Here is a 57,671-nt window from a genome sequence, read left to right as displayed (position 1 = left end):
CAAAACCAAACCACTCCACAAGTATCATACTTTTTCTATGACCCGTTGGTTCTGTTGCCCATTTCCACCTTTTTATATATCCAATTAAAACCAAAGTTAAAACTATTGCGATAATTGCGTAAGTTAATTTCGGATTATTTCTTATTTCGTTAAAAATTTCTTCAATATTCATTTTATCTTATTCTGTCGATTTCTGCGGTTCTGCAAAATTACCGCTAACATTTCGGGGCTTTGCGATGGTGGGGCGAAACTGCAAACCCCTTGTTATTCCGCTTTTTCTCATAGCTAAATCTACCAATTATTTATTTTGGTGATATTCTAAAAAGTTATTAGCAACATCTCGTATCTCTTGTTTTATTTCCTTGTCTTTACTTATAGAATTTAGTATTCCAATTAATTCTTTTTGTTTTTTATTTCCATTTATTACACGGTTCAATAACCAAACTGTATGAACTGTTGGTTTGTCTTTTACTGATTTCTTTAGTAAATTCTCGTAATCTTCTTGCCTTTCTTTATAAAATTTCTCAATAAAATGCGTTAATGGTCCAGGGGTTCCAAATTCCACCAAATGATTTTTTTCCATTAGTTCAAGTATATTTTCGACTGCATCGAAGCCGATTTTGTCTGCTTCCATTTCGTCTACAATGTCATATTGTAAATTAATGAACTCAGCTTCTTCTAAATACCATTCATCCTTTTCAAGGAAGTCGTATAGTGGTTTTAAGTATTTTTCCATTATTTTATGAGAATTCATTTTAAGCAGTATGTTGTTTATCCTTCCGGATAATATTGTCACATCCACTTGTCAATTGGGTCAGCTAACGTTGAAGCATTGGCGTTATAGGGGAAATCAGGGCACGTCAGCCCCTATAAACACCAATGCAATGTTAGCTGCCGTATATTGTCGTCCAATAAGGTTCAAATTTAAGGTCATCAAATTTTGTGTCGTGTATGTCTAACGTTTCAGCTCTGTAAATACCAAATGAAGTTGTGTCTTGTATTGAATTGATAAAACTCCATTGCGCATTTTTTTCGGGGTCGTGAACACTTCCCCAACGTCTGTATTTATATACCGTTTTCTTAGCATTTAGAATTTTTGATAATTCTCTTATGTCGTCTGTCCCTTTGTAATTGAGTTCTTCTGCAATTGCAACAACCATTAGAAAGTCAAATTTTATCTTCTCTTTTTTGGGATGGTTTTGTTCATTCCAAATACTAAAGTAGATGTCAGGTGCAGAATCTATTTTTTCACATACGGTCCGCATTGGTGTCCAACAGTCCAAACAGTCCAACTGCCGCTCCTTTTCTTCGTCACCAAAAGTCCATTTTTCAAACGACTTTTCATTCCAACGAAGTTTTCCGAATTTCATTTCATCATAATATTCAGAGTTAGGTCGTGGTGTATGAGCGTGGACACCCAAACCCGTTTTGTCGTAATAGGATGAATGCTTTATGATTTTGTCAAAAAGCGGTTGAATGTTTTTTGTCCATTCATTTTTTGTCCACGGCTCTTTACCTTTTGTTGTGTCCGCAAAAAGCAAATAAAAGTGATATTTTCTACTGTCAAAACTCATAATGTGTCGGGGCGCTATATTGCAGCTAACGTTTTGGGGCTTTGCGATGGTGGGGTAATTTAAGCACAAATCTTCAATTTTGTACAAATGTTGAATCGAAGAACTACCGTTAAACTTTGCAGTTTCGCCCTACTATTGCAAAACCCTTGTTAGCTGCCCTTTATTTCCTTGTTTAGTTGTTTGAATTTCTGTTTATTAACTCTTTTTATGTTGTCAAGAACGTTTACCCCTAAACCAGTCCAGATATATACTTCTCCCTTTTACCAAAATTTCACTTTATTCAATTCTTCCAGTGCCCTACCGGAAATTTCACGATCTTTATTCCAGCCAGACCAGCCAGTATCCACACCATGAACAACCGCATCAAACCCCTTTACCGCAAAGAAAACAAGGTATCCCTATCCAATAAATACAACGTATCAACCGGCAGTGAATACCGGTATCAGCGACACAGCAAAGCATTCCTGAATGATGACCGCAACCACAAATCCATGACAAGCGGCAAATACGGATACGATTATACCCCCCTGTTTAAATTCCTGCTTTCCAAAGTAGGCAGCGACTGGGACAAAATATACGCTGAAGCAAAAGCCAGGCTTAATGATCCGGAACCTATATTCTGGATGGTAGCGCTGCAGGAATCCGAACGCAGAAGCATTGTACGACTCGGCGATTCCACCTACTATTCAGGACTCTTTGTCGACGACGATGGAATACTAGCCATTGTAAATCCAAACATCGGCTCTTCTGAACTTCCAGATCCGCATCGCGGGGAAACGATTTCCTTTAACGGACTCCTCATGGATAAATAAGGCAGTCTAGAATACTTTTTTGAAAGTACCGTCTAATTTGATCGCTTCTTTTAAAAGCTTTTTTATTGGGTTTTCATCAATCTCCTCCGGGCTTTGATAGATTTTATAAAAAATTTGCTTGTTTATTCCGTGAGACAGAAAGCAATCCTGATCATTTAATCTGTGTCCATACCAAAAACCTAAGAGAACTCCTTTTTTGATACCTCCTCTCGGAACAGTTGAAGGCCAAATAATACATATACCTTTGTTGCCGTAAAAAAATGGAACATTGTATGATATTTTCTCTTTGCAGTATTCAGGAAGCGATTCAATAATTATCTGTCTCAATACATCTACAATTATTCTTTCTTCTTCAGGAAGAATAGTAAACAGATCAACAAGGTTTGTAATTTTCATCGGCGATGGAGTAAAGTCAAAGATGTACTGCGGACAAATAACATGGGAGCAAAAAATTAAACGTTAACCGATTTCTAAACATTTATGATCATAATCAAAAGTGACTATATTCTTGTTTCCTTAATTTTATAAAACAAGATAAACAATTAATAAAGATTCAACCTAAAACCGGCATCATCAAATCATAGGATTTCCTGGTGTTGACTTAGCAGCAAAACAATCATTCCTAACCAAATAATCACCATGAAAAAAACACAAATTAATCTCCAAAAGTACTTAGTTGTTGCCCTGTTGTTTTTCACAACTGCCTGCAGCAAAAATGAAACTGAATTAAAAAACCAGGTACAAGACGGCAATTTAACTGGTAAAAAAATCACTAATGAGCAAGATTCTACATTTAATAACGGTGATGTAATTCTGGATGTAAACTATGAAAACGGAACCACTAGCTCTGGCATTACCGGTGTAACTGGCACACATGCCCCGGCGGCCGATGCGGTTTACATGGTCAACCCTGCAGGTAATGGGAGTAACTATGCCATTGCCCATAAAATTGTTTATGGCGATCCTGATTACTTGTCGGACGGGTCCATTAGAAGCGAAAGCGATGCGGTAGCCATACCAAGTGCCCGGTTTTTTCCGGGAGATGAACGTCGTTACGAGTTTAGCGTATTGCTGAAGGACTGGACGCCATGGGTTTCAGGACCTACTTACGAAACCAACGTTTTTCAGTTAAAAGTATCCGGTAATTCAACCACCGGATCCGGTGTTCCCCTTCAGTTTCGCACAGCAAGAAACGCGATGCGGTTACGATATGAAGGCTCCTCTTCGATAAAAGATATTATACCGAACCTGCAGCTTTATGTAAATCAATGGATGCATTTCAGGGTAGATGTTTTATGGGCCGATAGTGCTACAGGATATATGAGAACTTACATGAAACTACCAGGGCAAAGCAACTATGTACTCGTAGATGAAAAAACAAACTACCGCACTTTTGCCGGAAACGTGGCTGTGGGAAATCTGGGATACATTAAATGGGGCGTTTATGGAACCCAAGAAGGCCTTACACGGATTGCTTACCACGACAATATCCGGATCATCAAACTTCCCTTACAATAAACGGGCAACATTATCCAAATAAAGCCGCTGCAACAGCCGACTTAAAATCATTGCATATTGCAGAGGCAATCTTTAAACGACAGAGCCTGGCTGATTAGACAGGTTCTGTTTTTATGCTCCGAAAGGTAAAACTATAATTTCTCAATTTCTTCAATGGAAAGCTTTGTGATTTTTGAAATTTGATCAACTGGCCATCCTGTTTCTTTTAATTCAAGAGCCGTTGCCAGTTTTTCTTTTAGCTGACCTAACTCTATACCTTCCTCTCGGCCTAACTCTATACCTTCCTCCCGGCCTAACTCTATACCTTCTTCCCGGCCTAACTCCCTGGCCTTTGCTCCTTCTTCTTTTCTGGCGAAAGCAATGGTATTCTCATAATCCCGCTTGGCCTTTAAGTTAGATTCATAAATTTTCCGTTGCTCTTCTGTTAATTTACTCACCTCTGCGATTTTAAATAATTTTTCAAAGATTCCTTCATTGAGGTACACTGGTATCTTTTCCATTTGGCTCATATTTTTAAGAATATAAAACCATTTGTCCAGGTCTGATTTCAATTCATGGACCTCCTTATCAAAATTAGGTAATTCCAGGAATTTAAACCCCAATCTATCATAGAAAACTTTACCTGTATCTTTGTTCATTAAGGCGATGTCATGTAAATAACGGTCATCATCGTTGTTTTTAAATTTGAACTCCAATATCGCGATTAGATACACCTCCTTAAGTTGTTCTATATCCCAATTGGATGCTCCTTTCGGGAGCTGCCCGCTAATTAATCTCGATAAATAATAAATGCAACGGTCATGAAAATATTCTTGCTCTCTACGTTGCATTTCAATAACAAACTGATCACCGTCTTTTCCCGTACACATCAGATCAAAAAAGACTTTCCTGTACCCATCAGTGCTTCCAGCATATTCCGTCGGACTAAAAACCAAATCCACGATTTCCTTTTTTCCTGCAAAAATGGCATTCAGAAAAGCAATCATAATTTCTTTATTGGGCTCACTCCCTAAAAGATGTTTAAAACCAAAATCTGTAAGCGGGTCAATGAATGGGGAAATAGCACCGGGTGTTATAACAGGATGTTTCATAAGCTAACCTATGCATTACACGCAACAAAAACAAATAAATATGAAATAAATTATCTTAATAATAAAAATAAACTTTAAGCCAATCTGAATTTATCCCCCTTGACATACCGTTGTCACAGGCCGGAACTATTTTTGCAGCGTGTATGCACGTAACCAATTTGAAAATCCAGCATGAGAACGATAAAAATATTTGGTGCCCGTCAGAATAACCTGAAAAATATTTCATTAGAAATACCTAAGAACCTGATCACTGTTTTTACCGGTGTTTCAGGTTCCGGAAAGTCCTCACTTGTCTTTGAAACCATCGGCGCTGAAGCACAACGTCAGATCAACGAAACGCAGAACAGCTTTACACGAAACCGTTTAAATCATATTGGCGTTGCAGATGTCGATAAAATCGAACATTTAAATGTGCCTGTAATTATCAATCAAAAGCGGCTTGGAGGAAACGCAAGGTCAACCGTTGGAACGGCCACTGATATCCAGGCCTCCTTACGACTGCTATTTTCGAGGCTGGGCAAACCCTTTGTCGGCTATTCAAGTGTATTTTCCTTCAATAATCCTCAGGGGATGTGCCCGGTTTGTGAAGGCCTGGGCTACGTCTGCAGAATAGATATTAACCAGCTTCTGGATAAAAACAAGTCCTTGAACGAAGGCGCTATTTTATTTCCGACATTTCAGCCCGGAGGCTACAGGTGGCTCAGATACACCCGTTCGGGCTACTTTGATGGTGATAAAAAACTTAAAGATTTCACAAAGGAAGAATGGGAACTACTGCTCCATGCAGAGGAACATAAGCCTGAACATCCGGATAAATCCTGGGGAAAGACCATGCGCTATATCGGGCTGATCAGGAGAATAGAGAACGACTTTTTAAAAAAGGAATCCAAAGAACACCAAAGGAGGAAAAAGGACCTGCAAAAGATCATCATATCAGAAAGTTGCCCGGATTGTAAGGGCAAAAGGCTAAACAAAAAAGTGCTATCCTGTAAGATCGCAGGAAAAGATATCGCTCAATGTGCAGCGCTTCCGATGGAAGAGCTGCTGGAATTTGTACAGTCGCTCTCCTCAAAGTCGTTTGAAACCATATTAAATGAACTTAAAAAAAAGCTTGAAAACGTAGTTACCATTGGACTTCAATACCTTACACTAGACAGAGCAACGAATTCTTTGTCGGGCGGGGAATCACAGCGCATCAAAATGGTGAGGCATTTGGGAAACAGTCTGGAAGATCTGTTATACATATTTGATGAACCCAGCATTGGCCTTCATGCAAAAGATCTGGACCATATTTCCCAGATCATCCAACAAATAAAGGAAAAGGGAAATACGGTACTTATTGTGGAGCACGATCCTGACATCATCAAGATTGCCGATCATATTGTTGACATGGGCCCATTTTCAGGGATCCACGGCGGCGAGATCATTTATCAGGGTAACTTCAGGAATCTCAAGACTTCAGAAGGTAAGACCGGTAAATATTTTTCGAACGAACGCAGGTACAAAATGAATCCACGTAAAGGGATCGGATCCATAAAAATTGAAAATGCGAGTTTGTATAATTTAAAAAACATTTCTGTTGAAATCCCCAAGCGTGTGTTATCGGTGGTTACAGGTATTGCGGGATCAGGTAAGAGTACCCTGATCAGCAGGGTTTTGCCGGTTCAGATTCCTGAAGTGATCATTATTGATCAGTCTCCTATCGCTGGACATTCAAGATCTACACTGCTGACTTATTTGGGAATTTCGGATAAAATAAGAAAGCTATTTGCAGAGGCCAACCAGACGAGCAATCAATTTTTCAGCAGCAATAGTAAGGGTGCTTGTCCGAACTGCAAAGGACTGGGTATCGAAAAAATTGACCTGGCATTCATGGACGATATCGAGCTACCTTGCGAAGTATGCAATGGAACTGGATTTAACCCCAATGTTTTAAAATATAAATTTAAGCATAAAAATATTGCAGAGGTCATGAACTTAACGGTAGAAGAAGCGGAGGCCTTTTTTGAGGACCCTGATTTTCTGGCGTATTTCAGCTTACTCTCAGAACTGGGCTTAAGTTATTTGAAATTGGGGCAACGCCTTAATTCGTTTTCAGGAGGAGAAATGCAGCGGCTAAAACTCAGCAGGGAACTGAAGGGAGGAGAAAATATTCTGGTGCTGGATGAACCCAGTACAGGATTACATCCATCGGACACCGAAAGGTTGATGCGTATTTTAAATAAATTGGTTGATGAGGGCAATACGCTCCTGGTTATTGAACATAATCTTGACATTATTTCGCAAGCGGACTGGATTATTGACATTGGTCCTGGTGCAGGTAAATATGGCGGAGCGCTGGTTTTTGAAGGGACAGTAGCGCAATTATTAAAAGATAAACACTCCGAAACGGCCAAATATTTGAGAAAACACCTGGCATGATCAGCGGTCAACCGGATATTGATCCTTTAAATATCGATCTGCAAAATTCAGAAACTGGATCCAGTCGTAATTTGTGATATCGTGTTTTCCGGAGCGGTTATGATAGGCAATGCGTCCAGTGATGGGTGTATTTATGGCTGGCCAGGAAGCAGCCGGCAATCCATTTGTATTCAGCAGGCGGTACACCGGATCCGCTCCTTTCGCTCCCCAAAATTCGCCTTCCGGATTGCTGTTGAGATCTTCTGATGCACTGGCGATATAGACAGGACGTGGGGCAACCAATGAGATCACCATATGCTGATCGAATGGCAATACATCATCTCTGTCTATATACTTATTGAAATTACGACAATACCAGTTTGGAAACTTAGTGCAAAGTTTCCGAATGGATTCACCTGCGATGGAATGGAATAATTTTGCACCACCTGCCCCCGATTCATTACTAATCGTTAGGGTAAAACGCTCATCAGTTGCACCGGCCCATAAAGCAGCCTTTCCTAACCTGGACAAACCAAGCACTGCAATGCGTTTTGAGTCAATTCTTTTATCGGTTTCCAGATAATCCATTGCCCGGCTAAGCCCCCAGGCCCAGGCAGCAATGGTACCGAAATTATCCGCTCTATTTTGCAGATCAGGGTAAAGACTACGTACACCAGTTGTAATTTCTGTCCTGTTATCCGGATCAATATCACCATAATAGACCGTTGCAATAGCATATCCTTTATCCAGGATCATCTCTATTGGCCATCGGGCAGTATCACTGCCACGGCTGGCTGCTGTAGCTAAATGATTGACCACCCCCTGCCCCTCCAGGACCATCCGGCCGGTTGGCAATTTGATGGAAGTATCGGGATGAACAGATTGGTTTCCAAAGAAGTTTAAGGAGACAAAAGCCGGCACTTTATGCTTTACCTGATTTGGGATATATAACAGTATACCCATTTCAACATCCTTGTTGCCTTCAAAATATACGGCAATTTGCTTACGGGTCGCTTTACCACCCAAAGCTTTTTTATCGGAATCAAATACCTTAAAAGTAAGCTGAGTTGGCTTCCCGGGCGACTGCCCATACATTTCTTTCCTAAAAAAGTCGATCAGTTCGGGCCTGCGTTTCTCTTCCCACTGTTTAATCGTGGTCACGCTATCCCCGTTTTTCATCCTAAGCACTGCCGGAACTAATTTTCCATTAATTAGTTGTTGCTGAGCATAAGTACGGATGCCCGAAGCACAAATAAAAATTAAAAACAGCAGGACTGATCTCTTCATGCGCAGGGCATTAATTAAGGTTTTGCAATGGATTCATTACCGGATGTTCTTCTAAAAACGCTTTAAAAGAAATTTCCGGATAGGCAACAGCAGCGGCCTCAGCGATCCGACCAAATGTACCATAACTAAAGGGTTCTATTTGGTCATAACGCCATGCTTTCTCTTTTAAAGCATAAGGCATCAGCCAGGCAATAGCTGTTTTAATCCCCTTGCCGTCTTCAGTTTGCTCATGCCAAAGATCGATGTTTATCCGTTTGGCCATGATAGCCAGCTTACACCAGCCCAAAAGGTTCATATTGCTATATCCCCATGATTTGGTCCGGACCAGCTCTAAAGGCTGTAAGCCATCGGTGGTAAATTGCTGGTCGATCCTCAAAATGGTAGACGTTTTCAGCGTGCGGGCAGCCAATGCCTCATTACCGGTAAACAGGGCATAGTTGACCACCTGCAAATCATAGTAAGTCCCATGATTATTAATCTGGGCGCGTTCTGATTTGCCATTTTTACTGGTTTGCAGCCAGTTTAAATATTGCTTATACCATTTTTTTATGCCCCTTACTAAATCGGCATTTATATTTTTACTGGATTGAAGAATCGCCAGCATATCCGGAATATTGGTTAAGCCGATAGTTTCAATAATGCCAATCCCCCGTCCCTCATTAAGCCCCGGAATATACTGTGCATAATTTAAATTAGGGTTCATCCTGGTATCGGAGGCAATAAACCAGACTTGCAGCAAATTTTTAACTTTTGCTGCATATTTCTCGTTGCCTGTAAAGTAAAAGGCCAATGTTAATTGCTGTACATTGCTACACATTTTCCCCATCTGACTTCCATCATTCAATAAATAGATCTCAGGATTACGGAGGCCATCTTTACGGATATAGGGTCTGCCATCTTTTTTTGAGGGGTCTGGCCACCAATAAGGTGCCTGACTGATGTAATCTTGCTGATTACCGCTCGAAGCCAGTTTAGTTTTATGAAAGGTAACAGAGTAAGGTCCGGCGGCGAGCAAACTGTCAGCGTTGACAATCAATTCATTAACCTGGCTTACCATAGCGGCATCCTTGCGTTGATATTCTTGTTTACAATCAAGCAGCGTTTGCTCATCAAGTAGTATAAAAGCAGTTCTATTGGTTTTATGCTGAGCAAAACCACTGAAACTTAAGGATAAGAGTATAGATAGAATGGCAAGTTTATACCTCATAACAGATAGGTCAGTAACCTGTATTTTGTGATAAATTAGGATTTACGTCACGCTCTGGCTGAGGAACAGGCAATAAGAACTGATGGTCCTGAACCGTAATGTCATTTATGGCTTTTTCTACCTGTTTGAAACGCCCTAACCTGATCAGGTCCCAACGGCGGTGCCCTTCCACACAAAGCTCACGGGCACGGTCTTTAACCAGCGTATCAATAAAGGCTGAAGCAGAAGGTGTATTGGCCAGACTCAAATGCGAAGCGGTCAGTCCGGCCCGGTCGCGCACGGCATTCAGGCCATTAAATTTATTAGGATCGGCGGGATTAATATTGTTCATTGCTTCAGATTGCATTAACAATACATCTGCGAAACGCAGTACAATCCAATTCATTCTGGAGTTATTGCTCCCCAACACCCATTGCGGATCACGGTATTTGCTGATCCAGGGAGCAACGGTTGAAACTACTCCTTTTGGATCAGTTACCTTGTTGGCTACATTCCATGATTTTCTGATGTGATCTTCAGCCGTATACAGCGTGTTAAAAACATATGGATTGGCGACAAATGAGCCGGAACCTCCGCCTGCAAGGGGTGTAAACATGCGTACCGTTATATTTTGAGTGGTGGTGGTATTATTGGTGCCAAATTGCACGGCAAAAATATGCTCTGTTTGCTGAGGGAAATATTTCATATCCCAGTTAAATACATCCGCATATTTAGACATCAGCTTATACGTTCCGGAACTGATCAGCTTATTACAGGCTGCAAGTGCATTCTGATTGTCATTAGGATCTGCAAAAGTAGTACTTCCCCTTTGCAGGTAAACCCTGGCCAACATCGCAGTTGCTGCTCCTGAGGATACCATGCCCTTATTGGCGGATGAAATTTTATCTTCAGACAGACAATTGGCTTCTGCAAATAACAAATCGGCGATAGCCTGTGCATAGACCTTATCCGCAGCAGTTCTGGATGGAGAAAAGTCCGGATCATTTGCCCCTACTATGGGATGCGTGATCAGGGGAACATCACCAAAACTTTTTGCCAGGTCAAAATAAGCCATGCCGCGTAAAAAGCTGGCATTCCCCAGAATATTGTTTTTTGCGACCGCATCCATATTGATATTGGGTACGTTTGCCAGAATATCATTTGTTCTGCTGATCAGCTTATAACTATTTACCCACCAGTTATTGATTTCAATATTTGCAGGCGCATAAGCGATCTTGTACATGTCAATACGCTCCTGATTTTGGGTAAGCAGCGGTACGAGGCAATCGCCGGAAAGTTCGCCCATAATATAAGCCGTACGCTGGTAATAACCCTGGGGTTGTAGCTGACTTAAGGCGCCAATAATGGCCGCTTGCGCATCTGCGGCACTTAGATAATAATTCTTATCTGTTAAAACACCTGCCGGTTTTTCATCTAACAGTTTTTTGCAGGACGATAAGCCGAAGCCTGCTAAAATGCATAGTATATATATCTTTTTCATCGCTATCATTCTTAATTATTACAATTACAAACCTAATTTTATGCCCAGGGTGAATGTTTTAACATTTGGATACGGGTTATAGTCGGTCCCTAAGGAAGTATAGTTGCCGCTTGAAGTATCATAAGTGTTCACTTCCGGATCATAGCCTGAGTATTTGGTGATCGTGAACATATTTTGACCGGTTACATAGATACTCGCCGACTTAAATACCGAACTCAGTTTTGGTAAGGGAAGGTCATAGCTTAAGGTGATCGTTTTAAACCTCAGATAACTCCCGCTTTCCAATACATCACTGGTTGGGCCCAGACTACGGCGTAGTGTACTGCCCACGCTTGGTAAGCTGTTATCTGAACCAGGCATACCGAAGCTACGGGTTAATACGTAGGCCAATTTATTGTCGCCCGTGCTTCCGTTTTCGCCTTCAATCTTGTTCTCATTCATGATCTGGTTGCCATACACACCCTGTATCAATACGAACAAGTTAAACTGACCCACAGTTAAATTACTATTAAAACCATAGCTGAATTTTGGTAAGGCCTTCCCTATAATGGTTCTGTCTGAGGCATTAATAATATGGTCGTTGTTCAGATCTTTGTATCTCGGATCGCCAGGTTTAAGGCTGTTGCTGAGCCCACTTGCGGTAATTTGTTCGGGTGATTGCCAGATGCCGTCATACACATAGCCATAAAATGACCCGATAGGTTTACCCACCTGTAAGATGGATGAATTTTGACCACCCGGATATAAGCTGGAGCTAACGGTACCGGTAAGTACGCTTTTAGGACCTCCAAGGTCCAGTATCTTATTGATATTTCTGGCAAAATTGATTCCGGTTGTCCATTTTACAAACTGACCGTTAATATTCACAGTGTTTAAAGCAAGCTCCACACCACGGTTACTCATCGCACCAAGATTGTCCTGAAAGGTACTGAAACCAGTGGTCGAAGGTACCGGACGCTGGAATAAAAGCTTAGCTGTTTTTTTATCGTAAATATCGGCATTAAAAGTAAGCCGGTTGTTAAACATTCCTAAATCCAAACCAATGTTATAGGACTTGGTTTGCTCCCATTGCAAGTTTGGATTTGCAATGTTATTGGGTGAAAATCCGACATTCCGGGATCCATTAAGTACATAGCTATTTAATCCGTACTGTAAGTAAGGTGCGTTAACAGGAATATCGGCATTACCGACAATACCGTATCCTAAGCGAAGTTTTAAATTATTAATGGCGGTTAGTTCTTTCATGAAATCTTCCCCAGAGACCCTCCATGCCAGTGCAGCTGAAGGGAATGCGCCCCATTGGTTGTTTACACCCAAAGCCGAGGAGCCGTCACGACGCAGGGAAACGGTTAACAAATACTTATCGAGCAAGCTGTAATTCACCCTGCCGATGAAGGAGGCAAGGCGACGGCCGTTGGCTGTTGAGGAAGCGGATAAGCTCGTACCGGCCCCTAAACCATCTGTGCCTAAATTATTGGTGGTTAGTGACTGCGCTGTGGCTGTGCTTGCTTTGTATTGAAAATACTGATAGGTAAAGCCCGCTAAAGCAGTTATACTGTGTATTTTATTGATGGTTGTATTGTACGTTAACGTATTTTCATTTAACCAATTGATGTTTTGAGGGTTGATCACCTGCGAAATGCCATTGGTGGTTAAACCCAAATAGGTCGTATTCGGCCTGAATAAACGTCCCCGCTCAAAACGATCGTCTGTACCCACACTTGCCCGGAATTTTAAGTTTTCGAGGATTTTATATTCCCCATAGGCGTTAATGAAAACACGTAGACTATTACTAATATCAGTGTTTAACATCGCTGCTGCTACCGGGTTACCTAATATGTTGGTATATCCACTTGGACCATTTTGAAAGGTATAATCACCTGTAGCATCAAAAACAGGTACAGTAGGACTGATACGCAACGCATCAAGCAAGGTACCTCCACCAGCACCGCCACTGGTATTTACGTTGGCTTTATTTTGCTGATCATAAGACAGCTGTGAATTTAAACCAAATGATACTTTCCTGCTAATGTCGTGCGTGAAGTTGAATCGTAATGTACCTCGTTTATAACCAGAGTTGATGATGATGCCTTTTTGATCGAAGTAACTGAAACTGACCAGATACTTGCTCAATTCGCTACCTCCACTAATAGAAACGTTAGCATTGGTAACAGGAGCGGTTCTGAACAATTCTTTTTGCCAGTTCGTACCTGTGCCTAATGAATTGATCTGATCCTGGGTAAATGGCAATGGCTTTGGTGTTTTTGAACCTACGTTATTGTAAGCGGTTACAGAATCCAGATAGACCGCAAATTGGCTGGCATTCATCATTTCCAGGACCTTACCTACCCGCTGAACACCAGAATATACATCGGCCGAAACGGTGTTCTGCCCTGCCTTCCCTGTTTTAGTCGTAATGATAACTACCCCATTTGAACCTCTGTTGCCATAAATTGCAGCAGCAGATGCATCTTTCAAAACATCCATCGTAGCAATATCATTAGGGTTTAAAGCGGAGATATCTGCCCCTGCATAACCATCAACCACATATAATGGCTCACTGCTGTTGGTAATAGAGTTGGTACCCCTGATGCGTACGCTAAAAGTCGCACCGGGTTGTGCATTGGTTTGCGTGACCTGCACCCCACTTACCTGGCCCTGCAACAATTGAGCGGTACCGAAAACAGGTGTTTTAGTTACGTTGCCTAAATTGGCTGAGGTTACTGCACCGGTAACGTCTCTTTTTTTCAAGGCACCGTAACCCACCACAACCACCTCAGTCAGGTCTTTAGCATCATCGAACAGTTTTACATTGACAACGGTACGTCCTTTAACAGGTATTTCCTGACTTGAGTAACCTATGGTCGAAAATATCAGCACGGCACTATTGTCTGCCAGGGTGATGCTGTACCGGCCATCAATATCAGTAGTGGTACCTGCTTTAGCGCCTTTTACCGCGATGCTTGCACCAGGTAGGGCCTGGTTTTTATGGTCAGTAACCTGGCCGGTAATTTTAACTGCCTGGGCATAGGTCCCAGCCGCAACTAATTGTAATAGCGCTGAAAGAAGTACGAAAAACTTGAATCGCCCCCAATTTAACCTATACACTTTCGTATTATAGGAAATTGCTTTGGTAGAATTTCTAATCATGTCGGTATATTTGGTTGAATTTCACAGATACGAACAAGTTTTATAGGGATCCTGACATGTATTTGCTTAATGCAAGGTGCTGATAAGCTTTTACCGATTAATAATTCAAATCTGCAAACTACTCAACCATATTGTCGACTTTTTAATTACTCCGTTTTTATCGTTAGCTGATCTCCAGCACCATTTAATGACGATACACTTTTTCTACGTTCAGCTTTTCCCTGGACCTATCATGTAAAGTCTACCGAAATTATGGTTGGATAGGGATCATCTTAAAATTGATGAATCTTTGTCAAATCAAGGGTATGTCCTGGCTTAAATACTCCCCCAGTGATGTACATCGTTTGGTTGTTATTCCTCCCTGATTCTGGAACTCTTGATCGTAATTAGTAAGTCGAAAGTTAAGTTTTATAGCTAATTTACTTTTACTTCATCTACTTTAGTTTTCCAGCTGTATACCCTCTGAATACTTGGATTCTTTTTAAGCTTAAGCGTAGTCGCATCTGTTATCTTAGTTTCGTTGAGATTCACGGCTTCAATATGCTTCAAAGAAACCAGGTAGTCACTTAACTGATCCGTAACAGGGTTTTTATCAAGTCTAAGTTTCTCAAGATTTGTTAATGCAGGCAGGAAATCAAGTTGCTGATCCGTTAATTCATTGTCCGAAAAGTTCAACCAAACAATATTCTTAGCTAACCTTAACATTTCAGGTTTTACATCAGCCATCTTAATTCCAGACTTAGGGGGTAAAGTAATATCAAGCATTACAGGTTTATTCAACATCATTCTAACCCTTACTCCCTTTTTTCTCAAACTAGTTATATGCGTGGTATCCACTACAAGTGGCAAATCAGGATTAATCATCTGAGCCACTTCCCCAGCATCATCTTCAGGTTCCGTAGCTCCTCCAATTCCCAGATACAAGGCAACCATTGGTTTTAACGAAGCTGTGTTTTTAATTTCCGAAATGGTCTTCCCTCCCTCTGTTTTACCTTCTTTGATCCACCAGGTAATCAATTTTACTTCATTTTTGGTTAAAGGAGGTTTTCCATCGGCTGGCATAAAATCTTTATGACCTTCATCGAGGGTAATGCGTTTGAAAAGCTCGCTCATATCCGGCTTACCCGATACCACAGCCTGACCGCTCTTACCACCTTTTTTTAAGGCGGTTAACGATTCTAATGACAGTTCGCCTTTTTGTTTGCCATCACGATGGCATTGGACACATTTTTTTTGAAGAATTGGCTGCACTACATCTTCAAACAGCATCGCCTGTTCTACTGTGGCCGGCTTTTCACGTTCCTGCTGCATCAATGTGCGGAAAGTAAGGTAATCATTTCCATGTGTCAGACTTGCACCTTGATGACCGCTATAACTCATTAGTACCACCAATCCCAACAGCAGGGCAGAAAACAGTTTATCCCCTACACGCAGGTATTCTTTAAACATCGAAGTAGAAGAAAAATAAAGTAAGCCACAAATAATGGCTAAAGTAATTCCCGAAAACTTGTGGTGGCTAAGTGTATCCGCATCATAATCTCCACTGAGGGAAAGTACATATCCGAATACGCAGGCAAGTACAGCAGCCATAAAACCAATAAACAAAATAAGCGGAACTGCTTGCCTCAGATACCTATATTTCTGCAAATAGGATAAGACGTTAAACAAGGTAGCAAGCAAAATGAAGCCAATCGGCAAGTGGACGATTAGTGGGTGCAGCCGACCTGAAAAAGTAAAAATATCCAGTACGATCATGTTAAAATACCTTTTACTATTTTCCCTTCTACATCCGTTAACCTAAACCTCCGGCCTTGAAATTTATAAGTCAGTCGCTCATGATCAATTCCCATCAGGTGCAATAGTGTTGCCTGAAAATCATGAACATGAACAGGATCTTTCACAATATTATAGCTAAAATCATCTGTTTCACCGAAACTGATTCCCGGTTTTACACCTGCGCCAGCCATCCACATGGTGAAACAGCGCGGATGATGATCACGACCATAATCATTGGCTGTTAACTTGCCTTGCGAATATACTGTACGGCCAAATTCGCCACCCCAAATCACCAATGTATCTTCCAGCAAGCCTCTGCGCTTCAAATCTGTAATTAGTGCCGCAGTAGCCTGATCTGTGGCTTTGCACTGTGCGGCAATACCCGATGGCAAGCTACCATGCTGATCCCATCCCTGATGGTACAGCTGAACAAACTTTACATCCTTTTCTAAAAGCTTCCGTGCCAACAGGCAGTTTGCTGCATAGGTACCCGGGTCTTTACTATCAGGCCCATACAACTCAAATACCTCCTCTGGCTCATCAGCCACACTCATCACTTCCGGAACCGATGTTTGCATTCTATAAGCCATTTCATATTGCGCTATTCGCGCATCTACTTCAGGATCTCCATAAGTACTATTCTGTATCTGGTTTAATTTCGAGAGGTATTCCAACATTTCCTTTCTATCAGCACCGTCATAACCATCGGGATTATTAAGAAACAATACCGGATCCTTTCCTGAACCAAATTGCACACCTTGATGTTTAGATGGCAGAAATCCGTTACCCCATAAACGAGCATAAAGAGGTTGATCTTTCTGACCATTCTTAGACACCAAAACAATGAAGGTCGGCAGATTTTCATTATCAGAGCCTAAACCATAACTAAGCCAGGAGCCTATTGACGGGCGACCTGGCAACTGGTTCCCGGTTTGAAAAAAGGTAATTGCCGGATCATGGTTAATCGCTTCAGAATGCATGGATTTTACAATGCATAAATCATCAACCACCTTAGCGGTATAAGGCAACAACTCACTAATCCAGGTCTGGTTTTGTCCGTGCTGATTAAACTTATAATAGGAAGGCACCATCGGCAAGGCACTCTGGTTTGCACTCATCCCTGTTAACCTCTGGCCTTTGCGCACAGAATCTGGCAGGTTTTGCCCCATCAAATTTACCAATGCTGGCTTATAATCAAAAGTTTCAAGCTGCGAAGGTCCTCCACTCATAAACAGGTATACCACTCTTTTAGCCTTGGGGGCAAAGTGCGGCAATGCCCTCAATATTTCCTGCTCCATATCTCCTGTTGCATTGCTGACCGCAGGACGTGGAGCATTTCCCATCAGTTTGTTGCCAAACAAGGCCCCAAGTGCCAAAGCACCAATGCCCATGGATGTTTTGGTTAGAAAGTTGCGCCGATCCAGTCTTTGGTTCAACCGATTAAATTCAGGATCATTGAGCCTAAATTCTTCTTCGTGGTGGTGATGATCTACCATGAGGTTATCTTTTTGTTAATGTTGCATCTGAATTTAATATGGTACTGGCAACAACTGCATTTGCAGCAATCATGGCACGATCCATTATTTTATTAACCTGATATTGGCCGGCATTGAGCCAACCGCTTTGTTTTTCAGGGTTTTGCCTGAATTTCTTCAACTCCATTTGCTGTAAAGCAGACAATAGTTCCAGCTCTTTTGACTGTACTAAACGGCCTGTAAGCTTTCTATAAGTTTGCGCTATAGCCTGACGACTGTCAGCCGACCGGGTCATCTGTTCACCCAACACCTTTGCCGCTTCCAAAAAAGTAGGATCATTCAAGGTGACCAGTGCCTGCAAAGGAGTATTCGTTTTTTGTCTTCGGGTAATGCAGTAGCTTCTTGAAGTGGCATCAAAGGTTGATAATGTAGGATTAGGTACAGACCTTTTAACAACAACATACAAGCTACGGCGATACACATCGGCACCTTTATCCTGAGTATATGAAGTATTATTGATTTCCCAAAGGCCATCCGGTTGATAAGGTTTAACACTTTTTCCACCAATTTTCGGGTTCAATAGTCCACTTGCCATCAATGCGTTATCCCGTATCATTTCGGCCGACATCCGATAAGCCGGGCCATGAGAAATCAGTCGGTTTTCAGGGTCTTTTTCACGTGCTTCTTTGCTTGCCCTGGAATCTTGCCTATAAGTGGCCGACATCACGATCTTTTTGTTCAATTCCTTTACATTCCATCCCGATTCCAGGAAAGAAACAGCCAACCAATCCAACAGTTCCAAATGACTAGGCATCTCTCCCTGATTTCCAAAATCCTCTGAAGTTTTCACTAAACCTACACCAAAGAAATTCTGCCAAAGGCGATTTACTGCAACCCGGGCAGTTAGCGGGTGATCACGATTAGTGAGCCATTGCGCTAAACCATACCTGTTTTTGGGCAGGTTTTTAGGATAAGGCAATATACTTTCTGGAGTATTGGGAAATACCTGCGCTCCGGGCATATCATAATTCCCACGTTTAAGTAAGAAAGTCTTTTTAGGCTTCGTCATTTCCCGCATCACCATCAGCTCCGGAATATTGGCGGTAGAATCTGACAGATTAGTGCGCAATACCTTTAGTTCATTTTCGGCTTTCTTCAACAGCGGATCAACCACATTAAAATAATACTGTCTAAATGAATTGATCTCCGCATCTGTTAGTTTTGGTTTTGCAGCTAATTGATTCCAACTTATCTTTCTCGCCAAAACACTTACTTCCATTGGAGTTAGTGTACGGTTATACACCGAAATATCATCTATCTTACCGTCTTTAAAACCACGACCACGCCACCAGGCTCCTATTTGCAAACCAGGCTGTGCACCATCTGAAAATAGGATATCCTTGTCTAGCCTATCCATACCAGTTTCCATTTTCATTTCTGCACCATCAAGATATAATTTTAAACCAGCGGCTTTTGAAGAACCATCATAAGTCATGGTTAGCTGTATCCATTTATCACGTGGCACATTATCAATACTAAGTTTAGTTATCGCATTTGCAGGATAAGCATGCGCCATATTCAATTCCAGCTTATTGTCTTTCAAATAAAGATGATATCCCTTAAAATTATACAAGCGCTCAGCTATGCTTTTATGAAAAATTACACCTTCGGTAAGCGCTTTAGGAATATTAACCCAAAGCCCTATGCTAAATGGCTCAGATTTACGAAAAACGCCCACCTGATTCAGATCAAGCCAGGTATCACCATCCAATACCAAACCTTTACCCGCGCTCCCCGGAATAAAAACGGCGGCTTCTCCTGGCCCGCCTGCATCACGCTTCATCACACCAATCTGCTTACGATCTATTTCATCGTTTAAATTTCCTTTATCAAAGTTAAAGTAAGCCTGCAACCCATCTACCGGCATCTTCCCGGCAGACAATTTCTTATAATCCTTTCTATCAAGAAAGTTCTGAAAACCTGCTTCCTCCTTAACTTTTTTCTCTTTTATTTTTTGCTCCTGTACCGCGATGGTCTTATTAATATAACTGATCACCCGCTCTTTTTCTGAGTCAGGGAGCAACAACGTTGGACCCGGCATCGTATCATCAAATGAAATCTGCCCAGCCTCTTTCACATTATTAAAAAAGCTGAACAACTGATAGTAATTCTTTTGTGAGATGGGATCGTACTTATGGTCGTGGCATTTTGCACAACCCACCGATAAGCCCAACATGGCATCGCCAAAAGTATTGGTACGGTCAATTACATATTCCGTTTGAAACTCCTGTTCAATAATTCCACCCTCCATATTTTGCTGATGGTTGCGATTAAAAGCAGTTGCAATCAACATTTCGCGCGTTGGATTTGGCATAAGATCACCCGCAAGTTGCCATTGCATAAATTTGTCGTAAGCCATATTAGTATTGAAAGCTTTAATTACCCAATCGCGATATGGCGACATATCTCTCAACCTATCTACAGTATATCCATGAGAATCAGCAAAACGTGCAACATCAAGCCAATCAACAGCCATTTTTTCTCCATAATGTTGTGAACGGAGCAAACGGTCGACTTGTTTCTCATATGCATTGGATGACTTATCTTTCAAAAAAGCATCAATTTCCGATATGGTTGGTGGCAAACCTGTTAAGTCCAATGATACTCTCCGGAGCAACAGCTCCTTATTGGCCTCAGGCGATTGCTTTAACTGCTGTTTTTGCAACTTTTCGACAATGAAATTATCGATAGGATTATTCACTTTAGCGGCCTCATCAACTTTCGGTGTTTCAATTTTAACTGGTTTTACAAAAGCCCAATGTGGCTTATATACTGCTCCCTCCTTTATCCATCTGATGAGTGTTGCTTTTTCAATGGCCGTAAGGTTAAGATGTGATTCCGGTGTAGGCATTTTATACTTCGGATCAGCAGATATGATCCTATGAAAAGCTTCACTATTGTCGAGATTACCAGGATCAATAGCCACTTTGCCTTTACTTTCCGGTAATTCAGCATAAGCAAAATCAGCATGATCCAATCGTAGGCCAGCTTTTTGCTTTGCTTTATCCGGGCCATGACAAGCAAAACATTTATCAGAAAGTATTGGTTTTACATCTATGTTATAGTCGAGGGATTTTGGCAAAGTTTCATATGCTTCCTCCACGTCTTTTGGCAGCTTGGGTCCGGAAGATGAATATAAGTAGATACCAATGCTAACTAAAAGCACCGCACCCAACAACATAAAAATTAGTCGACGCATCATATAAATCTAATTAGAATTATGCTTGTTTGGCTTAACACCTGGCCAAATCTGTAACTCAGCTCCTTTAGCAAAGGCGGCCTAATGCACAAACAAATGATTGTACATACATTTACACATAAATAAAGCTAAACATTTTAAACCAAACGAAATACATCTTATCTTGCTTAATAGTGATGTTTTTTTTTTTGCGCTACAATTCTTGTTTGAAAATACGCTTCCAAAAGGATAAAAAAGGCATACCCATAGCGGGTACTTCCGGGCAGCCCAGACTCCGCCAGCACTGCTATCCGGTTACAAAGGATACCTCCAAAGTGATGGCTCCAGCTGTTATAAAACTATATTTAGATTGTAGTTATCAATCGTCTAATGTCCTATTCCCCTCCTCTTCCCAATCCACGGTTGTAATGGCCCGGGTCTGGGCTTTATTTAAAAGCTTGATACTGCCGTCCATATATTGGATTTTTATCGCATCTAATGAAAGATATTTAGCAGTAGAAGAATAAAAGGTGTTTTCAAAGCTGTAATCGCCATAATCACCACTTTTAATTGGACCTATCGCCCTAACTGTTTTAGTTCCAATCTTATCACTTACCGGATTGCGGGCAGTGACTGTGATGTAGACATATTTTATGGTCTTTTCGGAATCAGATAAATTGGATATCGTGATATCGAAGCCAATAGAATAATCCTCTCCTGTTACTTTATACTCCAGTATAGCTGTTTTATGAAGATCATAGGCCCGATAGTTAATGACATCAACTTTTACAGCGCTATCCCCATCAAAAGAAATCTTCGCATTATTCTTCCTAAAAATCAAATTTTTTATACCATCCTCTTCCTCAATCTCCCGGGATACCTTTCCGAATGTTTCAGTGAGGAAAGCCTTAGTGAGCTGACCACTGTCTAAATGTCTTTTAAGCTCCGCATAAAAACTGTAGGAATATATATAGTCATTGTAATCATACTTCTTCAACATTATTGGAATTTTTGACACAAACTCCTTCTTATTTAGCAATAAAAAAACCGGTTTATTAGTTAACCTCTGATACATAACTTCACCATAAGAGGTAGATACCACATCCACATCCGAGATGCCAAGAGAATCCTTCATATTGTTTATAGAAGTAACTTTATAGGGTATTTTTTTCCCGTTTGGGTAATAGGCAAATCTTTGAGCCTGAGTGCTAAAAGCGCACAAAAACAATAAAAAGCAGATTGAAAGTGTATATTTTATAGACACATTGAGATCGTTAAATGAAATACTGCTTCAATGTTAGGAATAAAATATTCAATTAACAATTTATATTGACAATGGTGCTTTCATTGCAGAGGCCAGGAAACATCCCTTTGTCTTCTGATATTCAGAAAACAAATAGTCGGATTTGTACAAGAAAAAGTCCATTTAGGCCAAATTTTATTCGGTTTGCTTTAGTACATTTGATTTCAACCAAATTATCCGGATGACCGGTGATGCTGGCAAACGGATGCAAACTGACACTAAACACATCATTAATGAAAAAAATATTTATCAGCGTCCTGGCCGGCGCAGTATTTTATTTAAATGCACAGGCACAAAACAATACGATAACCCTACAAAATACAATCCCGGTAACCGCAAATGACACAGAATCCTCGATTATAGCGAAAGCAGCCCATGTAGTACCAACCGCCAATCAACTTGCTGCCTTAAAAAACGAGTTCATTGCCTTTATCCACTTTGGGCCTAACACTTTTACCCGCATGGAATGGGGAAATGGCAAAGAAGATCCAAAGATTTTCGATTTAAAAGAACTGCATACAGATCAGTGGTGCCAATCGATGAAATCTGCAGGAATGAAAATGGTCATCCTGACTGCAAAACACCATGACGGATTCGTACTTTGGCAAAGCCGGTATACGACACATGGAATCATGTCGACAGGTTTTCAGAATGGCCAGGGAGATATCGTGAAAGCACTCTCCGCTTCCTGCAAAAAATATGGCTTAAAACTAGGAATTTACTTGTCGCCGGCCGACCTTTTCCAGATCGAAAGTGCCAGCGGCTTGTATGGTAATTTAAGTAAAGTGAACAAACGTACCATTCCGGGAAAGATTGCCGGCAGACCTTTTGCCAACAAAACCAAATTTGAGTTTGAGGTAGATGATTACAATGAATATTTTCTTAACCAGCTATTCGAGCTCCTAACAGAATATGGTCCGATCGATGAAGTTTGGTTTGATGGTGCCCACCCGAAAACAAAAGGAGGTCAGAAATACAATTATGCAGCCTGGAAAAAACTAATCCACACTTTAGCACCTAAGGCAGTTATTTTTGGCAAAGAAGATATCCGTTGGTGTGGCAATGAGGCTGGCGGAACGCGAAATACGGAATGGAATATTATTCCCTATACTGAAAATCCCAAAACTGCAATTAATTTTCCGGATTTAACTGAGGAATCCCTGGGTGCCAGAAATGAGTTGTATAAAGGGAAATATTTACACTATCAGCAGGCAGAAACGAATACTTCCATACGTGAGGGCTGGTTTTACCGGGATGATGAAAGACAAAAAGTGCGCAGTACCGATGATGTTTTTGACATTTATGAAAGAGCAGTTGGCGGCAATTCGACCTTCTTATTGAACATTCCGCCAAACCGGGAAGGCAAATTCTCTCCGGAGGATGTAAAAGTCCTGAGCGAGGTAGGTAAACGCATCAACGAAACTTATGGCAAAAATTTATTCGCCACTGCAAAAGGCCCAAAACAAGTACTGGATAAAAGCTTAAATACTTATCTGTTGCTAACAAAACCAGAAAACAGCATAGAAATTACAACTGGCAGCCCCGTTACCATCAACAGAATTGTTTTGCAGGAGGCGATCGCGTCCCATAGTGAACGGGTGGAAGAACATATCCTTGAGGCCTGGATTGACAATAAATGGCAGAAAATTGCTGCTGCAACGAATATTGGTTATAAGCGCATATTGCGTTTTCCGGAAGTTACTGCTTCACGATTCAGAGTAAAAGTACTGTCATCGAGGGCTACTCCGGCAATTGCCACAATTGAAGCACATTATTACCGCTCAAAACCAACTCAGCTTCAATTCGACAGGGACCTGAATGGTTTAGTAACCATATCGCCCAAAAAACATGAATTTGGATGGAAACCACATGGACAGGATGCCACTGGAAACCTGGGTACCGGTACTGAAATTTATTACACTACAGATGGTACTGAGCCCTCCTCCTCTTCAAAAAAATACACGGTGCCTGTCCTCGTCGTTAATGCCGAGGTCAAAGCCATCGCCATCGCTAATCATGAAAAAGGCAGTGTTGCCAAAGAAGCATTTGGCCTGCTCCAGAAAAACTGGAAATTATTAGCAGTACAGACTGGATCAGATCAAGCGGCAAAGGCTTTTGATGCAAACAAAGAAACGTATTGGCAGGCGGAATTCAATGATCAAACCGCTCCGATGACCATAGATTTGGGTGCTGTACACCGGTTAACAGCTTTCATTTATACACCTCCCAAAGCTTTTTTGGATGGTATGATTGAAAAGGGAATGATCGAGATCAGCAAGGACGGTAAAAACTGGGAGCCTATAGAAAATTTTGAATTTGGAAACCTGATTAACGATCCAACCGCCAGAACACACTATTTTAAAAATGAAATATCCACCCGGTATATAAAAATAAAACCCATCGCAATTGCTGGAAATAAAAAGTCGGTTGCCATTGCAGAACTGAATTTCCTGGAAAAATAAATGAAAGGATGATCGCTAAATTTGGCTACAACATAGCGACTTTTGGCTACATCCTTCCTGTTCATTGTTCGGACTTTTGACTCAACAAAAAAAGCAAAACATGAACATCGTACTTACAGGCTCACTTGGAAACATTGGGAAGCCACTTACAGAAACACTGGTCAGCAACGGCCATGCAGTCACCGTGATCAGCAGCAATGCCGAACGTCAGGCAGAAATTGAACGCCTTGGCGCGAAAGCAGCCATTGGCACATTGCAGGATGTAGATTTCCTGGCGGAAACCTTCAAAGGCGCGGACATGGTTTACCTTATGGAGACCATGGAAGCCGCCGGAAATATGTTTGATCAATCTGTGGACTTTATCAGCGAGATTACTAAAATCGGCGAAAACTACAAAGCGGCTGTCGAACGCGCCGGTATAAAGCAGCTGATCCACCTCAGCAGCATCGGCGCACATACGAATAAAGGAACCGGGATCATCCGTTTCCACCACAATGTCGAGACTATTCTTCGACAACTGCCGGCCGGGATAGCGATCAAGTTTATCCGGCCGGTTAGCTTCTACATCAACCTGTTTTCTACTATTCATCAGATCAAATCGCGGGGAGCCCTCGTTTCCAATTATGGTGGTGATGTGAAAGAGCCATGGGTCTCGCCGAAAGACATTGCTGCTGTCATTGCCGAAGAAGTGGACAGACCATTTGAGGGAAAAACCATACGTTACGTCGCAAGTGATGAGGTTTCGCCCAATGAGATTGCTCAGGTGCTGGGGGAAGCCATCGGCAAACCCGACTTGAAATGGCAGGTTGTTCCAAGCCAGCAGTTGCTGAATGATTGGCTGAGCATAGGTTTTAATGAACAGGTAGCCAGGGGCTTTATCGAGCTGCAGGAAAGCCAGGGTAATGGCCAGCTTTATGAGGATTACCATCAGCACAAACCTTCCTTAGGCAAAGTGAAACTGAAAGACTTCGCCAAAGATTTTGCCGAAGCTTATGAAAGGGAATAAAGTTCCTGCTTAATGTTCTATTAAATTATTTATTAATTTCGGATTAAAGGTAAAGACATCGCAGGATCGGTAGCAGGCAAACGCATGAGAAAAATAAAAAAATTAAAGACAATTACCGCGTTTCATCAGACCAGAGGTCTTACTCCGCCCGAGCATCCCCTGATCAGTATTGTGAATTATACGGATATACAAATGCAACCGGAATACTTTGACTGCAAATGGACCTTTGATTTTTATTTAATAGCACTTAAAAAGAATATTGGCGGTAAAGTAATGTACGGTCAGCAGTCGTATGATTTTGACGAAGGCGTCATGTTCTTTATCGCTCCGGGACAGGTATTCGGCATAGAACAAATTACCGGTACCCCTGCTAATAAATCGGGTTGGATGTTGCTCATCCACCCGGATTTTTTATGGGGTACGCCTTTGGCCGGGGGGATAAAGAAATATGAGTATTTCAGTTATGCCATCCACGAAGCGCTGTTTGTATCCAAAAAGGAAGAGGATACCCTGATGGACATCATCAGCAACATCGAGCGGGAATATCACGCCAACATTGACAAGTTTAGTCAGGGGATTATTATTTCTCAGATAGAGACCTTGCTTAATTACTCAGATCGATTTTACAATCGCCAGTTTATTACCCGAAAGCGGGCCGGTCATCAAATGCTGGAGCAGTTGGAATCATTATTTTCCGCTTATTTCGGCGAGGACATTGCGGGCAAAAAAGGCCTGCCTAGGGTGCAGTATTTCGCGGAAAGGCTAAATCTCTCGCCGAAATACTTAAGCTCGATGCTGAAGACGCTAACAGGCCAAACCGCACAGCAGTTTATCCATGAGCAGCTGATAGAATTGGCCAAAGAGAAACTGTCCGTCACTTCCCTTAGCGTAGGCGAAATCGCTTATATGTTAGGGTTTGAGCATTCTCAGTCCTTTAACAAACTATTCAAAAGTAAAACCTCCTTCAGTCCGCTGGAATTTCGAAAATCGTTTGACCAACAGAATTGAGACGTAATCACCCCCTTTGATTGTCATTTTCCCCACTCTCGGATTTAGAAAGGCCGCAGTATATTTGAAATACAAATCTATAATTATGAGAAAGTTAGTAATGAAAATGTCGCTTTCACTAGACGGCTTCGTGTGCGATGCAAATGGCAAGAACGATTGGATCTTCAAAACCGGAGACGAGGAGTCATTGGCCTGGAGTGTTGAGAAAAGCAGTGACGCGAGCTTACTGATTATGGGCAGAAAGTCGTTTGAGCTGATGGCACCTTACTGGCCGACAGCGACCGGTCCTTTTGCCGCACCGATGAACCAGATCCCCAAGGCGGTCTTTACCAGAAAAGGATTTAAAGGCATCGATGCCGGAACGGCACAGCAGACCGCCGCCGAAGCTTCCTGGACAGAGGCACAGGTTTTCGACGGCGATCTTGCGGAAGAGATCATAGCACTTAAAGCAGGGGCCGGAAAACCGATCGTTGCATTTGGTGGTGCGGAGTTTATGCAAAGCCTCATCGCAACGGGTCTCATCGATGAATACCACCTGGCCGTCCATCCGGTTGTATTGGGTTTGGGCCTGCCAATTTTTACAGGTTGTAAAATACCGTTTTACCTGAAGCTGACAGAGGTAAAGGCTTTCCCGGGAGGAGTCGTTGCACTGACCTACTCTTCGTAGACATCCACCGACTAATAAATGATCTTACCTGCTATAGCCCTTACCTGAGCGCTATTAAAACCAGACGTCCTGTGGTTTGTTTATATAAGTGGTTTAAAAAAAATGTTTAACTGTTATAAAAACAAAATCTAGCCGTTATGAAAAAATTAGTGTATTTATTATCTATTTCTGTAGCTGGTTTTGCATTCCAGGGATGCAACAGCGGAACAAAAGATGCCAGGAATACAGCCGACAGTCTGAACACAGTTAAGGACACGACTTCCAACGTTATGGCTACAGGAGGAATCGCCGTAGAAGCGTCAGATGCAGAGTTTGCTACAAAAGCAGCTGTGGGAGGAATGGCTGAAGTTGAATTCGGAAATCTCGCACTTGAAAAAACCAACAATCCCCAGGTTAAAGATTTCGCAAACATGATGGTCAATGACCATGGTAAAGCCAATGAAGAACTGAAGGCAATAGCCAAAATGAAAAATATCACCTTACCTGGCGCCTTAGATGAGGAGCATCAGAAAAAGATGACTGAACTGAATGGGAAAACCGAAAAAGACTTTGACAAAGCCTATGTGGATGCAATGGTAAACGGCCACGAGAAAACGCTTAAACTGATGCAGGATGAGGCGATTGATAGCAAGGATGCGGACTTAAAAGCCTTTGCTTCCAAAACTACTCCAGTGGTAAAGGCACACCTGGTAATGATTAAAAAGATTCAGGACAGTATGAATTAGTAGCTGACAGGCAGATCTCAACTTGAATAAGTCCCGGCCGTTGCCGGGACTTATTCAGTTTAGGTAAAATAGCTGTTAAACCCAAAAGCCTGTGTCAAATCACGCAAGCCTTAAAAATAATCCTTTAGCCCGTGTGGCAATCAGTTGAACACGTCAGGCAACCATTGGCAGTAGAATAAGTCCTTTTTGCTTCAGTTACTGCAGGACCACAAGAGGAATATTCTCCCAAATAGCTTCTATTTTCCGGAAGTGGCAGATATCTGCAGCTCTCGTGATGTACCTCATGATCGCCATTGCTCTGTGCACGCTTGTTTACATAGTACTTTTTCATATATATCTATTTTTGTTTAATCAAAAATAGTACTGCAGTTTTTTATCTCTATACGGGAAACCGTAGATAAGACAAAGATCTTTGACCGTTAACAAAACATCAAGCAACCCTAGGATCAAAATGTTTGAAATGGAAAAAAAACATTCCATAAAAGCACAAAGCCAAATAGATAAACATTCACTATATTTAAATTAACATCCATCAAATTATAGAAATATGGCTTATGACGAACAACTGGCTAATCAGGTACGGGAATTACTCTCTGACCGTGAAGATGTAACTGAAAAGGAAATGTTCAGTGGAATATGCTTTATGGTCGATCATAAAATGTGTATCTGTGTCTCAGGCACTGAATTATTATGCCGCATAGGTTCAGCAAAAGTTGGGGTAGAACTGGAGAACGGTAATTGCAGGAACATGATGAACAACGGCAGAATAATGAAAGACTACGTTTACGTTGAAGACACCGCTATTGACAACTTAAAAAAACTGAAATATTGGGTTGACCTCTGCCTCGAATTTAACCCAATGGCCAAGTTATCTAAGAAGAAAGGCTAACAGGATATTGTCTCATCTCCCCCCTTTTATTGTCTGTTTCGCATAGTAATCAATTGAAAATGGGTGATAACTTTACCAGAAATGATGAAAACAAATGACACTATAGGAGCACCATTCAGATTGGTTGACACCCCTAACCGCCTGAGCCTGGAAACCTTGTTCAGGCAACTTCAACCCGGCACAATTGCAATCTGGGGGAAAATGACACCACAACAAATGATAGAACACCTCATTGACCAGGTTCAATATACCAATGGCACAAAAGAACCCTTTTGTGAAGTTTCCGAAGAACAGGCAAAATTGGCCAAACAAGCCAATATTTACGGGCCACTGGAAATACCAAGAAATGTAACCCGGGGAGTGCTTCCGGCGAAATTAATCTATCCGGATCTGGTTACCGCCATCCGACAGTTAATGAAGGAGCTGGATGATTTTGACAAATACTTTTCCGATCCGGAAACCACCGCCGTCCATGGTGCATTCGGCCCCATGAATTACGATGAATGGCTAATCTGGCATAGTAAGCATTTTACCCACCACCTCAATCAATTTGGATTAAAGAAGTACTAACCGCCATTTTTTACATCTAAATGCCTGATTCTTTTTTATCTTCATATTTCGGGCAGAAGCCTGGCCTATTGCCGATATTCAAAAGAATTTAACCTATGCATACCATTCTACCTTTTCTGTTGGCCATTATAGCTGCAATCGTGCTGTTGAATATGTGGGCTGCCAAACTTAAAATCGCTTACCCTATTCTATTGGTTGTTGCCGGATTACTGGTCAGCTTTATCCCCGGGCTCCCAGCTGTAAAAATTGATCCTGACCTTATATTTTTCATATTTCTGCCCCCCTTGTTGTTTTCAGCCGCCTGGTCCATTTCTTTTAAAGAGATGAAAAAATGGTGGCGCATCATCGGTAGTTTTGCTTTCCTGGTGGTGTTTTTCACTGCGCTTTCTGTGGCTCTGGTGACCAATCATTTGATTCCGGGATTTACCATTGCTTTGGGATTTTTATTGGGCGGGATTGTATCGCCACCCGATGCGGTAAGTACGGGAGCGATCACTAAGTTTGTAAAAATCCCCAGATCAACTTCAGCAATCCTGGAAGGCGAAAGCTTATTGAATGATGCTTCTTCATTGATCATCTTTCGATTTGCACTCGTAGCGGTTGGCACAGGCCAGTTCATATGGCAGGAAGCCGCACTTAGCTTTCTCTGGATGGTGATTGGCGGTGTCGGCATTGGTTTACTGCTGGGCTGGATATTTGTGCAGAGTCATAAAAGATTACCGACGGATGCCCCCTCAGATATTGCGCTCACCCTTATTGAGCCTTATTTTATTTACTGGATTGCAGAACAGGTTCATAGCTCGGGTGTAATGGCGGTGGTAAGTACCGGTTTATATATGTCTGCAAGAAGGTTAACTTTCCTGAACAGCGCCAGCCGCATTAAGGGACACAGTGTATGGGAAAGTTTTATATTCATTTTGAATGGTATTGTCTTCCTCATTATCGGTCTGGCATTGCCGGAAATCGTTGATGGGTTACGAGCGAAAGGCATTCCTTTAGGCACCGCCATTGGTTATGGCCTATTGGTAACCGGAGTGTTGGTTGGAGCCCGGGTCATCAGTTCCTACGCTGCGATGACCGCCACACTGATCTTCCGGCCCAGTGTAGCGCCACGTGCGAGTTCCAGAAGAATGCGAATCACAATGCCCCTACTGCTTGGCTGGACAGGAATGCGTGGTGTCGTGTCTTTAGCCGCGGCATTGGCTATCCCGGTTACTTTAGCTGATGGCACTGCATTTCCATACCGGAACCTGATCCTATTCATCACCTTTGTGGTCATTTTACTTACACTGGTGGTGCAAGGACTTACCCTTCCCTATTTCATAAAACGTACCGGTTCATTTGGCGGGATATTTAATGAAGAAGCAGAGGAATTGGCCAGGCGGGAAATGAAGCAGGGTTTGAGGAAACATGCATATCAGTTTCTTAAAAACAAGTACGAGAATGAACTAAAGGGCCATGCAGGCATGGAAAAAATCATGAAACATTGGGAGGAAAAAGCACAAGCTGCTGACGACAGCTGGATGAACGATGAAACGAAAGCGATTTTTGTCGGCTTGCTCGAAAGCCAGCGGGAATACCTGTCGGAACTCAATAAAGACGTTTCCGTTGATGAAGAAATCATTCGTCAGCAATTGTATCAGATAGACCTGGAAGAAGAGCGGCTAAAAATTATTTAATTGCTTTTAGAATTCCCTTTGCCCAAAATCCAGCTAAACGTTTAGAGCCCTCAGCATTGGGATGCAAATAAAAGGTACCGTGCTTGCCCTCCTCAGCCTTAAACAACTTTTCAGGGTTCTTTTGAAAAAAGCCATAAGCAGCTTTTTCTCCTAAATAAACTTTATTTGGATGGCTAAGTTTCTGCTCCGCATATAAGGCTTCGATTTGCGAAAAATAACTGTTTAGCCGATCGAGCCCTTCCTGCATATATCCTGCGTTGTTGTGTGTATTGGGACTGTACCAAAGTGGGTATTGCAGGACAAATTTAGCATCAGGGTATTTGTTAATCAGGGTATTGATCAGGACATTCAAATTATCTTTGTACTCAATGGCCTGGACAGGTGCACCATTTGGGCCAAACATCGCACTATCGTTTGTGCCCAACATGATAGAGAACAATAATACCGCGGTTTTATCTTGTGCAAAGCTATCGGCTGCCTGCAGTACTTTAGAGAAATCAATGTTGTTCTTTGGCAAAAAATCTACAGTGGTATGTCCACTAAACCCTTTATTATTAACGTTTACTAAGGTAATATCTTTACGATCCCTCAACAGCTTCGCCACATAGATTGGTGGAGCTTCTGTTTTTGAATCTGCTAAAGCACTGCCCTCAGTAATGCTATCGCCAATAAAAACAATATTTATTTTTTGCGCTTTTTTGCCTGAAAAAGAAGTCAGCACAAAAAGCAAGAGCAAACAGGTGTAGTTAAAGATAGGTTTCATCATTTTTAAAGGTCGATAATTTTAACCAGATTTTTAAATCGTTCCTGATGGTTGATTCATGGGCTAGAAAAGTGACACCATTACCTTGTAATTAAGCGTTTTATAATTAACTTGCAGTAAAATAAAACAAACATGGATCGTATCATCAACATTACACTGATTTCCTGTGTGATCATTTTAATTACAATCTTGACTTTTGAGTTTTTAAACTCAAAAGAAGGATTAGCTGGTCGGTTCCCCTACCCTTTAATCACATCAATCTGTGCCCTTTATTTTATTAAAATGAAGCGGGCGAGACTTATTCAACAAAACTTAGAGCAGAAGGACTAAACTCCCAACATCGCAGCAATCCTGCGTTCGGCCTCTTTCAATGAAATTCCCGCAAAATAATCCTGAACAAATGGATGGTTAGGATCTTCATGAGGAACCACATCAGGACGTTGACTGCCTTTTCTCGTTTCCACATTCATTGGAATTGAACCACTGTACTCATAGTCAGGAAGCCAGTTTGACAACCAGCCAAAGTAAACCACCTCATGATTTTCATTGTTAAAATTCTCACTGTAATCCAGGAAACTCTTTTCACTCAATGACACCCATACCCCATAATCCAATCCTTCACAGCTTCCTATTACCTTTTGAGTCAAGGTGACCCGTATAAAAAAGTCAATCTGATCCGGATATTCAATGACGCAAAAATCTTCATTGAGTTCTGTTTGTCCGTATTGTTTTTCCTCCTCACTGAGCGAACCATAACTGGAAGGGTATGGAAAAGCCAGCGCAGGCCATTCGTAATGTTCTTTGCCGCATGATGGGCAAATGAAAGTGTTTAAAGCATTCATCATTGCCCCAAAATTAAAATAAATTCCCTACCTCCGCTCAAATGATCTTAATTGATTGCCTGAATAATCCCTAAAACACAAAAGCCTCAGAGAAATCCAAGGCTTTTGTGTTTTAGGGGCATCTAATTTATAACCAGGGGAGATTATTATTTAAATGGTTCATCAGTAAAGTCTTTCAAAAATTTTTCATAGTGATACTTTTATTGGATAGACAATTAAAGGTAAAAAAAAGTATAGGGAATAACAAATATATCACATAATTGTGAATTACTTCAAAATACCGAGTGTTTGTGATAATAAAAGTAATATCATTAGATTTGCCGCCCAATGAATAAATGGGCTGAAATACCCGGAATACTTTAAACAATTACAAAAAATAAATGGAAGAGAACGACTTTGTCTCCATCTGGCTGGAAGAAAGCGGAAACCCCGCTATAGAGGAATTAGCGCAGTTGAATCTGGACGTTGCCCGTAAAACTGAAAAAATCTTAGCTGAGCAAGGCCTTTCCCCGAACGACCTTGCGATCTCTCTGGACATCAATCCAGACGAAATAAACAGGTGGCTCACAGGCAGGCATACCTTCAGTGCAAAGATTATAAAAGAAATTGCGGATACATTCGCTTGAATGTAAAAATGAATGCCTAATGCATTACAATTTCAACAAGGCTTTGACCGAACTTTTTTTCTGTTTTGAAATGGGAATCTTCTGACTGCTATAGTCCATGATCAGGTATCCGGAATCTTCATTTAGAATACTGTGCAAGATTCAAATAAGAAGTCTGATTAAACTTGTTGCTGATCAAACCGAGGTAGACCTCAAATTTCAGAAAAGCACCCGCTTTAAGAAAGGAAATCGCGACCTGTCCTTTCAGAACATCAATATCCTCTGCGTTTTTGACAGTATCCAGCTTGAAATCCCTGATGATACTGTGCAGCGAAAGCACATTTTTTTCCGGGTCTGTTTCTTTAGCCATCAGTTGAATCCGGCTTTGCAGGGTTTGGCTGGTTTGGGCTTCGGCATTCCAGGAGAGGCCAAAGAACATACTTAATAATAAGGTGCGGATCGTTTTCTTTTTTAACATAGGGTCAAAATTAAGCCCGGACATAGGCAAAAGAAAGACAGACTGTGAGAACAGCATATCTGGCTGTGAATCCGGTAACCGGTCCGCATAAAATATCCTTCCGACTATATCATCGGTTTTTTAGGTAAAAACTCTTGTGGAGACATCCCAAAATGATCCGCTAATTTTGCAATATGAGCAAGATTATATTTTGCTCTGTTTTTTGGACTCTCTACATTCGTAATGAATGTTCTACCCACATTTAATACCACAGCTATGTCTTGCTGATTGAGCTTTCTCTGACTTCTTAATTTGATGACGTAATCAATCACAAACTGATCAATCGGAGCTATATCATTTTTTTCATTCATCGTACAGTAAAGGAATAAAAAATAAATAATCAAAAAGCCATACACTTATGGCGAATTCTCTATATATTCAACAAAATTCAACTTTAAAGATACAATCGAAATTCAAATACTTTAATTGTTTAATTAAACAAGTCACAAAACCCCAATAGTGGCAAATCAAAGAATCAGATTAACGAACACCAAAACATCAACAAAAATCCTTTTATAAATTAAAATTAATCAAGATGAACAAATTAACGATATGCATCGCCATGGCCATGCATTGCCTTTTTTTCAAGGCAGACGCGCAGACCGCAGACCCACTGAAAGACAGTATTAAATCCCTAAAAATCGGTGATCAAATTCCTGAAGCATTGTGGAATATGCCTTTAAAAGTGGTAAACCATCCGGAAGGGAAAGAGACGGTTACGCTGAACGATTACAGAGGGAAATTAATCATCCTGGACTTTTGGGCGACATGGTGTTTCTCCTGCATCGTTGCCATGCCAAAAATGCATCACGCAGCGCAACCGTTTAAAGACAAATTAATTATACTTCCGGTGACATTTGAAGAAAAAAACAAGGTAGAACCCTTTATAAAAACGAATCAAACGCTCTCAGCTTTGAACTTATCAAGCGTCTATGGCCATAACTTACTTAGGAAGACTTTCCCACATCGAGTCCTCCCCCATTGCGTCTGGATATCTGCTGATGGAAGGGTAATCACACAAAGTTCATCAAGAGAGGTAACTGCTAAAAATGTCCAGCTGGCATTAGACAACAATCCTTCATCTATTCGTCAGAAAATCGATCTGGATCCTAAAATCCCTGTTTTGCTAAGAAATGATCTGCTCAGCAATTTAGATCTGCAAAGCTATGGAATTCTTTTCAAAGGGTATTATGATGGACTAGGATCAGGACAAAATGAACTTAGAAATGAAAAAGGTGTTTTAACCGGCAAAACAATTAGAAATCTTCCGCTTATTGAAATATATACTGATGTGATCAGCCATCTGATGCCTTCGTCTGAAGATGCTTATGATCCCAAGCGATTGGTGATAAAAGTTAAGGACAAATCCCTATTGGTTAAAGATTATGCCAAAGCCGGCAGCTTATTTTCAATAAGCAATTTTTACACCTATTCGATGGTCGTACCGCCCAATAAAATTAACAAGCTCTATTCTTATATGCTGGAAGATCTAAACAGATACTCTGGTTATTATGGGAAAATCGAAAAGAGAAAGACAAAATGTCTGATTTTAAAAAGAACCAGCCGCAAGGATAAAATTAGCACAAAAGGCGGAGAGCCATTTAGCACATTGTTCTCATACACCAGATCCAGGCTGCAAAATCTTCCTCCTTCTTCACTCGCAGCTCAGATTAATGCGCTTGATATTATTAAAATTCCGGTTTTGAATGAAACGGGCTATACCACCAACATAGATATCGATCTCTCCGGTAATCCGGATTTCCCGACGCTGCAGAGGGAACTGAAAACATATGACCTCGAATTAATCGAAGCCGTTAGGGAGATCGACTTCTTCGTCATCACGGATCAATAAACTGCAAAATAACTCATTCATAATTTCTGTAAAATGAAACTAGCACTATTCCATATCATCCTATTATTTTGCGGTGTCCAGGCCTTTGGCCAGAAAATTATAACCGGCAAGATCATCACATCCGAATCAAAACAACCTTTGCCTGGTGCGACAATCAAGTCAATACCCGGAAATACTAAAAGCCTGGCAAAGCAAGACGGTATTTTTAATATCAGCGTTGATCCTCGTGATTCTATTCTTGAAGTATCATGCATTGGTTATTTACGTACCAGGGTTTATATTTCTTCATCTGCCCTACCTTTCGTTATTTCAATGAAAGCCGAAGAAAAAAATTTGAAGGAGGTCATCATTTCTTCTGGTTACCAGCAGTTACCAAAAGAAAGAGCAACAGGATCTTTTACAGCTATCGGCAATAAAAGATTCAATGAACAAGTGAGTACTGATATATTGAGCAGGTTGCCTGCGATAGCCAACGGATTAATCGCAGATAATAGCACAACTGCCGGAGAAGGGAAACTCATGATCAGAGGGTTGAGTACCATTAATGGCCCAAAGGCACCACTAATTGTTTTAGATAACTTCCCTTATGAAGGAAATATTGACAACATTAATCCCAATGATGTTGAATCGATCACTTTACTGAAAGATGCAGCTGCAAGCTCTATCTGGGGAGCCAGAGCCGGAAACGGAGTTATCGTCATCACGACTAAGAAAGGGGCTTTTAACAAGCCCCTAAGTATCGGGTTTAACATCAACACCACATTAAAAACTAAACCTAACCTGGGCTACCTTCGACAGATGTCTTCTTCTGATTTTATAGATGTGGAAGAAATGTTATATAAAAACAAATTTTATGAATCCAGGATTAATAATTCAAATAAGCCGCCCCTAACTCCTGTCGTAGAATTGTTGATCAAACACAACGGAGACATCACTAATCCTGACTATCGGAAAAACACAGCTCTTCTGAGAACATTTGACGTTAGAAGAGCGTACCATAAATACATGTATCAGGTTGGCCTTAACCAGCAATATGCACTGAATTTAGATGGCGGATCGCAAAAACATAATTGGATTGCTTCGGCGGGTTATGATCGCAATTCAAGCATTCTGAACGAAAAGTACCAACGCTTTAATCTAAGGTTTGGCCATACTTATCAGCCACTAAAAGATTTAAGAATTACTACAGACATATATTACACCCTAAACAGCAGCATTAGCGGCAGGCCGGGTTACGATAACATTAAGTCAGCTGCTTACGATTTATACCCATATGCTCGTTTTGCCGACGATAGTGGCAATCCCTTAACTATTGCCCAAAAAAGACAAAGTTATATTGAATCACTGGAAGGAGGAAAACTGCTCGACTGGAATTACTATCCATTGTTAGACTACAAGCATAGCCAAAACACAACAAGCACGACTGACATTTTATTTAATACCGGCATCAATTACACGTTGTTCAAAGGCCTCAATGCGGATCTAAAATATCAGTATGAACGTCAACAATCCACAGGTAAGAACCACCGGGATAAGGACAGCTATTTTTCAAGGAACCTGGTCAATACCTATACACAAATAAATCCTTCAACCGGAGAAGTGATTTACCGCGTTCCAAAAGGAGGAATATTAGATTTATCTAACCATCTGCTATTAGCCCATAATTTAAGAGGCCAATTGAATTTTAACCGCGTGTGGAATAAACATGAGGTTCATCTGATTGGAGGAACAGAATTTCGAGGTGCCCGCTCCACGGGTAACAATTATCGTATGTATGGCTATAATGCAGATATCCTCGCGATAGGACAGGTTGACTATACCAATCAATATCCGGAATACATTAGCAAAGAACTCTCTTATATTCCAGAAAATCAAAACCTGGAAGATGCCCTTTCCCGCTTTGTCTCTGTTTATGCAAATGGTTCGTATACCTATAATGATAAGTACATCATTTCTGCCAGTGCCCGACGGGATGCATCAAACCTTTTTGGTCTAAACACCAATGATAAATGGAATCTTTTATGGTCTGTAGGCGGTAGCTGGGATATCAGTAAAGAATCTTTCTATAAATCCAACCTTATACCCTACTTGCGCCTTAGAACAACTTACGGTTTTAGCGGAAATATTGACCCTAAAATGAGTGCGGTTAGCACGATACGTTTTTTAAAAGCACCAGCCAACAACCCAGGTCTGCCTTATGCTCAGTTCGATAACTATTCAAATCCAGACCTTAGATGGGAAACATCAGGAATGCTCAATTTTGGATTAGACTTTAGGTTTGCATCAAACAGGTTGGTGGGTAGTATTGAATACTATCGAAAAAACGGAGATCACTTGTTTGGCAATGCAATGATGGATGAGACCTATGGCGTGGGGCAGACATTGACTAAAAATGTAGCCAGGATCAAAGGTTCAGGAATAGATATAGAACTGAGCAGTATTAATATCAAACAGAAGAGGTTTAGCTGGGCAACTGATTTTAATTTTAATTACAATAAAGACGAGGTGGTAGATTACCTCATGGATACCAAAAACTCGGGTAATTTTATTAGCGCAGGAAGCATTTCTGGCGTTAAAGGAAAACCTATATTCTCCATATTTTCCTATAAATGGGCTGGATTAGATCCCGAAACCGGTGATCCGACCGGATATTTCGATGGAAAAAAAACAAATGACTATACTCAGTTAATGTATAACAGCTCTTTAAGTGACCTGAAATATAGCGGCCAGGTACTACCTGCTTTTTCAGGTTCCCTGGGAAATACCTTTTCCTATGGCGGGTTGTCTTTGAGTTTAAGCTTCAGCTATAAACTGGGGCATCATTTCAGACGAAATTCGATCGACTATTCTTCCTTATTTAATAGGGGGCTTGGTCATAGTGATTACGCGGCCAGATGGCAGCAACCAGGTGATGAGCACCATACAAACATTCCCTCAATGATATATGCGCTCAACACGAATAGAGATACCTTTTATTCGGGATCTTCGGTATTAGTCGAAAAAGCAGATCATATAAGAATGGAATATGTGATGTTATCCTATTCCCTAAACCAAAATCTGGTCAACAAGCTTGGAATGAAAAACCTAAGCATTTTCTTCAATGCAAGTAACCTGGGAATCATTTGGCGCGCCAACAAGCTCAGGCTAGATCCCGAATATCAGAATGGAAATACCTTACTGCCCTCAAAATATTTTTCCATCGGACTCAGGGCCAATGTCAATTAACCTGGCTTATTATTTAACACCACAATTATAGTTATGAATATTTTCAAAAAACTCAACATCATTAGCCTGCTGATTTTAGTACCTCTATTTCTGAACATGGGCTGTGAAAAATTTCTTGATGAAAAATCAAACCAGAAATTAGCGGTCCCAAAAACATTGGAAGATTTCCAGGCACTGCTGGACAATACCCTAAATATAAATCAATCTGGCCCATCTGAGGGAGAAATCAGTTCAGATGATTATTACCTAAGCGATGCAGACTGGGACAACCTGGGATATGGAACAGATAAAAACATCTATAACTGGGGAGATAAGATCATTCTTTCTGATAAGCCTGAATGTGGCTGGACATCGGGTTATAGAACCATTTATTATTGCAATACTATTTTGGAAGGTCTAAAAAAGATAGATCCTGGTACCGGACAAAGCCAACAATTTAACGACGTCAAGGGGCAGGCATTCTACAATAGGGCAAATGCTTTTTTTGATATGGCCATTGTCTGGTGTAAAGCATACGATGAGCAATCTTCATCAACTGATTTAGGATTACCCCTACACCTGACCTCCGATTTCAATGTAAAATTGAAACGGGCTAATTTAAAGCAAACCTATCAACAGATTGTTGATGATCTAAAAATAGCGATAGGTCTTCTTCCAAACAACCCAATTTCCAAATGGCGGAGTTCCAGAGCAGCAAGTTATGGGTTGCTGGCCAGAGTTTACCTATCAATGAGGGATTATGAGAATGCTTATTTAAACGCTGATTCCTGCCTGCAGATCCATAAAACACTGATGGATTACAGTACATTGAACAGCACTTCAAATACGCCTATAGCACTAAACAATGTAGAAGTAATTTTCAATCGGAATATGCAATCTACTGACCCTATTAGCGTACTCACAGCAAAAATCTCCGATGATTTATATAAATCTTATGCAGATGATGACTTGAGGAAAATTATCTTTTATAGATTAAGGCCGGATGGAGCATTCCGTTTTAAAGGGAGCTATCGGCAAGGCTCCTCCCTATTCAGTGGCGTGTCAACGAACGAAGTTTACCTGATTCGTGCGGAATGTTTAGCAAGAAATGGGCGTATAGAAGAAGGAATGGCTGATCTCAACTATTTACTCGTAAACAGATGGAAAAAGCAGAACGGACGGACTACTTTTATAGACTTAAAAACTGACTCCCAAGCCGAAGCTTTAAACTCCATCCTGGAACACAGAAGAAAAGAGCTAGTCATGAGAGGGTTGCGCTGGATGGACATTAAACGGCTAAATAAAGAAGGTGCCAATATTTCTCTAAAGCGAACAATTAACGGGCAAACCTACAGGCTACCCGCTAATGATCACCGCTTTGTTTTACCTATCCCCGAAGATGTGATACGTCTCTCCGGAATGCAACAAAACCCGCTATAAGAAATCTATCGACTATCTCTTCTATCATTTGAGGCTACAAGAAGTGCCGGTAAAGTATTATAACTTGATAAATAAGTATTAATAGATACTCCATCCGGCACATTTACAGAGCAAGGAACAAAGGTATTTGCGTCACAGATGAAATCCGGATCCTGTACTGTATCCCAATTCCCCGGTACTTTCATATCTACAAAATTGCTGCTAGGATGGTTATAATAATAAATAGTTGACCTTTTCAATTCTCCTTTAAATGAGCTCATTGCGATCATAAACCCGAGACCTAATACGAAGGCCATCAAGGGTAGTTTTTTTATTAGATTCATAAATTTATTTTTTTAATGTTCTTTTGAAAATTTTCACACTATAACCTCATACGTTCATGTCTTTTTCCTTCCTCCTTTCTCTGTGTTTAAAAGTTAAGATCAAACCTATAGCAGCTACTATAACAATAAACAGGTTCAATATAAAATTAGCACCCCAGCTGGCATGTTGTCCAAGCAAACCGATGCAGTTACAAGGCATAAAGCGATAAGCATCCAGCAAAGCCAGGCCAACATAGGCCGTAAACATCAGCATTAACAAAAAGCTAAGTGTCATACCCAGTAATCTAGTCGTGGAATAAACCAATAGTCCAGCAATCATAATTTCGAAAGCAGGTATTGCATAGCTCAACAGGTTACTTATTCCATTTGGAAAAACCTGACTATGCATTTCTTGTTTAAATGTGTCGAAATCATAGAGCTTAGATCCTGCCGAGTATAACCAGAACAGAATAAAGACCGTGTACAAGATCATCAGGTATGCTTCTCTCTTTTTAGAAGGATTTGGTCGTTTCGCTATCGTGTCCATTACTTTTGTATTTGTTAAATCATACCTTAAAGTTCAGGACAATTCTTAACAACTGATCCGACGATAGTCGGATGATGACACGATTGTTGTCGGATAATTAAACATTTTATCAGGCTACCGAGCCTTGCCCACTAAATACCGTTCAACTTTTTCATAGCTCTTGTAAGCGTATCCGGAGACATGTTTAAAAAGCTGGCCAATTGCTTTCTTGAGCAAATTTTCAAAAGATTGGGATGGTTATAGTAGAGATTTCTGGTACGTTCCAAAGCGGTGCGTTTCATATCGATCAGGTGTTGCGTTCTAAGCACCCTGCAATTATCCCGAAGTTTTTCAATCAGTTGTTCAGCTTCAAAAAACTGTTTTTTTAATGCGGTAAAATCTTCCACTGAAATGGCGATAAAGCTACTATCTTCAAGTGTGACAATGGAGCTGACTGAAGGCTGCTGACTGAAGAAACCGGGCGTGGTGTGCAGGAAATCTCCGACAAACCAAAACCAGCTTGTAGATTCCTCTGAACTTTCCATATCCCTCGTCATTTCTGCGGAGGTTCCTTTTAGCTGAAACCAAACAAATTTCTGTATTTCTTTATAGTTGAGGATGGTATTGCCAGCTCTGCAATCCATGAAATGTACGATTTGCGATAGCTGTAATGCCAATGCGGACGAGACTGGAGAAAATCGCCGCATGACGTCGATCATTTGATGAACTAATATAGCATTATGCATAAAGAGAACGTTTAAAGTAAAAAACATGAACAACCAAGAATTAGTGCGCTATTAAAATGGAATTCAACACTTTAAACCTCACATAAAGAAATTCAAACAATTAAGTTAAGAAATTATTTTTAAAAAATAGAAATAACAAGCCTTTTGAACTGTAATGTAAAGCCGACTTCTTAGCCACGATCTCCATTACGGATAAAAAAGGTCATTCCCGGCCTATTCTTCAAAGAACATGAAGATAGCGGTTGTTCAATACTGTAAACACAAAACACTATTGACAACTAATTATTTAATCTATAATGGCAGGAACATAGTTTTTCAGGAGGATCCATTTGTTATCCTTCAATTGAAAAAACATAGCCCCTAAATTCAGCAATCTTCGCTGATCATTAAACTCTTCATAGACGGCAAAACATCTGTTTTTATCATCAGAATAAGCAACGGGACTAAAAATTTTGAACCCAGCCTTTACCGTAAATGATAAGCCTGGATCTACCTTGAATACCCTTTTTGAAAGATATCGTTTAGAAACAGACTTATCTTCGGTGTTTCCAGTTGATCTAATAAAACTCCATTCCGGGTTTTCCAGATAATCGGAGATTCCAGCCTTACCAAAGCCAAATATGTGGGGATAATCTAGTGTTCTTTGATCAACTGAAAAATACTTCGGACATTCCTGATCGGTTGTCAAAATTTTTAACATCTCCGCATAAACCGGAGCATCCTGAACAATTTGTTTGGTTGTTTGCGCAATAGTAGTGCTTGTAGAAAATATAAAAATGACTAACGTAAAAGATAGGAAAAACCTCATAATTATTGTTGCCTTACTGAAGAAGAGAAAAAGATTATACTTTTAGGGAACCGCGGAAGCCTCTGGCACCATAGTAAGATTCTGCACCATTGTGATAAACGAAGATCGTATCGTAACGATAATCCGCAAAAATTGCTCCGCCAAGCTTTCTGATATCCGCCGGTGTTTTGATCCAGCTCGACGTTTTCGTATCAAACTTTCCAAATTGCTGCAATTCGCGATATTGTTCTTCCGTTAAAATTTCAATCCCCATCGCAGCAGCCATCTCCATGGCGCTATTCTTTGGCTTATGTTCTTTTCTTGACTCCAGCGCTTCGCCATCATAACAAACACTTCTGCGCCCCTTAGGACTTTCGGCGGAACAATCATAAAAAATGTATTCGCCGGTTTTCTGATCATAACCAACAACATCCGGCTCACCGCCGCTGATTTCCATATCGTCAAGTGACCATAGTTTTTCGGTATTGGCTTCCAGTTTCGCCTGCACTTTAGCCCATTCCAGACCTTTGTGGCGGTTCATATTTTTCTCAAAGCGGTCTTTTAAGGTGCTGATCAGCTCTGCACGTTGTTCTGGTAACAACTCTTTTTTATTGTTTTTCATAGTTAAATATAGCTGATTTGGACAAAAAAAACAGGGCTTTTACAATTCAATCAGCTTGTTTTTAATCGCATATAAGACTAAGCCGACTCTATTCTTAACGTTGAGCTTAACGAAAAGACCATCTCTGTAGCCATCTATTGTTCTCAGACTCACAAACATCTTTTCAGCAATTTCTTTATAAGTGAGTTCTGTGCCAGCGTATTTCAAAAAATCCTTTTCCCGTTGGTTCAGTTTAACATCTGTGGAAGGGGTATACAGACGTTCAGCCATTAGGCGGGTAACAAATGAAGGGAAATAAACATTATGGTCTGCTACTGCGTCCAAAGCTGCTTTAAACTCCAAAGGATCAGCATCTTTCAACAGATAACCTCTGACCCCTGTCTTGATCGTCATTAAAATGGTCTCAGCATCATCTACCATGGAAAGCACAATGATGTGTATTTCCGGATAATGTTCTTTAATCCAGCTGGCGAGTTGTGCCCCGTTCATTACAGGCATATTCAGGTCGAGCAGTACGATATCCGGCTTATTTTTTTGGTGAATCCGCTCGCAAAACTCCTCCCCGCTTCCCGCTTCAAAGAGCACATCATATTCAGGAAAAGTTTTGATAAGGGATACAATTCCCTGCCTAAACAGCCGATGGTCATCGACGAGCGCTATAGTTGTCTGTTGCATGTATTACAATATTGAGGTACTATTCAAAGTTATTGTTGTCTTACACCCCCCAAATGGCTTAGTCTCCATTACAACATCTGCTCCAATCAGGGTTGCACGCTGTCTGATATTTTTAAGGCCGAGCCCCTGTCCCTTGTCTAACCTGTCTTCACAGAACCCCTTTCCCGAATCCTTAATAGTTAAGGTAAAGCATTTTTCTCCAAATTTCAAATCCACAAAAATATCTTTTGATCCGGCATGTTTTAGCGTATTGTTCACAATCTCCTGAAAAATCCGGTACAGGACCAGATCAACCTGACCAGCCATCTTAACCGGATTTCCTTCCAGCACAAAGAAAGCATTGATGATCCCGCTTTTATGCAATCTTTCTATGTCATTCATGATGACCTGCACCAGTCCTTCCTCTTTAATTTTTTCAAAACTGAGGCTCTTTGAAAGGTCTCTTAAATCACTGATTACTTCTGAAATCAATTGAACACTTTCTACTATTTTCGTGTTCTTTTCTTCTGCATCAAGCCGAACTGATGTGGAAAGTGACAGCTTAATAAAAGAAAGCACCTGCCCGATATTGTCATGGATCTCCCGGCTGACGCCATTTAAGGTTTCATTCTGAATTTCCAGCTTGGTTTCTAACAGCTGCTTCTCGAAGTTCCTGCTCAATTCCTCCTTCTTTTCATTAATAATGCGTTTTTTTCTTACAAAAACCAGGAAGAATAAGGTAGTAAATACAGAAAGTATGACGAGAATGATACTGGAAATAATAATGGCTAATACAATGTCTTCGTGGGTCTTTTCCATATGATAATGGCAATCGAGATAAGAAGGTATAGAAAAATGCTTAGCGATCTGGGGATAACACGATAAAGCGGATCACCAAAAAGTCTGAGATCATTTATACGAATATAATTATAAAGAGAAAAACAAATGGCAATTCCGGAATAAAAGATCAGGACTCCGGAGGCGATAAATAATCCGCTCAAAAAATGGCGTTCATGAACGTAATTGTCATTTTGCAGGTAGTAGTAAAAATGCAGACAAGCAAGGAAAATCCCCAATACTCCACCAGTAGAGATGATCACATTGTTGAATTCATAAAAAGAGGTGAACAGATAATAGGTCAGCGCAGCAACGATATACGTGATGGTCAATACAACAATCACCTTTCTATGGACCTTTTGCCGGGCAAAACAATAAAATATAAAGGCATAATAGCTGTGGCTCAAAAGATTGATCAGGTTATAGACCCAGATATTTTTATAATGGAAGTTTACGGCAAGATATTTGGCGATTAGTTCCACTACAAGTATGAGCAACAAATAGGGTACAAATGTGATTAAAAAATGATTTTTAAGTTTGCCGATATAGATGACCGATATCAGCAAACTCAAAAATTCAAAATAATGTTGAATACTCAATTCCATCAGGGGTATACTTCTCCCATATTAAAAGGATTCACTTTTTGATCTTGTTTTGGCTTACCTATCGTTGCCGGCTTGCCCTCAAACATCGGGAAAAGGAATACAGTTATCTTATCCAGGTTATGATCATCCGGTTCGGGAGTATCGTTTATAAATTCCTGTGTATAAATTCCAAATCTGATATCCATTGCATCATAAGTTGAGATAGTGTCAATATGTTTAATCCAGTCCTCCAGCAGCTCCTTCTTAAAAATGACGCCCAGCGTTTTTTTCTTGAATCCGCCGAGAGGAGTTTGCTCGTATTCGTATATACATTTCATGGCCTCCTCATAGGCAACTTCCCTCTCTGCAAGATTTTTTGCACCAGTAAATCCTTTGTCCTCTTTTTGCTTGTCCTGATAAGACGGTTGTAAGAGTGTACCTGTATTGGCTTCCATAACAGGCATTAATTTAGATAAATTTCTTTCCATTTTAATCTGGTTTGTTTAGGAAAGTAAACATCGAGTTTATCAAAAAAATTCCTTAGGGTGTTTTCCCCCTATTTTACCGTTTAAAAAACGGTTTGAATCCACGCGTTTTACCATAAAGACATGTTTGCAAGTATTTGGATGTTTGTGTACCAATCTTAAAAACATGAAAAAATTAACGACCGTGCTTTTGTTATTCAGCTGTTTGCTGTATACAAAAGTTAATGCGCAAACAAAAAACGTCCCGGTAAAATACATTGATACTGTTTTCCCCCGGATACTGAAGAAGCTGACTCATTATCAGGATACCACCAACAAAATTTATGACGATCACAAAAATTATTTAATCTCCCGTTATAGTTTTCGCTCACTCATCCAGAAGGATTATTCAAAAATTACAGTTGGAGAAAACAGCTTCAGTAAGGTTGGCCGGTTTGCCACCCTGCAGATAGACGAAGATGGCTCTAAATTCTATTTTACACCTTTTGTTTTCGTAGTAAAAAAAGAGCCACTGGATGGCCCCTTTAAGTACATTCATGCCATTGATATTAGTGGAGAGATGAGCAAAAAGATTTTTGACTTCAAAAACAAAAAATCACTTAAAGCTGGATATTCATTTACCTGGATTGTTAATGAGGGCTATAAACCTAAGCCTGGCGCCAGAAATGAAGTCTTTCATAAAGCAATAGTGGATGAAGCCTTTGGGGAAACCAAGGAAAAATATGAAAATGCAAAAACAGATTTTTCTGACTACTTAGATATTTCCGATGAAATTGAAGAAAAAGATTCGGCAAAAGTTCACAAAGGAGCAAAAAAACGGTTTTTCAATACCCTTGAGGAACTGGAACTAAAGTATTATAAGGAAAAATGGACGGCTAAGCGCATATCCTGGTTTAAACTCAATGTAACCCCCTTTAGCTGGGACAACTTTAAATACCTCGATCCTCAAATTGCAACCAGTTTAAGTAAGCCTATTGATAAATCCGTTTATACCGCAAACATAAAACTATCTTACAATCAACTACATACCGTTACAACGGCTAAAAATCTTCAGTTTTATTGGTCCGCTTTTGCTGCGCTTTCCCGAAAACATACCTTAAGTGAAATCTCCAGCCCCTCCCGCTGGTACAATCTAAAAAAGCTGACAGATTCAACCTCAATTTTAGCAGAAGATGAAAGTGTTTTTTCAATGACCAGCACCGATTTTAAGAGCAGGGTCAGACCAGATTTCGGTGCTCAGTTCATTGTTCTGTTTGACGTATTTAATGAAACCAATATCGGAATTGATCTGGCCACTTCATTCAATGGATTGGTTACCTCCTCACCCTCCTCTTATGTGAACAGCACAAGCCTCGGTTTAATCATTCCTTTTAAAGACAAAGAAGGCAATAACAGCATCAATTTCGAATTGTTCTATGAACGCAAATCCTACCTGAATACCTCTTTAAAAAACGCTGGTTTTTGGGGAATTAAATTCGGACTCCCCTTCACGAAGCCCTAGTTAAATTCTGACCTAAAAAGGGGCTACAGCCTGAACCAACAAACGCTACCCAACTAATCATAAAAAAATGGAACAACAACAAATTCTTCAACAAGGTCACGGCTTTGCCGTTTATCCTGCTGTCAAAATTTTCGATGAAAAAACAGATGGCGAAAAAATAAAATGGACACACCTTAAGAATCTCTTGTTTGGAGATTTCATTCGGGTGCTCAAAGATAAAGACACCTTCATAGAAAAAATTGTTAAAGATGAAACCTATATCAAAGTCAGAAGTCGAAGCTGTACCGGTTATATCCTAAAATCTAAGATCAGGCCTGACCGGATCCTGGAAGTCAATTTTATTGATGTAGGGCAAGGGGATGGCTGCCATGTCGTAACACCCGATGACCAGCATTATATCATCGATGCGGGTGGCAGCGATAACATGTTGCGTTTTTTAAAATGGAGGTTTAATACCAAACGTAGTCAATCTGCACCTCCGGTCTTTGATGCAATAATCTCACATCCGGATAGCGATCATTATCTTGGTTTTGGGCAGTTGTTTAAAAAACAGACCGACAGCACTCAACAATTCAGCTTTAAAAACATCTACCATAGCGGCTTGGTTCAAAGAGAAGGTGCCGATGAATTGGGTGCAACCATTCGGGTAGGAAACACCAATTACATCACTGAACTGGTCATCACAGATCAACAGATGAAAGCGCATTTAAATAACATGGGCGAAGGTTCCCTGCATGAAAGAACTTTAAAAAAGGCACTAGACCAACATAAAAATGTGAACTTTAGTGCCGCAGTGAGGGGAAATATAAACCAGCCCCAGTACCTGTTAAGTACCCCGGAATTAAAGATGGAAATTCTTGGTCCATTGACCGAAGACATACAGAACCAGAGAACCCTGAGGTATTTCAAAGCAAAAACAGGCAATACGGATAACGTTGGCAGAACTAAAAATGGACACTCCGTTGTCATCAAGCTGGTGATGGGGCATGTCCGTGTGCTCTTAGGCGGAGACCTGAATCCCCCTGCAGAAGATTTTTTGCTTCAGAGTTATTCGGGAATTGACATTGCCACATTACGTAAGCAAATACAAAATGCGACCAGTGCGTCACAGAAAAAGATATTGCAAGATCAGATGAATGCAGCAATAGATTCTGTAAAGAAACACTTTCAGGTAGATTTTGCCAAATGCTGTCACCATGGAAGTTCAGATTTTACGTCTGAATTTCTACAGGCAGTCAATCCTTTGGCTACCGTTATCTCAAGTGGCGATGATGAACCTCATTGTCATCCCCGCCCTGATACTTTGGGTACCATAGGTAAATACAGCAGAGGAGAACGTTCTTATATTTTCAGTACAGAATTAATGCGGTCAAGTAAAGAATTCATAAAGATTAAAGACCTTGATCCGAAGAAAGAAAAAGAAAGAATTGTGACCGTCTATGGCATGATCAACCTGCGTACAGATGGACAAAAAGTAATCATTGCCCAGAAACTTGAACGGCCAAGAGGTACCCAAACCTGGGACATTCATCAATTTGAGTGGAATGATCAGTTAAATACTATCGAAAGAGTAGAAACAGGATCCGACTCGTAATTACGCTAAATTCAAAGCTTTTTCATTTAAATAATGAGTTTATCCTCTATAACATCATGCAGATTCTAAAACTTTAATATATTTGTTCAAACGGGTAACTTGTTTGAACAGATATATTAAAGTTAATAAATATGACCTTGCTCTTTAGTGATAAACAACAAAATGCCCTTAACTCTATTTGGATATTAGGTATTATTGTTGCATTTTTTCAAATAAGCAATTATTTTGTAGACAGTTACGGACCGGACACTTCCTTTTACGGCTATTTATGGCAGGTACAGAACTGGTTTTTAGAAAGTCTGGTTTTTGCCTGGTATTTCTATAAGAATAAGCTCATTACCAAAGCTGTGCTGATACAGCTCCTTTTTATCCCCTACTACATCTTCAAATCAGATTGGTCGGCCTTTCTGGATTATCATTTAGATATAGAGAACAGCATGAGCATTTATAATGCGATGAGGTTTGTCACCTTTTTTATTCCGCTGATTTGTTTTGCTTTCTTTTATTATAAAACTGAAACCAAACCAGCAGGGATATCCAGGCTAAAATCGTTGATCATCCCCTTCTGCAGTGCATTAGTTTTCAGCTATGCCGTATCCTCAGACCCGGACTCCTTATATAAATATACCGGATTTATAACTGCGGAATCTTTATACATAAAAGACATCATCGTTTCTATTATCTTCCTGGTAATCTCTTTTAAAACTATTGCGGTGCTAATTGGCTTCCTTTACCTTTCTAACCGGGCTTATTCCATTAAAAAATTAATATACCCAATTGACCATCAAGCCATTTCAAACCCTTTCTTTAAATGGGGCTTTATGATCAGCTATACAATCCTCTTACTGACGATTATGGACATGGTTGGTTCTATATTTTCCATATCTTTCTCCTCCTCTTCGTTAAAAATAACAACGATCAGTTATATCCTTTCCTACCTGATCATACTGATCATCAGCGGGAGGTTTTTCGGTAATTTAATTCAATACAGAAACTATACACTACAGAAATATTTAGGCGTTTTAAATGCCATATCGATGCTGCCCATCTTAAATCTGATTTCCTTTTTTGTATTGCTCTTTGTTAAAAAGAGCACAGCACCTATTGGCACTTATGTTGAAAAATTAAAGAAAAACAGAAACATCCACCTGATCATTTATGCGGTTATAACAATCCTATACATCCTTTACAAATATTTTGGAGATCCTGCGGAATACAGGGAGGCATCTATATTCTACAGAATACCGGTATTCATTATTGCCATTGTGTTACTGAGCAGGTATAAGGTAAGCACCAAAATAGTTCCTTTTCTGGTCTTTATATTCCTGTACTACGGAGATATAACCGAATTTTTCGATTTCACAGAAGGCTATCTTTCCTTCTTTAAAGGCAAGATCCTGTCTTTTATATGGTTAGGTCTTAGCACCTCGGCCCTGGTTTACTATATCATCCATTATATTCTTTACAAATCATTTTATACTGAATATTTTGAAGAACAGGACGCAGAAAAATTTGAGCAGTACATTGAAACGTTTAAATAATATATAGTCTTTCTTATTTTCTCAGGATAATGGAAAATCCTTTAGAAAAAGTGCTCAGGTCTTGTGTAAGCTTAAAATCGAAATTATACTTACCGTCTTTTGGTACAATAAATTGAGTATTCTCAATTTCAAACTCATGCTGTGTATAGTAAATGGTTGACTCTTTATCGTCGCTTGAAGAACGATAAGATTCGGTTGTTTTCTTTGAATTGATCTGATGATTGCCATTAAACACATCTAAACTATCATATAACAAAGATTTCCCTGCGCTTTCTATATGATACTTCACCTTAAAAGCCGGGGAATCATCTTTATCATTTGTCTCCAGCTTAGACCAGATGGTTACTTTATCGCCTTTTTTTAAGTCAATCCCTTCCGCCGAAGACACTTCCCCCCGCTTCAAAGGGATTTCAGCAATATCGGCTCCAACAGGATTGCAGGAAATAAGCGCGAAAAGCAAGAAAGAAGGGATGATATGATATTTAAACATGAGTCTGATTTTAAGTGTTCCTTATTTTGATTTAAGATCTAAAGTGTAGTGTTTACTAAAATAGTTGAAGATTTTAACGAACAGGTCTACGTCGGTAGCCTGCAGATCATCTACCATGGTTTTTAGCACAAAGCTTTTATTGCGATAATCGATTGGGCAAATCACCTCTATTGTAGCTGGATTAAATACATCATCATAACCTCTACGTGAGATATTTATAATATAACTATTGCCATCGGTGCTTAAGGTATATTTGTTTTGATTGCTGACCTCAAAAACATCGCGGTTATAATCCGAATTGTTTAATTCACTGACCTTATTTGCTTTAACAGCATCAATAAATTTAAGAAAACCCAATTGCTCGTTTGTCGTCAACCGGGATAATGCTGCAAGCTCATAATTACCTTCAGTTCTCGGGGTTATGGTTTCGCCTTCATCTAAGAAGATGACCAGCTCTTTTTCCAGCTTTTTAAAAAACCGTTTGACCATATTTACTTCAATCACAGGCAAGTTACGTACATACTCTTCCCATGACTTGAATTGAATCGCCGGATCAGTTTTGTTTGTGAAGTTTTTAGCGTTCCTGATCAAATGAGAAAAGAGGTTTATCTTCTCTTCCTTCGGAAGTTTCTGGCTCCAGCCCATTTCCGCTTTATAAAAAATATAACTTTTATGCAGTGCATCATATTTCAGATGGAGGGCGATAAAATTATCATTCTGATCAAAGATAATGCTGTTTTCATCCTGGAAGTAAACGGTCTCCACATTGGGGAAATCCGCTTTAATATCTTCCACAGAGAGCAATGTCGAATCGCTTTCCGGGATGATCATGATACTCTGCTCGTACAAACGCTCATCTTTGGAAAGAACATTTCCAAAAGAGATGACAGAAATGCTATCCTTTAAAGCCGAAAGGTCCATCTTTCCCAGCTCCTGCACGTCGGCCCCTACCAGCTTTTGTACACTAAAAATATAATGAGCGGGTATGCTAAAACTATACTGCTGATCAATTACAATTGTTTTCTGCGGCAGCTTTAAGCCCATAATTCTCTTCATTTCGGCCTTATAGTCTGTTGCTGAAACAATCGGGACCTCCTGAGCGTCTTGTTTCACAATCCGTTTACAGCCCGAACCGATTAAGATAAATAAGATCAGGTATGCCCAACCCTTTCCTTTTAAAGGAAATTTCATGCTTTTTAAATCAAGGCTAAAAATCACACTCATAGTATTCGTTTATTTATTTTCAAATATATAATTTAACCCGTCAATTATTCCTTATTCTTTATGTCAATTAATAGAGTTTAAAGCCGGGCAATAAAAAATTAGTTAAAATTCCCGTTATTCATGCCACGATGACTTATGTGTAACAAAACAATTAATTACTCATCTTAGGGTAAAGAGATTGACCTTTAACTAAAAGAAACGATGACTGACAAATCAATTCATAAAGCGGGTCTATATGCCCTGGGAGTAATCAGTCTCTCTATATGGGCTTTATTGCTATGGGACCACTTCCATGGAGGAGTACCAAGTCATCATTTATTGGCAAAAAAAGAATTACCGAAAATATCAAATTGGTGGGGAGCAATTACGGTTCCTTTAGCAAGCTATTTATTACTGAACAGGATCAAAAAACGAATCACTTTTGAAAACGGGTCTATCGATCAAAATTCCATTAAACATATAGTTTATCCTTTTTTAATTGCCCTGATATATGCAGTTACTTTAGCCGTATCCTTCACAACAGGAAACCCGCAGATATCAGGTTTTCTATTTCAGGGACTTTTTGTCGTTGCCATATTCTTTCCTATTTATAAGGCAGAATACTTTTTAGGATTTATCCTCGGTTTGGTGTATGCTTTCGGAGGTGTTTTACCAATTATCATTAGTTCCTTTCTGGCCATCATCAGCTATTTACTTTATAATTTCTTACGCCCTGTTTTCATCAGGATTGGAGTAATGGCCGGGCTGATGAAAAAGACATGATTTATCCCCTAACCTGGTTGTTTATTTAAAATCTCTTGATTCCGGAAAGAGTTCCGCCTGTATCACCTGTTTCCCTTTTTTAATATCTGTTTCCACAAGGCCCTGTAAAAGACCGGACAGGTCATAACAATGCCTGACCACGATATGTGTGACTTCACCCTCCCGCTGTAACTTCCCTTCTACCATGAGCAATTTTGCCCTTAAAATCTCCTTGCGGAATTTTGTAAACAGCTTTTGAAAAACCACCAGATTCGCTATTCCTGTTTCATCTTCAATCGTAATGAAACAAACACCTGTCGCCGTTCCCGGTCTCTGTTTTACCAATACCAATCCACAAACCCGGACCAGCGTCCCATCAGGCCAACGCTTCAATTCTTTAGCAGAGAGTACCTGACGGTGAAACAGTTCCTTTCTGATAAAGCTTACCGGATGGGCTTTTAAGGATAAGGCCGTGGTACTGTAATCCTGAACCACGTGTTCCGACAAAGCCATTTTTGGCAATTGGATTTGTTGCTCTTCTGTGCTTTCTACCTTCAGTTCCCCCTCAAATAATCCCAAGGGGCGGTCGGCAAGTGCTGTTACTTCCCATAAGGCTTGTCGCCGGTCCATTCCCATAGAGCGGAAAGCATCTGCATCGGCTAATTTTTCCAATGCAGTCAGGGGTACACCGGCTTCCATTAAAGTATGGACATGGCGATAAGGTTCCTGTTCACGTCCGACAACGAGCAGGTTTATATCGTCTTCGTTCAAACCGCTCACCTGACGGAAACCTAATCTCATTGCACAGTATTTGCCGGATAGCTCTTCCAGCGTATTGTCCCAGGAGGATAAGTTCACATCAATTGGCCTGACCTCTACTTTATGTTTCCTCGCATCACTGACAATCTGTGCGGGCTGATAAAATCCCATAGGCATGCTGTTCAGTAAAGCCGCCGCAAAAATATCCGGATAATAATGCTTGAGCCAGCAGGAAACATACACCAACAAAGCAAAACTTGCCGCATGACTTTCAGGAAAACCATAACTTCCGAATCCTTCCAGTTGTTTAAATACCCGTTCCGCAAAATCTCTTTCGTAATTTTTTGCGATCATGCCGTCCACCAGCTTCTTCCGGAACTTGCTCACCTTTCCATGTGATTTGAAGCTCGCCATACTCCGGCGCAATTCATCTGCTTCTGCCGGTGTGAAACCTGCAGCAACAATAGCAATCTTCATCGCCTGTTCCTGAAACAAGGGCACCCCTAATGTACGCCCAAGAATAGCTTCGAGTTCTGGTGAAGGATAAGTAATGGCCTCTTCTCCATTGCGTCGCCTCAGGTAAGGATGGACCATATCCCCCTGAATCGGCCCCGGGCGGACAATGGCCACTTCGATCACCAGGTCATAGAAATTCCTCGGCTGCAACCTCGGCAGCATAGACATTTGCGCCCTGCTCTCGATCTGAAACACGCCTATCGTATCTGCATGACTAATCATATCGTACACCTCCTTATCATCCTCAGGAATATTGGCCAGGGTAAGGTCAAGACCATAATGTTGTTTCGCCAGGTCAAAGGCCTTTCTGATACAGGTCAGCATTCCCAATGCCAGGACATCTATTTTAAGGAAGCCGAGTGCATCAATATCATCCTTATTCCATTCAATACAGGTTCTGTTTTCCATGCGCGCATTCAGAATCGGACAAAGCTCGCTCAGCTTCCCCCTGGTGATCACAAAACCACCGGTATGCTGTCCCAGCTGACGGGGGAAACCGATAAACTGCTGCGTGAGCTGCAGGATCTTCATCAGGTGCGGATCATCGTGTTTAAATCCATGATCAGAGGTCACTTTACCCTCCAGCCACTCGTCTGTAAATTCCCACATCGATTTAGAAAGACGGTCTACCGCATCTAAGGACAGTCCCATCGCTTTTGCCACATCACGCACGGCTCCTTTCCGGTGAAGCTGGGTAACGGTGGCTACAATCGCCGCACGGTCACGCCCATATTTATTATAAATATATTGAATTACTTCTTCCCTCCGTTCGTGCTCAAAATCCACATCAATATCGGGCGGTTCATTTCTCGCAGAAGAGATAAAGCGTTCAAAAAGCAATTCAAATTTGGTGGGATTTACCGAAGTGATGCCCAGACAGAAACAGACCGTTGAATTGGCGGCAGATCCCCTGCCCTGGCACAGGATATTTTGTTCCCTTGCAAAGCGAACAATATCATATACGGTGAGGAAATAGGCTGCATAGTCCATTTCCTCAATAAATTTCAACTCGTACTCAATCGCAGTGGTAATTTTCTCCGGCAGCTCCTCTCCAAAAAAGTCCTTTGCCCCTTTCCAGGCCAGGTGGGTTAATTCTTCCAGCGGATTACGTCCTTCGGTGGTGATTTCCTCTGGATAGACATATTTCAGCTGGTCCAGGGAAAACTGACAAGCCTCCGTGATTTCCTGACTCCGTCTGATGGCATCCGGATATTGCCTGAATAGGCGCTCCATTTCTACTGCAGGTTTCAGGTATCTTTCTGCATTCTGATACAGGTGATAGCCCGCATTATAGATCGTACACTTTTCCCGTACACAGGTCACGATATCCTGAAGTTCGCGCCGGTCAGGATGATGGAAATGCACATCATTCGTGGCCACCATTGCTACTCCGATCTGAGCAGCAAGCTCCGAAATCCGGTACAGTTTTTTCGCATCATCACCCCGATAGGAAAAGCAGGCACCCAGATAGAGATTGGCTCCAAATGCGTCTTTATATTCTTTTAAAGCAGTTTTAAAAGCAGGATCTAAATCGAACTCCGCATTTAATTTACCTGGAGGCACAGTGATGAATTTGATGCCTTTGGAGAAATGATAAACATCCGCTTTATACAATTCACATTTGCCTTTTTCTGTCCGCAGGTTACCTGTAGAAAGTAAAGTGGATAAACGGGCATAGGCTGGCTGATCTGTTGGATAAGCCAGGAGGCTTGGGCCATCGACCAGGTCGAGCCTGCAGGCAGGAATGATCCTGATGCCATTTGCTTTGGCAGCAGCATGCCCCCTGACAATCCCCGCAAGGGTATTGTGGTCTGTAATCGCAATTGCGCTATAGCCAAGCGATACCGCCTGCTGGATCATTTCTTCAGGATGCGAAGCACCTCTTAGGAAACTAAAATTTGTGGTTACCTGTAATTCCGTGTAACTCATCTCTCTCTTCTTTAGGTAAATTCTTTAGGCAAAAAATCCATGTATAAACCATTCCGGCTCTGCATCATGATAATGACCCGACCGGAATACCCAGTAACGTGCGCCCTGCTCATCCTCTACCCGATAATAATCTCTAACCAGGCCTTGTTCGATCCACCATTCCCGCTCAATTCTTTCCGGTCCATCCGCTTTTCTGATTTTATGAACCGTCCCTTTATAGATAAACAGCATGGGTGGATAATCCGGAATTGGCGAGGTGACCTGGATCCTTTCGGGCCGGGGCAATAAGCAGAGGGGCCTGGGCTGATCCTCCGGCCAGTCGATGGCCGGTTTTTCCTGTAAACTTTTGGCTTCCCGGATCGAGCGCTCCGGCCAATGGTGCTGATCAGGCAGGTAGCGGTGTATGGTATTCGCACCAAATCGCCCCGCCAGCCGGTCCAGCAAACCTGCGATGGCGAGGTGTTCCTGGTTACTTGCTGCCCAAAGGCTCTCCTGCTGGATGGAAAGTTCTTCTACCACAGGTGCTTCTAAAACAAACAAGTCTATTCCCAATCCCGGTGCAATCGTAGCGATCTTCAACTCAAACAGTTTAAATAAATGTCCCACATTTCTCACCGGTTCATTTGTCCCGATTTCGATCTGCTGCAATTCCCCATCGATCCGGCACCCCTTAAACACCCCTTTCCTCATTCCCTTACCTTCGCGAAACAACCGCTGACAAAGGATTTCCAACAGCTTCCGCAAGGCGATTTCAATGCCCGTAGCCGTACGGATAGGTTCCAGGGATGGAAGACTTTCCTGATAAGGAACGATCGCTTGTATTGGCGTTATCGGCTCCGACACCAGGCCTAAAGCCTGATCCAGTCTGTTCAGCAAATCCTGTCCGAAACGCCTGCGCAGAACCCTTTGCGGCATATTGATGAAACTCCGGATCTGATACAGGCCTAGTTTTTGCAAACGGTCCAGCACCGGGGCTTCCAACCGCAATGCAGCTGGTGGCAAAGACTGCAGTGCATCAATATGAGCCCCCGGCTCGATAACCGGACTGATTTTCCCGAAGCGGGATACTGCCCAGGAAGCGCCTATGGTATCTGCTATGGCCGCCCGAACTTCATAACCCGGTTTACGGAGCTTACTTAAAATATCTTTAAGGTATGGCCCTTCCCCGCCCCAAAGGTGTGCACAGCCACTAATGTCCAGAATCAGGCCGTCCGGTAAATCAACAGCTGCAATCGGTGTGTACCTCAAACTCCATTCGGCCAGGGCACGAAGCAACTTTTCACCTCTTAGCGG

The 57,671-nt window shown here is 41.0% G+C and carries 49 protein-coding genes (2 of these 49 cut by a window edge); 19 read left to right on the top strand and 30 right to left on the bottom strand.

What is annotated here, in order from left to right:
* From BLQ87_RS04035 to BLQ87_RS04025, 3 genes are all read right to left on the bottom strand, one after another.
* Window positions 1-172, bottom strand: the 5' portion of a protein-coding gene (locus BLQ87_RS04035; RefSeq protein ID WP_074604819.1) for an immunity 17 family protein. It extends 77 nt beyond the left edge of the window; 172 of the gene's 249 nt are visible here — the first part of the coding sequence; its start codon is at window positions 170-172; its stop codon lies beyond the left edge, outside the window.
* Between the two features lie 126 nt (window positions 173-298).
* Window positions 299-736, bottom strand: a complete 438-nt coding sequence (locus tag BLQ87_RS04030; RefSeq protein ID WP_074604942.1) for a hypothetical protein — start codon at window positions 734-736, stop codon at window positions 299-301.
* A gap of 151 nt (window positions 737-887) precedes the next feature.
* Window positions 888-1,574: a hypothetical protein gene (locus BLQ87_RS04025; RefSeq protein ID WP_074604818.1), complete on the bottom strand. Its 687-nt coding sequence runs from the start codon at window positions 1,572-1,574 to the stop codon at window positions 888-890.
* A 350-nt stretch (window positions 1,575-1,924) separates the two neighbouring features.
* Between BLQ87_RS04025 and BLQ87_RS04020 the strand changes: the two genes are divergently transcribed.
* Window positions 1,925-2,386, top strand: a complete 462-nt coding sequence (locus BLQ87_RS04020; RefSeq protein ID WP_074604817.1) for a hypothetical protein — start codon at window positions 1,925-1,927, stop codon at window positions 2,384-2,386.
* A gap of 6 nt (window positions 2,387-2,392) precedes the next feature.
* Here the strand turns inward: BLQ87_RS04020 and BLQ87_RS04015 are convergent, their stop codons facing one another.
* Complete coding sequence (locus tag BLQ87_RS04015; protein WP_074604816.1) at window positions 2,393-2,782, bottom strand: DUF1801 domain-containing protein; 390 nt, start codon at window positions 2,780-2,782, stop codon at window positions 2,393-2,395.
* A 243-nt stretch (window positions 2,783-3,025) separates the two neighbouring features.
* On the opposite strand from BLQ87_RS04015, the gene BLQ87_RS04010 reads away from it, so the two are divergent.
* Complete coding sequence (locus BLQ87_RS04010) at window positions 3,026-3,904, top strand: heparin lyase I family protein (protein ID WP_074604815.1); 879 nt, start codon at window positions 3,026-3,028, stop codon at window positions 3,902-3,904.
* A 131-nt stretch (window positions 3,905-4,035) separates the two neighbouring features.
* On the opposite strand, the gene BLQ87_RS04005 is transcribed toward BLQ87_RS04010, so the two are convergent.
* On the bottom strand, window positions 4,036-4,995 hold the full coding sequence (locus tag BLQ87_RS04005; RefSeq protein ID WP_074604814.1) for an Rpn family recombination-promoting nuclease/putative transposase: 960 nt from the start codon (window positions 4,993-4,995) through the stop codon (window positions 4,036-4,038).
* A gap of 171 nt (window positions 4,996-5,166) precedes the next feature.
* Between BLQ87_RS04005 and BLQ87_RS04000 the strand changes: the two genes are divergently transcribed.
* A complete protein-coding gene (locus tag BLQ87_RS04000; protein ID WP_074604813.1) occupies window positions 5,167-7,416 on the top strand; it encodes an ATP-binding cassette domain-containing protein in 2,250 nt (749 codons plus the stop codon).
* Here the strand turns inward: BLQ87_RS04000 and BLQ87_RS03995 are convergent, their stop codons facing one another.
* From BLQ87_RS03995 to BLQ87_RS03960, 8 genes are all read right to left on the bottom strand, one after another.
* Window positions 7,417-8,682: a glucuronyl esterase domain-containing protein gene (locus BLQ87_RS03995; protein ID WP_074604812.1), complete on the bottom strand. Its 1,266-nt coding sequence runs from the start codon at window positions 8,680-8,682 to the stop codon at window positions 7,417-7,419. It lies immediately after the preceding gene.
* A gap of 10 nt (window positions 8,683-8,692) precedes the next feature.
* Window positions 8,693-9,889, bottom strand: a complete 1,197-nt coding sequence (locus tag BLQ87_RS03990) for an alginate lyase family protein (RefSeq protein WP_074604811.1) — start codon at window positions 9,887-9,889, stop codon at window positions 8,693-8,695.
* Between the two features lie 10 nt (window positions 9,890-9,899).
* Window positions 9,900-11,369, bottom strand: coding sequence for a RagB/SusD family nutrient uptake outer membrane protein (locus BLQ87_RS03985; RefSeq protein WP_074604810.1), 1,470 nt, complete (start codon window positions 11,367-11,369; stop codon window positions 9,900-9,902).
* Window positions 11,370-11,393: 24 nt separating this feature from the next.
* Complete coding sequence (locus BLQ87_RS03980) at window positions 11,394-14,519, bottom strand: SusC/RagA family TonB-linked outer membrane protein (RefSeq protein WP_083361670.1); 3,126 nt, start codon at window positions 14,517-14,519, stop codon at window positions 11,394-11,396.
* A 414-nt stretch (window positions 14,520-14,933) separates the two neighbouring features.
* Window positions 14,934-16,274 carry a c-type cytochrome domain-containing protein gene (locus BLQ87_RS03975; RefSeq protein ID WP_074604809.1) on the bottom strand — a complete coding sequence of 447 codons (1,341 nt, stop codon included), beginning with the start codon at window positions 16,272-16,274 and terminating at the stop codon, window positions 14,934-14,936.
* The gene (locus BLQ87_RS03970) at window positions 16,271-17,791 is read right to left on the bottom strand and encodes a DUF1501 domain-containing protein (RefSeq protein ID WP_074604808.1); all 1,521 of its coding nucleotides are present in this window, start codon (window positions 17,789-17,791) and stop codon (window positions 16,271-16,273) included. The genes BLQ87_RS03975 and BLQ87_RS03970 overlap by 4 nt, the downstream gene beginning before the upstream one ends.
* A 4-nt stretch (window positions 17,792-17,795) precedes the next feature.
* Entirely contained in the window at window positions 17,796-21,032 is a 3,237-nt protein-coding gene (locus BLQ87_RS03965; protein ID WP_216857762.1) for a DUF1553 domain-containing protein, read from the bottom strand.
* A gap of 355 nt (window positions 21,033-21,387) precedes the next feature.
* On the bottom strand, window positions 21,388-22,008 hold the full coding sequence (locus BLQ87_RS03960) for a hypothetical protein (RefSeq protein ID WP_172664807.1): 621 nt from the start codon (window positions 22,006-22,008) through the stop codon (window positions 21,388-21,390).
* Between the two features lie 536 nt (window positions 22,009-22,544).
* Between BLQ87_RS03960 and BLQ87_RS03955 the strand changes: the two genes are divergently transcribed.
* The 8 genes from BLQ87_RS03955 to BLQ87_RS03915 all read left to right on the top strand — a co-directional run bounded on the left by BLQ87_RS03955 (window position 22,545) and on the right by BLQ87_RS03915 (window position 31,317).
* The gene (locus BLQ87_RS03955; protein WP_074604940.1) at window positions 22,545-24,773 is read left to right on the top strand and encodes an alpha-L-fucosidase; all 2,229 of its coding nucleotides are present in this window, start codon (window positions 22,545-22,547) and stop codon (window positions 24,771-24,773) included.
* Between the two features lie 100 nt (window positions 24,774-24,873).
* Window positions 24,874-25,779 carry an NmrA family NAD(P)-binding protein gene (locus BLQ87_RS03950; protein WP_074604805.1) on the top strand — a complete coding sequence of 302 codons (906 nt, stop codon included), beginning with the start codon at window positions 24,874-24,876 and terminating at the stop codon, window positions 25,777-25,779.
* Window positions 25,780-25,863: 84 nt separating this feature from the next.
* Window positions 25,864-26,787: a helix-turn-helix domain-containing protein gene (locus BLQ87_RS03945; RefSeq protein ID WP_074604804.1), complete on the top strand. Its 924-nt coding sequence runs from the start codon at window positions 25,864-25,866 to the stop codon at window positions 26,785-26,787.
* An 85-nt stretch (window positions 26,788-26,872) separates the two neighbouring features.
* Window positions 26,873-27,454, top strand: a complete 582-nt coding sequence (locus BLQ87_RS03940) for a dihydrofolate reductase family protein (protein WP_074604803.1) — start codon at window positions 26,873-26,875, stop codon at window positions 27,452-27,454.
* Between the two features lie 137 nt (window positions 27,455-27,591).
* Window positions 27,592-28,179 (top strand): DUF4142 domain-containing protein, encoded by a 588-nt coding sequence (locus BLQ87_RS03935; RefSeq protein WP_074604802.1) that lies wholly within the window; start codon window positions 27,592-27,594, stop codon window positions 28,177-28,179.
* A 547-nt stretch (window positions 28,180-28,726) separates the two neighbouring features.
* Complete coding sequence (locus BLQ87_RS03925) at window positions 28,727-29,068, top strand: TfoX/Sxy family protein (RefSeq protein WP_074604800.1); 342 nt, start codon at window positions 28,727-28,729, stop codon at window positions 29,066-29,068.
* A gap of 81 nt (window positions 29,069-29,149) precedes the next feature.
* Window positions 29,150-29,638: a DUF1569 domain-containing protein gene (locus BLQ87_RS03920; protein ID WP_074604799.1), complete on the top strand. Its 489-nt coding sequence runs from the start codon at window positions 29,150-29,152 to the stop codon at window positions 29,636-29,638.
* Window positions 29,639-29,733: 95 nt separating this feature from the next.
* Window positions 29,734-31,317 carry a Na+/H+ antiporter gene (locus tag BLQ87_RS03915; protein ID WP_074604798.1) on the top strand — a complete coding sequence of 528 codons (1,584 nt, stop codon included), beginning with the start codon at window positions 29,734-29,736 and terminating at the stop codon, window positions 31,315-31,317.
* Here BLQ87_RS03915 and BLQ87_RS03910 read toward each other — a convergent pair.
* Complete coding sequence (locus tag BLQ87_RS03910) at window positions 31,310-32,083, bottom strand: GDSL-type esterase/lipase family protein (RefSeq protein ID WP_083361669.1); 774 nt, start codon at window positions 32,081-32,083, stop codon at window positions 31,310-31,312. The two genes, BLQ87_RS03915 and BLQ87_RS03910, sit on opposite strands and share 8 nt — an antisense overlap.
* Window positions 32,084-32,406: 323 nt before the next feature.
* On the bottom strand, window positions 32,407-32,925 hold the full coding sequence (locus BLQ87_RS03900; RefSeq protein ID WP_245723789.1) for a DUF2199 domain-containing protein: 519 nt from the start codon (window positions 32,923-32,925) through the stop codon (window positions 32,407-32,409).
* 377 nt (window positions 32,926-33,302) lie between these two features.
* On the opposite strand from BLQ87_RS03900, the gene BLQ87_RS03895 reads away from it, so the two are divergent.
* Window positions 33,303-33,548, top strand: a complete 246-nt coding sequence (locus BLQ87_RS03895) for a helix-turn-helix domain-containing protein (RefSeq protein WP_074604795.1) — start codon at window positions 33,303-33,305, stop codon at window positions 33,546-33,548.
* A gap of 118 nt (window positions 33,549-33,666) precedes the next feature.
* On the opposite strand, the gene BLQ87_RS03890 is transcribed toward BLQ87_RS03895, so the two are convergent.
* Both BLQ87_RS03890 and BLQ87_RS03885 read right to left on the bottom strand, forming a co-directional pair.
* Window positions 33,667-34,005 carry a hypothetical protein gene (locus BLQ87_RS03890; protein WP_143010331.1) on the bottom strand — a complete coding sequence of 113 codons (339 nt, stop codon included), beginning with the start codon at window positions 34,003-34,005 and terminating at the stop codon, window positions 33,667-33,669.
* 104 nt (window positions 34,006-34,109) lie between these two features.
* On the bottom strand, window positions 34,110-34,355 hold the full coding sequence (locus BLQ87_RS03885; RefSeq protein ID WP_074604793.1) for a helix-turn-helix domain-containing protein: 246 nt from the start codon (window positions 34,353-34,355) through the stop codon (window positions 34,110-34,112).
* Window positions 34,356-34,579: 224 nt separating this feature from the next.
* Here BLQ87_RS03885 and BLQ87_RS03880 point away from each other — a divergent pair, with 224 nt between their 5' ends.
* The 3 genes from BLQ87_RS03880 to BLQ87_RS03870 are packed head-to-tail and all read left to right on the top strand — an operon-like array spanning window position 34,580 to window position 40,540.
* Window positions 34,580-35,896 carry a TlpA family protein disulfide reductase gene (locus tag BLQ87_RS03880; protein ID WP_074604792.1) on the top strand — a complete coding sequence of 439 codons (1,317 nt, stop codon included), beginning with the start codon at window positions 34,580-34,582 and terminating at the stop codon, window positions 35,894-35,896.
* Between the two features lie 33 nt (window positions 35,897-35,929).
* A complete protein-coding gene (locus tag BLQ87_RS03875) occupies window positions 35,930-39,121 on the top strand; it encodes a SusC/RagA family TonB-linked outer membrane protein (RefSeq protein ID WP_074604791.1) in 3,192 nt (1,063 codons plus the stop codon).
* A 33-nt stretch (window positions 39,122-39,154) separates the two neighbouring features.
* A complete protein-coding gene (locus tag BLQ87_RS03870; protein WP_074604790.1) occupies window positions 39,155-40,540 on the top strand; it encodes a RagB/SusD family nutrient uptake outer membrane protein in 1,386 nt (461 codons plus the stop codon).
* 5 nt (window positions 40,541-40,545) lie between these two features.
* Here BLQ87_RS03870 and BLQ87_RS03865 read toward each other — a convergent pair whose 3' ends face one another.
* From BLQ87_RS03865 to BLQ87_RS03825, 9 genes are all read right to left on the bottom strand, one after another.
* Window positions 40,546-40,863 carry a hypothetical protein gene (locus BLQ87_RS03865; RefSeq protein ID WP_143010330.1) on the bottom strand — a complete coding sequence of 106 codons (318 nt, stop codon included), beginning with the start codon at window positions 40,861-40,863 and terminating at the stop codon, window positions 40,546-40,548.
* Window positions 40,864-40,909: 46 nt separating this feature from the next.
* Window positions 40,910-41,389, bottom strand: coding sequence for a MauE/DoxX family redox-associated membrane protein (locus tag BLQ87_RS03860; RefSeq protein WP_083361668.1), 480 nt, complete (start codon window positions 41,387-41,389; stop codon window positions 40,910-40,912).
* A gap of 131 nt (window positions 41,390-41,520) precedes the next feature.
* Window positions 41,521-42,012 (bottom strand): Crp/Fnr family transcriptional regulator, encoded by a 492-nt coding sequence (locus BLQ87_RS03855; RefSeq protein WP_074604788.1) that lies wholly within the window; start codon window positions 42,010-42,012, stop codon window positions 41,521-41,523.
* A gap of 388 nt (window positions 42,013-42,400) precedes the next feature.
* A complete protein-coding gene (locus tag BLQ87_RS03850; RefSeq protein ID WP_074604787.1) occupies window positions 42,401-42,922 on the bottom strand; it encodes a hypothetical protein in 522 nt (173 codons plus the stop codon).
* A 34-nt stretch (window positions 42,923-42,956) separates the two neighbouring features.
* Window positions 42,957-43,523: a DUF4256 domain-containing protein gene (locus BLQ87_RS03845; protein ID WP_074604786.1), complete on the bottom strand. Its 567-nt coding sequence runs from the start codon at window positions 43,521-43,523 to the stop codon at window positions 42,957-42,959.
* 39 nt (window positions 43,524-43,562) lie between these two features.
* On the bottom strand, window positions 43,563-44,198 hold the full coding sequence (locus BLQ87_RS03840; RefSeq protein WP_074604785.1) for a response regulator transcription factor: 636 nt from the start codon (window positions 44,196-44,198) through the stop codon (window positions 43,563-43,565).
* A gap of 3 nt (window positions 44,199-44,201) precedes the next feature.
* On the bottom strand, window positions 44,202-44,996 hold the full coding sequence (locus tag BLQ87_RS03835) for a sensor histidine kinase (protein ID WP_074604784.1): 795 nt from the start codon (window positions 44,994-44,996) through the stop codon (window positions 44,202-44,204).
* On the bottom strand, window positions 44,966-45,586 hold the full coding sequence (locus BLQ87_RS03830) for a hypothetical protein (RefSeq protein WP_143010329.1): 621 nt from the start codon (window positions 45,584-45,586) through the stop codon (window positions 44,966-44,968). Before BLQ87_RS03830 ends, BLQ87_RS03835 begins: the two co-directional genes overlap by 31 nt.
* A gap of 32 nt (window positions 45,587-45,618) precedes the next feature.
* Window positions 45,619-46,086, bottom strand: a complete 468-nt coding sequence (locus BLQ87_RS03825) for a hypothetical protein (RefSeq protein WP_074604782.1) — start codon at window positions 46,084-46,086, stop codon at window positions 45,619-45,621.
* A 163-nt stretch (window positions 46,087-46,249) separates the two neighbouring features.
* Here BLQ87_RS03825 and BLQ87_RS03820 point away from each other — a divergent pair, with 163 nt between their 5' ends.
* The 3 genes from BLQ87_RS03820 to BLQ87_RS03810 all read left to right on the top strand — a co-directional run bounded on the left by BLQ87_RS03820 (window position 46,250) and on the right by BLQ87_RS03810 (window position 50,719).
* Window positions 46,250-47,584, top strand: coding sequence for a hypothetical protein (locus BLQ87_RS03820; protein ID WP_074604781.1), 1,335 nt, complete (start codon window positions 46,250-46,252; stop codon window positions 47,582-47,584).
* A 67-nt stretch (window positions 47,585-47,651) separates the two neighbouring features.
* Window positions 47,652-49,178: a ComEC/Rec2 family competence protein gene (locus BLQ87_RS03815; RefSeq protein ID WP_074604780.1), complete on the top strand. Its 1,527-nt coding sequence runs from the start codon at window positions 47,652-47,654 to the stop codon at window positions 49,176-49,178.
* A 131-nt stretch (window positions 49,179-49,309) separates the two neighbouring features.
* Entirely contained in the window at window positions 49,310-50,719 is a 1,410-nt protein-coding gene (locus tag BLQ87_RS03810; protein WP_074604779.1) for a hypothetical protein, read from the top strand.
* A 13-nt stretch (window positions 50,720-50,732) separates the two neighbouring features.
* On the opposite strand, the gene BLQ87_RS03805 is transcribed toward BLQ87_RS03810, so the two are convergent.
* Together BLQ87_RS03805 and BLQ87_RS03800 are read right to left on the bottom strand one after the other, a co-directional pair.
* On the bottom strand, window positions 50,733-51,209 hold the full coding sequence (locus BLQ87_RS03805; protein ID WP_074604778.1) for a hypothetical protein: 477 nt from the start codon (window positions 51,207-51,209) through the stop codon (window positions 50,733-50,735).
* Window positions 51,210-51,230: 21 nt separating this feature from the next.
* Complete coding sequence (locus BLQ87_RS03800) at window positions 51,231-52,400, bottom strand: hypothetical protein (RefSeq protein WP_143010328.1); 1,170 nt, start codon at window positions 52,398-52,400, stop codon at window positions 51,231-51,233.
* A gap of 234 nt (window positions 52,401-52,634) precedes the next feature.
* Between BLQ87_RS03800 and BLQ87_RS03795 the strand changes: the two genes are divergently transcribed.
* Window positions 52,635-53,195: a hypothetical protein gene (locus tag BLQ87_RS03795; protein ID WP_074604776.1), complete on the top strand. Its 561-nt coding sequence runs from the start codon at window positions 52,635-52,637 to the stop codon at window positions 53,193-53,195.
* A 21-nt stretch (window positions 53,196-53,216) separates the two neighbouring features.
* On the opposite strand, the gene BLQ87_RS03790 is transcribed toward BLQ87_RS03795, so the two are convergent.
* Together BLQ87_RS03790 and BLQ87_RS03785 are read right to left on the bottom strand one after the other, a co-directional pair.
* Window positions 53,217-56,378 carry an error-prone DNA polymerase gene (locus BLQ87_RS03790; RefSeq protein WP_074604775.1) on the bottom strand — a complete coding sequence of 1,054 codons (3,162 nt, stop codon included), beginning with the start codon at window positions 56,376-56,378 and terminating at the stop codon, window positions 53,217-53,219.
* 24 nt (window positions 56,379-56,402) lie between these two features.
* Window positions 56,403-57,671, bottom strand: partial view of a Y-family DNA polymerase gene (locus BLQ87_RS03785; RefSeq protein WP_074604774.1) — the 3' portion only. The gene runs 228 nt beyond the window's last position; only the last 1,269 of its 1,497 coding nucleotides appear in the window; its start codon lies beyond the right edge, outside the window; its stop codon occupies window positions 56,403-56,405.

It is taken from the genome of Pedobacter steynii (assembly GCF_900103665.1).
Taxonomy (GTDB): Bacteria; Bacteroidota; Bacteroidia; order Sphingobacteriales; family Sphingobacteriaceae; genus Pedobacter; species Pedobacter steynii.
Note: the sequence above shows the minus strand (reverse complement) of the source record. Positions and strands in the feature narration are given on the sequence as shown.

Bases quoted from the DNA above. Each gene is read 5' to 3' on its own strand.
- BLQ87_RS03945 (WP_074604804.1), top strand. From the start codon at position 25,864: ATGAGAAAAATAAAAAAATTAAAGACAATTACCGCGTTTCATCAGACC.
- BLQ87_RS04025 (WP_074604818.1), bottom strand. From the start codon at position 1,574: ATGAGTTTTGACAGTAGAAAATATCACTTTTATTTGCTTTTTGCGGAC.
- BLQ87_RS03815 (WP_074604780.1), top strand. From the start codon at position 47,652: ATGGAACAACAACAAATTCTTCAACAAGGTCACGGCTTTGCCGTTTAT.
- BLQ87_RS03825 (WP_074604782.1), bottom strand. From the start codon at position 46,086: ATGGAAAGAAATTTATCTAAATTAATGCCTGTTATGGAAGCCAATACA.
- BLQ87_RS04030 (WP_074604942.1), bottom strand. From the start codon at position 736: ATGGAAAAATACTTAAAACCACTATACGACTTCCTTGAAAAGGATGAA.
- BLQ87_RS03875 (WP_074604791.1), top strand. From the start codon at position 35,930: ATGAAACTAGCACTATTCCATATCATCCTATTATTTTGCGGTGTCCAG.
- BLQ87_RS03865 (WP_143010330.1), bottom strand. From the start codon at position 40,863: ATGAATCTAATAAAAAAACTACCCTTGATGGCCTTCGTATTAGGTCTC.
- BLQ87_RS03995 (WP_074604812.1), bottom strand. From the start codon at position 8,682: ATGAAGAGATCAGTCCTGCTGTTTTTAATTTTTATTTGTGCTTCGGGC.
- BLQ87_RS03990 (WP_074604811.1), bottom strand. From the start codon at position 9,889: ATGAGGTATAAACTTGCCATTCTATCTATACTCTTATCCTTAAGTTTC.
- BLQ87_RS04015 (WP_074604816.1), bottom strand. From the start codon at position 2,782: ATGAAAATTACAAACCTTGTTGATCTGTTTACTATTCTTCCTGAAGAA.
- BLQ87_RS03835 (WP_074604784.1), bottom strand. From the start codon at position 44,996: ATGGAAAAGACCCACGAAGACATTGTATTAGCCATTATTATTTCCAGT.
- BLQ87_RS03920 (WP_074604799.1), top strand. From the start codon at position 29,150: ATGATGAAAACAAATGACACTATAGGAGCACCATTCAGATTGGTTGAC.
- BLQ87_RS03860 (WP_083361668.1), bottom strand. From the start codon at position 41,389: ATGGACACGATAGCGAAACGACCAAATCCTTCTAAAAAGAGAGAAGCA.
- BLQ87_RS03790 (WP_074604775.1), bottom strand. From the start codon at position 56,378: ATGAGTTACACGGAATTACAGGTAACCACAAATTTTAGTTTCCTAAGA.
- BLQ87_RS03910 (WP_083361669.1), bottom strand. From the start codon at position 32,083: ATGATGAAACCTATCTTTAACTACACCTGTTTGCTCTTGCTTTTTGTG.
- BLQ87_RS03935 (WP_074604802.1), top strand. From the start codon at position 27,592: ATGAAAAAATTAGTGTATTTATTATCTATTTCTGTAGCTGGTTTTGCA.
- BLQ87_RS03850 (WP_074604787.1), bottom strand. From the start codon at position 42,922: ATGAGGTTTTTCCTATCTTTTACGTTAGTCATTTTTATATTTTCTACA.
- BLQ87_RS03810 (WP_074604779.1), top strand. From the start codon at position 49,310: ATGACCTTGCTCTTTAGTGATAAACAACAAAATGCCCTTAACTCTATT.
- BLQ87_RS03915 (WP_074604798.1), top strand. From the start codon at position 29,734: ATGCATACCATTCTACCTTTTCTGTTGGCCATTATAGCTGCAATCGTG.
- BLQ87_RS04010 (WP_074604815.1), top strand. From the start codon at position 3,026: ATGAAAAAAACACAAATTAATCTCCAAAAGTACTTAGTTGTTGCCCTG.
- BLQ87_RS03845 (WP_074604786.1), bottom strand. From the start codon at position 43,523: ATGAAAAACAATAAAAAAGAGTTGTTACCAGAACAACGTGCAGAGCTG.
- BLQ87_RS03855 (WP_074604788.1), bottom strand. From the start codon at position 42,012: ATGGATTGCAGAGCTGGCAATACCATCCTCAACTATAAAGAAATACAG.
- BLQ87_RS03955 (WP_074604940.1), top strand. From the start codon at position 22,545: ATGAAAAAAATATTTATCAGCGTCCTGGCCGGCGCAGTATTTTATTTA.
- BLQ87_RS03890 (WP_143010331.1), bottom strand. From the start codon at position 34,005: ATGTTAAAAAAGAAAACGATCCGCACCTTATTATTAAGTATGTTCTTT.
- BLQ87_RS03965 (WP_216857762.1), bottom strand. From the start codon at position 21,032: ATGATGCGTCGACTAATTTTTATGTTGTTGGGTGCGGTGCTTTTAGTT.
- BLQ87_RS03940 (WP_074604803.1), top strand. From the start codon at position 26,873: ATGAGAAAGTTAGTAATGAAAATGTCGCTTTCACTAGACGGCTTCGTG.
- BLQ87_RS03980 (WP_083361670.1), bottom strand. From the start codon at position 14,519: ATGATTAGAAATTCTACCAAAGCAATTTCCTATAATACGAAAGTGTAT.
- BLQ87_RS03975 (WP_074604809.1), bottom strand. From the start codon at position 16,274: ATGATCGTACTGGATATTTTTACTTTTTCAGGTCGGCTGCACCCACTA.
- BLQ87_RS04000 (WP_074604813.1), top strand. From the start codon at position 5,167: ATGAGAACGATAAAAATATTTGGTGCCCGTCAGAATAACCTGAAAAAT.
- BLQ87_RS03885 (WP_074604793.1), bottom strand. From the start codon at position 34,355: ATGAATGAAAAAAATGATATAGCTCCGATTGATCAGTTTGTGATTGAT.
- BLQ87_RS03900 (WP_245723789.1), bottom strand. From the start codon at position 32,925: ATGATGAATGCTTTAAACACTTTCATTTGCCCATCATGCGGCAAAGAA.
- BLQ87_RS03960 (WP_172664807.1), bottom strand. From the start codon at position 22,008: ATGTTGAAGAAGTATGATTACAATGACTATATATATTCCTACAGTTTT.
- BLQ87_RS03795 (WP_074604776.1), top strand. From the start codon at position 52,635: ATGACTGACAAATCAATTCATAAAGCGGGTCTATATGCCCTGGGAGTA.
- BLQ87_RS03880 (WP_074604792.1), top strand. From the start codon at position 34,580: ATGAACAAATTAACGATATGCATCGCCATGGCCATGCATTGCCTTTTT.
- BLQ87_RS03840 (WP_074604785.1), bottom strand. From the start codon at position 44,198: ATGCAACAGACAACTATAGCGCTCGTCGATGACCATCGGCTGTTTAGG.
- BLQ87_RS03800 (WP_143010328.1), bottom strand. From the start codon at position 52,400: ATGAAATTTCCTTTAAAAGGAAAGGGTTGGGCATACCTGATCTTATTT.
- BLQ87_RS03950 (WP_074604805.1), top strand. From the start codon at position 24,874: ATGAACATCGTACTTACAGGCTCACTTGGAAACATTGGGAAGCCACTT.
- BLQ87_RS03870 (WP_074604790.1), top strand. From the start codon at position 39,155: ATGAATATTTTCAAAAAACTCAACATCATTAGCCTGCTGATTTTAGTA.
- BLQ87_RS04005 (WP_074604814.1), bottom strand. From the start codon at position 4,995: ATGAAACATCCTGTTATAACACCCGGTGCTATTTCCCCATTCATTGAC.
- BLQ87_RS03925 (WP_074604800.1), top strand. From the start codon at position 28,727: ATGGCTTATGACGAACAACTGGCTAATCAGGTACGGGAATTACTCTCT.
- BLQ87_RS03895 (WP_074604795.1), top strand. From the start codon at position 33,303: ATGGAAGAGAACGACTTTGTCTCCATCTGGCTGGAAGAAAGCGGAAAC.
- BLQ87_RS03985 (WP_074604810.1), bottom strand. From the start codon at position 11,369: ATGAAAAAGATATATATACTATGCATTTTAGCAGGCTTCGGCTTATCG.
- BLQ87_RS03970 (WP_074604808.1), bottom strand. From the start codon at position 17,791: ATGGTAGATCATCACCACCACGAAGAAGAATTTAGGCTCAATGATCCT.
- BLQ87_RS03820 (WP_074604781.1), top strand. From the start codon at position 46,250: ATGAAAAAATTAACGACCGTGCTTTTGTTATTCAGCTGTTTGCTGTAT.
- BLQ87_RS03805 (WP_074604778.1), bottom strand. From the start codon at position 51,209: ATGTTTAAATATCATATCATCCCTTCTTTCTTGCTTTTCGCGCTTATT.
- BLQ87_RS04020 (WP_074604817.1), top strand. From the start codon at position 1,925: ATGAACAACCGCATCAAACCCCTTTACCGCAAAGAAAACAAGGTATCC.